58 protein-coding genes, 2 pseudogenes and 1 riboswitch (1 of these 61 running past the window's edge) are annotated in these 55,634 nt (G+C 49.3%); of the genes and pseudogenes, 33 read left to right on the top strand and 27 right to left on the bottom strand.

The genetic code is table 11. The annotated features are described in order from the left end of the window. Positions 1-208: 208 nt before the first annotated feature. A complete protein-coding gene (locus A8707_RS13115; RefSeq protein WP_068817685.1) occupies positions 209-1,138 on the top strand; it encodes an ATP-binding response regulator in 930 nt (309 codons plus the stop codon). Positions 1,139-1,153: 15 nt separating this feature from the next. Here the strand turns inward: A8707_RS13115 and crtW are convergent, their stop codons facing one another. Next, positions 1,154-1,933, bottom strand: coding sequence for a beta-carotene ketolase CrtW (crtW, locus tag A8707_RS13120; RefSeq protein ID WP_231948053.1), 780 nt, complete (start codon positions 1,931-1,933; stop codon positions 1,154-1,156). Positions 1,934-2,363: 430 nt separating this feature from the next. Between crtW and A8707_RS13125 the strand changes: the two genes are divergently transcribed. Further along, entirely contained in the window at positions 2,364-3,194 is an 831-nt protein-coding gene (locus A8707_RS13125) for an SDR family NAD(P)-dependent oxidoreductase (RefSeq protein WP_068817687.1), read from the top strand. 12 nt (positions 3,195-3,206) lie between these two features. On the opposite strand, the gene A8707_RS13130 is transcribed toward A8707_RS13125, so the two are convergent. Beyond that, entirely contained in the window at positions 3,207-3,443 is a 237-nt protein-coding gene (locus tag A8707_RS13130; RefSeq protein ID WP_068817688.1) for a hypothetical protein, read from the bottom strand. A gap of 218 nt (positions 3,444-3,661) precedes the next feature. Here A8707_RS13130 and A8707_RS13135 point away from each other — a divergent pair, with 218 nt between their 5' ends. Next, positions 3,662-5,263: an Hsp70 family protein gene (locus tag A8707_RS13135; RefSeq protein ID WP_068817690.1), complete on the top strand. Its 1,602-nt coding sequence runs from the start codon at positions 3,662-3,664 to the stop codon at positions 5,261-5,263. A 211-nt stretch (positions 5,264-5,474) separates the two neighbouring features. On the opposite strand, the gene purQ is transcribed toward A8707_RS13135, so the two are convergent. Beyond that, positions 5,475-6,173 (bottom strand): phosphoribosylformylglycinamidine synthase subunit PurQ, encoded by a 699-nt coding sequence (gene purQ / locus A8707_RS13140; protein WP_068817691.1) that lies wholly within the window; start codon positions 6,171-6,173, stop codon positions 5,475-5,477. Between the two features lie 14 nt (positions 6,174-6,187). Continuing rightward, complete coding sequence (gene purS, locus A8707_RS13145) at positions 6,188-6,469, bottom strand: phosphoribosylformylglycinamidine synthase subunit PurS (RefSeq protein WP_068817693.1); 282 nt, start codon at positions 6,467-6,469, stop codon at positions 6,188-6,190. Between the two features lie 144 nt (positions 6,470-6,613). Here purS and A8707_RS13150 point away from each other — a divergent pair, with 144 nt between their 5' ends. Continuing rightward, on the top strand, positions 6,614-7,027 hold the full coding sequence (locus A8707_RS13150) for a Fur family transcriptional regulator (protein ID WP_068817695.1): 414 nt from the start codon (positions 6,614-6,616) through the stop codon (positions 7,025-7,027). Here the strand turns inward: A8707_RS13150 and A8707_RS13155 are convergent. Both A8707_RS13155 and A8707_RS13160 read right to left on the bottom strand, forming a co-directional pair. Further along, positions 7,024-7,971, bottom strand: a complete 948-nt coding sequence (locus A8707_RS13155; protein WP_068817697.1) for an SPFH domain-containing protein — start codon at positions 7,969-7,971, stop codon at positions 7,024-7,026. The two genes, A8707_RS13150 and A8707_RS13155, sit on opposite strands and share 4 nt — an antisense overlap. 35 nt (positions 7,972-8,006) lie before the next feature. Continuing rightward, positions 8,007-8,435, bottom strand: a complete 429-nt coding sequence (locus A8707_RS13160; protein WP_068817698.1) for an NfeD family protein — start codon at positions 8,433-8,435, stop codon at positions 8,007-8,009. Between the two features lie 221 nt (positions 8,436-8,656). On the opposite strand from A8707_RS13160, the gene A8707_RS13165 reads away from it, so the two are divergent. Both A8707_RS13165 and A8707_RS13170 read left to right on the top strand, forming a co-directional pair. Then, positions 8,657-10,462 carry a protein phosphatase 2C domain-containing protein gene (locus tag A8707_RS13165; RefSeq protein WP_068817700.1) on the top strand — a complete coding sequence of 602 codons (1,806 nt, stop codon included), beginning with the start codon at positions 8,657-8,659 and terminating at the stop codon, positions 10,460-10,462. A gap of 100 nt (positions 10,463-10,562) precedes the next feature. After that, the gene (locus A8707_RS13170; protein WP_068817702.1) at positions 10,563-10,784 is read left to right on the top strand and encodes a ferredoxin-thioredoxin reductase variable chain; all 222 of its coding nucleotides are present in this window, start codon (positions 10,563-10,565) and stop codon (positions 10,782-10,784) included. 2 nt (positions 10,785-10,786) lie between these two features. Here the strand turns inward: A8707_RS13170 and A8707_RS13175 are convergent, their stop codons facing one another. Beyond that, a complete protein-coding gene (locus A8707_RS13175) occupies positions 10,787-11,011 on the bottom strand; it encodes a hypothetical protein (RefSeq protein ID WP_068817704.1) in 225 nt (74 codons plus the stop codon). A gap of 685 nt (positions 11,012-11,696) precedes the next feature. On the opposite strand from A8707_RS13175, the gene A8707_RS13180 reads away from it, so the two are divergent. Beyond that, complete coding sequence (locus tag A8707_RS13180; protein ID WP_068817706.1) at positions 11,697-13,058, top strand: PAS domain-containing sensor histidine kinase; 1,362 nt, start codon at positions 11,697-11,699, stop codon at positions 13,056-13,058. Between the two features lie 341 nt (positions 13,059-13,399). Here A8707_RS13180 and A8707_RS30625 read toward each other — a convergent pair whose 3' ends face one another. Together A8707_RS30625 and A8707_RS30630 are read right to left on the bottom strand one after the other, a co-directional pair. Then, positions 13,400-14,014, bottom strand: a complete 615-nt coding sequence (locus tag A8707_RS30625) for an ABC transporter ATP-binding protein (RefSeq protein ID WP_414858402.1) — start codon at positions 14,012-14,014, stop codon at positions 13,400-13,402. Further along, positions 14,012-14,662 (bottom strand): annotated as a pseudogene (locus tag A8707_RS30630) (ABC transporter ATP-binding protein); the annotation flags it as partial. The pseudogene A8707_RS30630 and the gene A8707_RS30625, both read right to left, overlap by 3 nt. 163 nt (positions 14,663-14,825) lie before the next feature. Here A8707_RS30630 and A8707_RS13190 point away from each other — a divergent pair. Together A8707_RS13190 and A8707_RS13195 are read left to right on the top strand one after the other, a co-directional pair. Then, a complete protein-coding gene (locus A8707_RS13190; RefSeq protein ID WP_068817709.1) occupies positions 14,826-15,506 on the top strand; it encodes a Uma2 family endonuclease in 681 nt (226 codons plus the stop codon). Next, complete coding sequence (locus A8707_RS13195; protein WP_068817711.1) at positions 15,503-16,270, top strand: Uma2 family endonuclease; 768 nt, start codon at positions 15,503-15,505, stop codon at positions 16,268-16,270. The genes A8707_RS13190 and A8707_RS13195 overlap by 4 nt, the downstream gene beginning before the upstream one ends. A gap of 25 nt (positions 16,271-16,295) precedes the next feature. On the opposite strand, the gene gyrA is transcribed toward A8707_RS13195, so the two are convergent. Then, a complete protein-coding gene (gene gyrA, locus A8707_RS13200; RefSeq protein WP_068817712.1) occupies positions 16,296-18,881 on the bottom strand; it encodes a DNA topoisomerase (ATP-hydrolyzing) subunit A in 2,586 nt (861 codons plus the stop codon). A 158-nt stretch (positions 18,882-19,039) separates the two neighbouring features. On the opposite strand from gyrA, the gene A8707_RS13205 reads away from it, so the two are divergent. The 5 genes from A8707_RS13205 (at position 19,040) to thiO (ending at position 22,254) form a co-directional block, all read left to right on the top strand. Next, complete coding sequence (locus A8707_RS13205) at positions 19,040-19,435, top strand: response regulator (protein ID WP_068817714.1); 396 nt, start codon at positions 19,040-19,042, stop codon at positions 19,433-19,435. A gap of 115 nt (positions 19,436-19,550) precedes the next feature. After that, entirely contained in the window at positions 19,551-19,946 is a 396-nt protein-coding gene (locus tag A8707_RS13210) for a response regulator (protein ID WP_068817716.1), read from the top strand. A gap of 59 nt (positions 19,947-20,005) precedes the next feature. Then, complete coding sequence (locus A8707_RS29070) at positions 20,006-20,224, top strand: hypothetical protein (RefSeq protein WP_197484762.1); 219 nt, start codon at positions 20,006-20,008, stop codon at positions 20,222-20,224. A 448-nt stretch (positions 20,225-20,672) separates the two neighbouring features. Next, complete coding sequence (locus A8707_RS13220; protein WP_068817717.1) at positions 20,673-21,074, top strand: fasciclin domain-containing protein; 402 nt, start codon at positions 20,673-20,675, stop codon at positions 21,072-21,074. A gap of 112 nt (positions 21,075-21,186) precedes the next feature. Then, entirely contained in the window at positions 21,187-22,254 is a 1,068-nt protein-coding gene (thiO, locus tag A8707_RS13225; RefSeq protein WP_068817718.1) for a glycine oxidase ThiO, read from the top strand. On the opposite strand, the gene A8707_RS13230 is transcribed toward thiO, so the two are convergent. Continuing rightward, positions 22,200-22,736, bottom strand: a complete 537-nt coding sequence (locus A8707_RS13230) for a GNAT family N-acetyltransferase (protein WP_068817719.1) — start codon at positions 22,734-22,736, stop codon at positions 22,200-22,202. The genes thiO and A8707_RS13230 overlap by 55 nt on opposite strands. A gap of 55 nt (positions 22,737-22,791) precedes the next feature. Between A8707_RS13230 and A8707_RS13235 the strand changes: the two genes are divergently transcribed. The 4 genes from A8707_RS13235 (at position 22,792) to A8707_RS13245 (ending at position 27,127) form a co-directional block, all read left to right on the top strand. Next, entirely contained in the window at positions 22,792-23,496 is a 705-nt protein-coding gene (locus A8707_RS13235) for a Uma2 family endonuclease (RefSeq protein ID WP_068817720.1), read from the top strand. Position 23,497: 1 nt separating this feature from the next. Further along, the gene (locus tag A8707_RS13240; RefSeq protein WP_068817721.1) at positions 23,498-24,325 is read left to right on the top strand and encodes a thiazole synthase; all 828 of its coding nucleotides are present in this window, start codon (positions 23,498-23,500) and stop codon (positions 24,323-24,325) included. Between the two features lie 147 nt (positions 24,326-24,472). Continuing rightward, a complete protein-coding gene (gene psb34, locus A8707_RS28125) occupies positions 24,473-24,643 on the top strand; it encodes a photosystem II assembly protein Psb34 (RefSeq protein ID WP_156518554.1) in 171 nt (56 codons plus the stop codon). 396 nt (positions 24,644-25,039) lie between these two features. Beyond that, positions 25,040-27,127 (top strand): tetratricopeptide repeat protein, encoded by a 2,088-nt coding sequence (locus A8707_RS13245; RefSeq protein ID WP_082906353.1) that lies wholly within the window; start codon positions 25,040-25,042, stop codon positions 27,125-27,127. Between the two features lie 10 nt (positions 27,128-27,137). On the opposite strand, the gene A8707_RS13250 is transcribed toward A8707_RS13245, so the two are convergent. Then, the gene (locus A8707_RS13250; RefSeq protein WP_068817722.1) at positions 27,138-28,511 is read right to left on the bottom strand and encodes a gluconeogenesis factor YvcK family protein; all 1,374 of its coding nucleotides are present in this window, start codon (positions 28,509-28,511) and stop codon (positions 27,138-27,140) included. 296 nt (positions 28,512-28,807) lie between these two features. Here A8707_RS13250 and A8707_RS13255 point away from each other — a divergent pair, with 296 nt between their 5' ends. Then, a complete protein-coding gene (locus A8707_RS13255) occupies positions 28,808-29,587 on the top strand; it encodes an ABC transporter ATP-binding protein (protein WP_068817723.1) in 780 nt (259 codons plus the stop codon). Then, the gene (locus tag A8707_RS13260) at positions 29,580-30,812 is read left to right on the top strand and encodes an MlaD family protein (protein WP_231948054.1); all 1,233 of its coding nucleotides are present in this window, start codon (positions 29,580-29,582) and stop codon (positions 30,810-30,812) included. Before A8707_RS13255 ends, A8707_RS13260 begins: the two co-directional genes overlap by 8 nt. A 53-nt stretch (positions 30,813-30,865) precedes the next feature. Here the strand turns inward: A8707_RS13260 and A8707_RS13265 are convergent, their stop codons facing one another. From A8707_RS13265 to A8707_RS13280, 4 genes are all read right to left on the bottom strand, one after another. Then, positions 30,866-31,819 carry a protochlorophyllide reductase gene (locus A8707_RS13265; RefSeq protein WP_068817725.1) on the bottom strand — a complete coding sequence of 318 codons (954 nt, stop codon included), beginning with the start codon at positions 31,817-31,819 and terminating at the stop codon, positions 30,866-30,868. Between the two features lie 12 nt (positions 31,820-31,831). Beyond that, the gene (locus A8707_RS13270; protein ID WP_331711716.1) at positions 31,832-32,173 is read right to left on the bottom strand and encodes a DUF3288 family protein; all 342 of its coding nucleotides are present in this window, start codon (positions 32,171-32,173) and stop codon (positions 31,832-31,834) included. 25 nt (positions 32,174-32,198) lie between these two features. Continuing rightward, positions 32,199-33,674, bottom strand: a complete 1,476-nt coding sequence (locus A8707_RS13275; protein ID WP_068817726.1) for a CoA-acylating methylmalonate-semialdehyde dehydrogenase — start codon at positions 33,672-33,674, stop codon at positions 32,199-32,201. A 67-nt stretch (positions 33,675-33,741) separates the two neighbouring features. Next, entirely contained in the window at positions 33,742-34,632 is an 891-nt protein-coding gene (locus A8707_RS13280) for a class II fructose-bisphosphate aldolase (protein WP_068817727.1), read from the bottom strand. A 112-nt stretch (positions 34,633-34,744) separates the two neighbouring features. Here A8707_RS13280 and A8707_RS13285 point away from each other — a divergent pair, with 112 nt between their 5' ends. Beyond that, positions 34,745-35,470, top strand: a complete 726-nt coding sequence (locus A8707_RS13285; RefSeq protein WP_068817728.1) for a DUF1995 family protein — start codon at positions 34,745-34,747, stop codon at positions 35,468-35,470. A gap of 226 nt (positions 35,471-35,696) precedes the next feature. After that, on the top strand, positions 35,697-36,455 hold the full coding sequence (locus A8707_RS13290) for a metallophosphoesterase family protein (protein ID WP_068817729.1): 759 nt from the start codon (positions 35,697-35,699) through the stop codon (positions 36,453-36,455). 222 nt (positions 36,456-36,677) lie between these two features. Here the strand turns inward: A8707_RS13290 and A8707_RS13295 are convergent, their stop codons facing one another. Further along, the gene (locus tag A8707_RS13295; protein WP_068817774.1) at positions 36,678-37,514 is read right to left on the bottom strand and encodes a M48 family metallopeptidase; all 837 of its coding nucleotides are present in this window, start codon (positions 37,512-37,514) and stop codon (positions 36,678-36,680) included. Positions 37,515-37,855: 341 nt separating this feature from the next. Between A8707_RS13295 and A8707_RS13300 the strand changes: the two genes are divergently transcribed. Then, positions 37,856-38,374 (top strand): DUF4330 domain-containing protein, encoded by a 519-nt coding sequence (locus A8707_RS13300; protein WP_068817730.1) that lies wholly within the window; start codon positions 37,856-37,858, stop codon positions 38,372-38,374. A 77-nt stretch (positions 38,375-38,451) separates the two neighbouring features. Here the strand turns inward: A8707_RS13300 and A8707_RS13305 are convergent, their stop codons facing one another. The 4 genes from A8707_RS13305 to A8707_RS13320 form a co-directional block, all read right to left on the bottom strand. Next, on the bottom strand, positions 38,452-38,847 hold the full coding sequence (locus A8707_RS13305) for a hypothetical protein (RefSeq protein WP_068817731.1): 396 nt from the start codon (positions 38,845-38,847) through the stop codon (positions 38,452-38,454). 161 nt (positions 38,848-39,008) lie between these two features. Next, positions 39,009-39,317, bottom strand: a complete 309-nt coding sequence (locus tag A8707_RS13310; RefSeq protein ID WP_068817732.1) for a hypothetical protein — start codon at positions 39,315-39,317, stop codon at positions 39,009-39,011. 6 nt (positions 39,318-39,323) lie between these two features. Next, on the bottom strand, positions 39,324-40,373 hold the full coding sequence (locus tag A8707_RS13315) for an ABC transporter permease (protein WP_068817733.1): 1,050 nt from the start codon (positions 40,371-40,373) through the stop codon (positions 39,324-39,326). A 35-nt stretch (positions 40,374-40,408) separates the two neighbouring features. Next, on the bottom strand, positions 40,409-40,921 hold the full coding sequence (locus tag A8707_RS13320; protein ID WP_068817734.1) for an adenine phosphoribosyltransferase: 513 nt from the start codon (positions 40,919-40,921) through the stop codon (positions 40,409-40,411). Between the two features lie 86 nt (positions 40,922-41,007). Here A8707_RS13320 and A8707_RS13325 point away from each other — a divergent pair, with 86 nt between their 5' ends. Beyond that, a complete protein-coding gene (locus A8707_RS13325) occupies positions 41,008-41,475 on the top strand; it encodes a hypothetical protein (RefSeq protein WP_231948055.1) in 468 nt (155 codons plus the stop codon). On the opposite strand, the gene A8707_RS13330 is transcribed toward A8707_RS13325, so the two are convergent. The 3 genes from A8707_RS13330 to petG form a co-directional block, all read right to left on the bottom strand. After that, positions 41,472-42,152: a ComF family protein gene (locus A8707_RS13330; protein WP_068817735.1), complete on the bottom strand. Its 681-nt coding sequence runs from the start codon at positions 42,150-42,152 to the stop codon at positions 41,472-41,474. The genes A8707_RS13325 and A8707_RS13330 overlap by 4 nt on opposite strands. A gap of 118 nt (positions 42,153-42,270) precedes the next feature. Further along, entirely contained in the window at positions 42,271-42,981 is a 711-nt protein-coding gene (locus A8707_RS13335) for a DUF1361 domain-containing protein (RefSeq protein ID WP_068817736.1), read from the bottom strand. 219 nt (positions 42,982-43,200) lie between these two features. Further along, positions 43,201-43,314: a cytochrome b6-f complex subunit V gene (gene petG / locus A8707_RS13340; protein WP_068817737.1), complete on the bottom strand. Its 114-nt coding sequence runs from the start codon at positions 43,312-43,314 to the stop codon at positions 43,201-43,203. A 179-nt stretch (positions 43,315-43,493) separates the two neighbouring features. Between petG and A8707_RS13345 the strand changes: the two genes are divergently transcribed. Next, the gene (locus tag A8707_RS13345; protein ID WP_068817738.1) at positions 43,494-43,868 is read left to right on the top strand and encodes a c-type cytochrome; all 375 of its coding nucleotides are present in this window, start codon (positions 43,494-43,496) and stop codon (positions 43,866-43,868) included. A 15-nt stretch (positions 43,869-43,883) separates the two neighbouring features. Here A8707_RS13345 and A8707_RS13350 read toward each other — a convergent pair whose 3' ends face one another. Beyond that, the gene (locus A8707_RS13350; RefSeq protein ID WP_068817739.1) at positions 43,884-44,675 is read right to left on the bottom strand and encodes an NHL repeat-containing protein; all 792 of its coding nucleotides are present in this window, start codon (positions 44,673-44,675) and stop codon (positions 43,884-43,886) included. Positions 44,676-45,085: 410 nt separating this feature from the next. On the opposite strand from A8707_RS13350, the gene A8707_RS13355 reads away from it, so the two are divergent. The 4 genes from A8707_RS13355 to A8707_RS13370 all read left to right on the top strand — a co-directional run bounded on the left by A8707_RS13355 (position 45,086) and on the right by A8707_RS13370 (position 48,598). After that, positions 45,086-45,895, top strand: coding sequence for an HpsJ family protein (locus A8707_RS13355; RefSeq protein ID WP_068817740.1), 810 nt, complete (start codon positions 45,086-45,088; stop codon positions 45,893-45,895). 69 nt (positions 45,896-45,964) lie between these two features. Continuing rightward, entirely contained in the window at positions 45,965-46,852 is an 888-nt protein-coding gene (locus tag A8707_RS13360; RefSeq protein ID WP_231948056.1) for a glycosyltransferase family 2 protein, read from the top strand. A 245-nt stretch (positions 46,853-47,097) separates the two neighbouring features. Further along, positions 47,098-47,820 carry a DUF502 domain-containing protein gene (locus A8707_RS13365; protein ID WP_068817741.1) on the top strand — a complete coding sequence of 241 codons (723 nt, stop codon included), beginning with the start codon at positions 47,098-47,100 and terminating at the stop codon, positions 47,818-47,820. 355 nt (positions 47,821-48,175) lie between these two features. Beyond that, positions 48,176-48,598 (top strand): hypothetical protein, encoded by a 423-nt coding sequence (locus A8707_RS13370; RefSeq protein WP_068817742.1) that lies wholly within the window; start codon positions 48,176-48,178, stop codon positions 48,596-48,598. Positions 48,599-48,683: 85 nt separating this feature from the next. On the opposite strand, the gene A8707_RS13375 is transcribed toward A8707_RS13370, so the two are convergent. Then, complete coding sequence (locus tag A8707_RS13375; RefSeq protein WP_068817743.1) at positions 48,684-49,727, bottom strand: hypothetical protein; 1,044 nt, start codon at positions 49,725-49,727, stop codon at positions 48,684-48,686. A 427-nt stretch (positions 49,728-50,154) separates the two neighbouring features. On the opposite strand from A8707_RS13375, the pseudogene A8707_RS29705 reads away from it, so the two are divergent. Next, positions 50,155-50,817, top strand: a pseudogene (locus A8707_RS29705) (creatininase family protein). Positions 50,818-50,846: 29 nt separating this feature from the next. Then, positions 50,847-52,205 (top strand): type III glutamate--ammonia ligase, encoded by a 1,359-nt coding sequence (gene glnT / locus A8707_RS13390; protein WP_068817746.1) that lies wholly within the window; start codon positions 50,847-50,849, stop codon positions 52,203-52,205. Positions 52,206-52,587: 382 nt separating this feature from the next. On the opposite strand, the gene A8707_RS13395 is transcribed toward glnT, so the two are convergent. Next, positions 52,588-53,442: an ABC transporter permease gene (locus A8707_RS13395; RefSeq protein WP_068817747.1), complete on the bottom strand. Its 855-nt coding sequence runs from the start codon at positions 53,440-53,442 to the stop codon at positions 52,588-52,590. A 511-nt stretch (positions 53,443-53,953) separates the two neighbouring features. Between A8707_RS13395 and A8707_RS13400 the strand changes: the two genes are divergently transcribed. Together A8707_RS13400 and A8707_RS13410 are read left to right on the top strand one after the other, a co-directional pair. Further along, complete coding sequence (locus tag A8707_RS13400) at positions 53,954-54,778, top strand: ABC transporter ATP-binding protein (RefSeq protein ID WP_068817748.1); 825 nt, start codon at positions 53,954-53,956, stop codon at positions 54,776-54,778. Between the two features lie 251 nt (positions 54,779-55,029). Beyond that, a riboswitch (guanidine-I (ykkC/yxkD leader) is annotated at positions 55,030-55,155 on the top strand. Positions 55,156-55,255: 100 nt separating this feature from the next. Next, positions 55,256-55,634: the start of an ABC transporter substrate-binding protein gene (locus A8707_RS13410; protein ID WP_068817750.1), read on the top strand. The gene runs 629 nt beyond the window's last position; 379 of the gene's 1,008 nt are visible here — the first part of the coding sequence; its start codon is at positions 55,256-55,258; its stop codon lies beyond the right edge, outside the window.

Here is a 55,634-nt window from a genome sequence, read left to right on the forward strand (position 1 = left end):
GGTCTTGACCTCAACGCGTTGGGATCAATTCTGGAACAAACTGAATCAATACGGCTTTTCCGTTGCCCTCTAATAGTATCAAATAGAGGTCGCACCCCTTCGCACTCGCACTTATGATGCTGCGACGATTGATCGGGCATTAGAAACGATCGAGCGCAATGCTCAAACCCAAACCCAACTGATCGAAGATCTTCTAGACGTTTCGCGCATGATTCGCGGCAATTTGCGGCTTGATCTTGCCCCGATGAGTCTCGCTCCCGTGATCGACATGACGATCGCCAATGTGCGGTTAGCGGCTGAGGCAAAATCAATTCAACTGCACAGTCAAACTGATGGCTCGATCGGATATGTTTTAGGCGACCCGAACCGACTCCAGCAAATTGTTACCAATCTATTGACTAATGCGGTTAAGTTTACGCCTCAACATGGGTGCGTCCACGTTTCCCTAAAGCAGATTGGCGGTCAGGCTCAGATTCAGGTTGCCGACACGGGCAAAGGCATTCAGCCCGACTTTTTGCCCTATGTGTTTGAGCGATTTCGTCAAGCAGACGGAGGCACCACTGGCTCAAAAGATGGGCTAGGGTTAGGGCTGGCGATCGTGCGTCATCTCGTCGAACTGCACAGCGGCACCATCACTGCAGATAGCCCTGGAGAAGGGCAAGGTGCGACGTTTACAGTGAAAATACCTGTGTTAGATGACGAAAGCAAACGCATCAAAAATGATGACAAAAGGGAGAATAAATTTGACTTAAATTCATCTCTCTTGTCTAACGTTAGCGTCTTGGTTGTCGATGATGAACCCGATACACGAGAGTTTTTGACGGTTGCTCTGGAAGGATCTGGAGCCAGGGTGACAACTGCCGAATCTGTACGATCTGCGTTTGAGATGTTTCAGCAGACTCAGCCTGATCTCATAGTTAGCGATACTGGGATGCCAGAAGAAGACGGATACACATTGCTGTCTCGAATTCGACAACTAGCGAGTGAACTGCGTAATACCCCAGCGATCGCGTTAACCGCTCATGCCAAACCTGAAGATCGCGATCGAGCGTTAGATGCTGGCTTTCAAGATCATTTAACAAAACCCGTTGAGCCAGATAATCTGATTCGGGCGATCGTCCATTTACTTCGACCTTAAAACTTTTGCTCTATTTCACTCAGTCATACCGCGCTGCTGATGAAGTCCAGGCAGCCCCCACCACGGAACGTTGGGTTGTTCGTGATGCTCTTCGTGATAGCCAAAATGATAGCAGGTGATAAATGACCAAAAGACTGACCAGTTGCTGCTTTGAGCGCGAGTTTCGCTAACATATCCCCCCTCTGGTTCACGGTGGGGCAGATAGGTTCCAAAGAAAAAGAGCTGTAGAGAACTGGCGATCGAGGGCACTACCCAAAACCAGTTTAAATTCGTTTCTGGAACGTGAAGCCCAATGCTAACGATATTGTAAATCGCCATTAAGCCAAACAATCGGGTCCAACTCCAATAGCGAAACATGAAGTAGCCATACCACGCAAAAAAGTTTTTAACCTTACCGTTGTGAAAGTCTGGATCAGTCTCACTTGCAGGATGCTGGTGATGAAGCCAGTGCGTTCTCACCATCTTTTTATAGTCAAACAGAGCATACACAATCAATACAAATGAGCCAACCCACTGATTGAGTTTTGGATTACCAGGCGCAATTGCTCCGTGCATGGCATCGTGGGCAGTGATAAACAGCCCCGTGTATAGAAATGTTTGCCAAATAGTGAAAGCAATTCTCCACCCGATCGAAAGCTGAGAGATGTCGCTCGAGAGTAAACTAATTAGACTGACTGCCCAAATGCCGATAATGCTAAAAGCAACTAAAACTCCACGGTTGCGAGATAGCATTTCTTTTGGAACACCGTTAGAGAGTTGCGCTAGTGGCGCAAAGATTTGACTGGATTGAGTCACGCAGTTACTCCACAAAAATGGCAAATGGACAGGACGAAGGCTTTTTCTTTTAAGAGTAGGCTAACGAACTTGGCGTTGGAACCTTTACAAATTTTAACAACCCTTCAGTTAATATACACCCCTCTAGCGACCGACCGCGATCGCTTCCCTAATCTCTAAGGTGCTCGATTATGGCTCTCTGCTTTTTGTTTACAGCCTTTATCCTATGGAGTTCGGTGCTCCCCGCTATCCATCTCTAGAACGAATCTCTCTGCGGTTCTAAAGGCTGATATTTTGGTGAATTTGAACAAGCAATCTCTCTGAGAACACCTCTCAAGTAAGAGCTAACGCCTTTGACAACTGTGAATATATGCGTGAATATCCCGCAAAAGTCGGACGACTTTCAACCTCGATCGAGCACACTAAAAGACAGTCCCTCTCACGTTAAACTATGGCTCCCACCGTTTTGATCACAGGGGCTTCTCAAGGAATCGGCAGAGCAACCGCACTTTTGTTTGCTCGCAGTGGCTACAATCTTGTTTTAGCCGCTCGTCATCCCGATCGCCTAGAAGCCTTCGCCCAAGAGCTTAAAAGCCTCAGCTACTCAGCATTAGCGGTTCCGACCGATGTCAGAGATCCTCAGCAGGTCAAGAATTTAGTGCAGCAAGGACTCGCAGAATATGGCTCGATCGACGTGCTGATCAATAACGCCGGAATCTATGCGTCTGGCTCGGTCGATAGCTTCTCACTAGAAGATTGGCACACCACGATCGACACCAATCTCTGGGGCTATATTCACACCATTCATGAATTATTGCCGCATTTTATTGAACGCAAGAGCGGCACAATCGTCAACCTCAGTTCGATCGGCGGCAAGGTTCCTGTTCCTTATTTAGTCCCTTACAACACCAGCAAATTTGCGGTTACAGGGTTGACGCAATCGCTGCAATCAGAGCTTGCGCCCAAGGGAATCACCGTATGCGGCATCTACCCCAATCTGATTAGAAGTAGCCTGATGGAACGGGCAATTTTTAGAGGCAAAACTGTTGACGATGCAGCGGCGCGTCGTCAACAGCTTGAGCAGGTTCTCAGCGTTCCAGTGATTGAGAAGCCTGATGATGTCGCCAAAGCAATTTGGGATGCCGTGCAGCACAAGCGTACTGAAGTAGTGGTCGGCTCTGCCAACCTATCGATCGCCTCAAATCGCCTGTTTCCTGATCTAATGCAGTGGGTGTTTAGACGCACCTTCAAGAACAAAGATCAGGATTACGGCACCCCTTGAACATGCTGCCAACTACGGATTCTCTTGAGTGACGACTGGTGGTTTTACTGGCTTCAACAACAGCCAGCCCAAAAAGAAAAAAGACGCAGTAAACAATTGCACGATATCGAGTGCAGAAAGATAGCCATCTGAGAGAGTCGCGATCGAGCGATCGGTGATTCCAAACAGCCAGGAGGAGACACCCAACACCCAAATCCCATTTTTGAGATTTATTAAGAACGGCATGAAATCAGAATGCGAACGGGTCATATCAGTCCCCTTGCGGCAGCGCCATGTGGGTACAGTGGACTAATCGAGTCATCCACCGCTTTGTCATATACATATATTAAGAAATATTTTGATTTCTTGCCATATTTCCCAAGATATAGGTGCTGGTTTTCTGACCTTGAGAAAATGTTTGTCAGCAACGCTTTTGGTACGATTTAACGAGAGGCACCTCTCCGTTCCGCTATTAATTTTACGAACCGATGACCTATGCCATTGATTTTGGAACCAGCAACACCGTCGTCACTCGCTGGAACCCGGCAACGCAGCAGCCAGAGACCCTTTCTCTCCCTGGCATTTCGTTTCGCACAGGACAAAATCCACCTCTGATTCCCAGTCTGCTCTATGTCGAAAATGCCCAACAGGGGAAAGTGGTCGTTGGGCAGCAGGTGCGCGATCGTGCCCTCGATTTAGCTACCGATTCTCGATTTTTTCGCAACTTTAAGCGGGGCATTGGCTCCAACGTGCAGGGGTTTTTGCCTAAATTAGAGGGGCAGACCATCACGTTTGAGCAAGTAGGCGAATGGTTTTTGACTCGGATCATTACCCAACTCAAAGCTACCGATCCCGATATTGTGCGATCGATCGTCTTTACCGTCCCGGTTGACAGCTTTGAGGCATATCGGCTGTGGCTCGGTCGAGTCTGTCAATCGCTCAACATTGACCAGGTGCGGATGTTAGACGAGCCAACGGCAGCAGCGTTGGGATATGGGTTAAGCGATCGCCAAACGCTCTTGGTTCTCGATTTTGGTGGCGGCACGCTAGATTTGTCTCTCGTGCAGTTAGATATCAATGAACAAACTCAGGCAAAACCGCTTGGGTTCATTCTGCAATGGGGACAAAAATCATTTGCCAAACAGTCGGGACAGAAGCCCAAAATCGCCAGAGTTCTGGCAAAGGCAGGGCAAAATTTAGGCGGTTCGGATATTGATCATTGGTTGGTCGACTACTTCGCGCAAACTCAAGGAATCGCCGCGACTCCGTTAATCTCGCGTCTAGCAGAACGGCTCAAAATTCAACTCTCGCTGCAACTTCAGGCACAAGAAGTCTACTTCAATGATGAAACGTTTGAGAGCTATGACCTGTCTCTAACTCGCAGCCAGTTTGAGCAGATTCTCACCGAGCATCAGTTTTTTGACAACTTAGATGAGGCGATGGGTCAAGTCCTTCAGCAAGCGCGACGGCAGGGACTGAATGTAAAAGACATTGATGCCGTGCTGCTTGTTGGCGGAACGGTGCAGATTCCGGCGGTGCAGAAATGGGTGCGGCAATATTTTGATGCGTCAAAGATTCGGTGCGAAAAGCCGTTTGAAGCGATCGCGCAAGGAGCATTGCAGCTCAGTCAAGGCATTCAGATCAAAGATTTTCTCTATCACGGCTATGGCATTCGCTATTGGGATCGGCGAAATAACTGCCACCGTTGGCATCCGCTGATCAAAGCTGGACAGCCTTACCCGATGCAAAACCCGGTTGAGTTGGTGCTCGGTGCGTCGCTCGACAATCAGCCCAGCATTGAGTTAATCATCGGCGAACTCGGAGTCGAAACCGCTCAAACAGAAGTTTATTTTGACGGCGATCGGCTCGTCACTCGCAGTCTGACCAGCAGCCAAACTCAGGTGCAGCCGCTCAACGATCGAGCCGGGGCGCGCAGCATTGCCCAACTCGATCCCCACGGGTCACCAGGGAGCGATCGCATCAGAGTCAACTTTCAGGTAGACGACCAGCGCTTTCTTCGCATCACTGTTGAAGACTTGCTAACCGCCCGAACTCTCTTGGACGATCAGCCCGTGGTGCAACTGAGTTGAGACAACAAAAAACGCCCATTATTCTAATTCTTCAATAAAAGCTTTTAGGGGCGTTGCTGATGCCCTTCTCACGAAGTGGGGCAAGCCCTCGACAGCCCTTCTCCCCAAGGAGAAGAGATCTGAAGATCTTGTCCCCTCTCCTCTTGGGAGAGGGCTAGGGTGAGGGTCAATCTAGAAATTCATCCATCAATTCAGCAACGCCATTTTAGGGTTAGCTAATAGTCGCGATCGCGCTCAACATTCCTTCAAATAATCGCAGTCCATCAGTGCCACCTAGACTCGGATCAGAGGCTCGTTCTGGGTGAGGCATCATTCCCAACACGTTGCCTTGGTGATTACAAATGCCCGCAATCTGATTTAGCGATCCGTTGGGGTTGCTCAACGGATCAGATTTACCCTCAGCACTGCAATAGCGGAATAAGACTTGATGATTGTCTTCTAGTGACTTCAGCGTGTCAGCATCGGCGTAATAGCTGCCTTCACCGTGGGCGATCGGCAGCGTAATCACCTCGCCAGTCCGGTAATGGTTTGTCCAGGGCAAATCGGTTCGCTCGACGCTGAGAGGCACTCGATCACAGACAAAATGCAAATCCCGATTTCTTACCAACGCACCCGGCAGCAAACCCGCCTCGGTTAAGACTTGAAACCCATTACAAATGCCTAAAACAAACTTTCCTTGTTCGGCGTGTTTAATCGTGGCTTGCATCACGGGAGAAAATCGAGCGATCGCGCCGCACCGCAAATAATCGCCATAGCTAAAACCACCGGGCACAATTACTACATCAATATCAGACAAATCGCTGTCTTCGTGCCAAATCATGCGAGTTGGCTGATTGAGTAATCCTTGCGTCACCCAAACCACATCGCGATCGCAATTCGATCCCGGAAAAACCACTACTCCAACGTTCATCCCTTATCCTTTATTTATGAACCGACGTTCAGAGGTGTAGACACTTGCTGCAAGTCAAACCGATAATTTTCAATCACTGGGTTTGCAAGTAGCTGGTCGCAGATTTGGTCTAACTGTTGACGAGCCGCGTCTTCGGTGTCGGCGGCGATCGTCAGCTCAACATATTTGCCGATCCGAATTTGCTCAACGTTGTGATGTCCCATATGAGACAGTCCCGATTTCACCGCCGTTCCCGCCGGATCTAAGACCGAAGGACGAAGAGTAACATAGATTTGAGCTTGATAGTTTTGAGTCACAGCCGTGTCCTGATTGCTAGAAAGACCGTCCTGAATGCGACAGCTTTTCCATTCTAAGACCGCAGCCAGATGAAAACAGACGAACTTCTACAATTAGGGTAGACAGATTTTTAGATTCACTTTGGACGATCGTCCCCACTTCTCATGAGAACCCGCACCCGCAGCCAAGAACGCCTTCTTACGACATTAAAAATCCTGAACCGAGCCATCTCAGCGCAGGATCTTTATATCGAACTTCGCAGCCGTGAACAAAGCATGGGGCTGGCAACGGTCTATCGTTCTTTAGAGGCACTCAAATTAGAGGGCATGGTGCAGGTGAGAACGTTGCCCAATGGGGAAGCGCTGTATAGCTTGGTTCAAGAAGACAGACACCATTTAACCTGCGTGCAGTGCGGCAGCTCGATTGCGATCGACGAATGCCCAGTTCACAACTTAGAAGAACAGCTACATAAGTCTTACGAGTTCAAAATCTACTATCATATGCTGGAGTTTTTTGGTCTGTGTACTCGTTGCCAAACTGAGAACAACCCACGATCGGAGTCGGGACAAGGTTCTTAAGCCTTGCCGTTGCCTTCATCGACGATCGACAACATCCCTTGCAGCGCGGCGGGAATGCCACGCGGGTCCATGAACATGACTTTGCTGCTGTCGCTCTTGCCGACGATCGTGCCCATCTCTAAATAGCTCAGAGCAAGCAAGACTTTTCCAGCTTCGGCAGCACGGGGATCGCTCTTCAACGCCTGAGTGACAATCTGAATCGCTTCGGCAGTGGCTTGAGCGCGAAGTACTTGCTGCTGTCGCTCGGCTTGGGCTTTGAGCACAATTCCTTTCTGTTCGGCTTCGGCAGCGAGAACCACCGATTTTTGACGGGCTTCGGCATCGAGAACTTGGGCTTCGGCTTTGCCTTTCGCAGAGTTGACGGCTGACTCTCGTTCTCCTTCAGAGGTCAAAATCGAGGCACGTTTGCGTCGCTCGGCTGACATCTGCAATTCCATCGACTCTTGCACGGCTTGCGAAGGAATGATGTCGCGTAGCTCAACACGAGTCACTTTCACACCCCAGGGATCGGTGGCAACATCAAGATCTCGCAGCAAGATTTCATTGATCTGCGATCGTGCCGTAAAGGTCTCGTCTAATTCAATCTGACCCATCTCAGCCCGAATCTGGGTGAGAACCAAATTCACCACGGCAGCGTTGAGATTTTGCACCTTGTAGTATGCTCTCTCCATGTCTACGATTTTCCAGTAGACGACTGCATCGACTGTGATCGAGACGTTATCGCGAGTAATGCAGGGCTGGGGCGGAATATCGAGCACTTTTTCTCGAACGGTTTCTTGAAACGCGACGCGATCGAGTCCGGGGATCACAAAGCTGAGTCCGTGACCGAGTTTACGATCGTAGCTACCCAATCGCTCGACCAGTGCCTCGTTGCCCTGCTGAATAATTTTGACGCTAGAGAGCGCTCCGCCTCCAATCACTGCTGCAACAAATAAACCCCACATAGCCTTAATCTCCTAATGATTGAACGGGTGAATGATCAGGATTCTTGTGCCAATCCTTCGGGCACCACGATTAGCGTCGTCCCTTTGCGTCCGACGATATAGACTTTTTGGTGAGGCGCGATCGCCCCATCAAAGGTTTCACAGCGAGCGCTCCACGAATTGCCCTCATAGAGTACCCGTCCTGGCTTCCCTGGCAGAATCTCGGTCAACGTTTCTGCTTCGGTTGCATCCAGTTTGAGCGCCGCTTTGCGATTGATGAAACGACGAGACCCCAGCACCATCACCGCAGAAAGCGCCATCCAGAGGATAATCTGCGCGTTGAGGGGCAGAACGGCTGAGACGGCGGCAACGATCAGCGCACTGAGTCCCATCACGAAGGCGACGAACGCAGTGGGCAGCACAAACTCGATCAGGCAAAGGACAACCCCTGCCAAAAGCCAAATCATAGCGGGAGTCAGAGACATATCTGTTTTTGAGCAAAGGAACGATCGCTAGATAGAGTGTCAACCCTCTTGAGAGTTTTGTGAAGCGACTTGAGACGAATCGTTTAAAATCGGCTATCCTAATCGACCGAGCTAAGCCACTTACGTCATTCTTCAAAGAGTGCCCGCTTTATTCCGCAATCCTTCAGATTTTTGATGCTTGGTTTTGTCACAAACGCCCTACAATAAACGTTTTTAAGCGCATGAGCAGTTCGCAATCACAGGGGTATCCGTATCTTTGGGCAGTGGGAGAGGTCGCTGCTCAAAAGCCACCGGACACGATCGTGAGAGATCGTTATCAAGTGGTCGCGCCTCACATTTGGGCAGATACTAAGCCTCAAATAGAGCCTCATGTGCCTGCGCTGCTGCCCGATGAAGCGCTGCCCTATTTGCACCTCTATGCTCAACGATTGCATGTGCCCCAAGTTTACGGGTTTTATCGAGACGAAGACACGAATCGAGAGATTCTCTTATTAGAAAACGCCCCTTTGGACGGCACCGGAACCCTGCAACCTGCCATTTTTGAAGCCTGGACAAAAGCCTCGGCGGTGCGTCAAATCTACTGGCTGTGGCAGATGTTGCAGTTATGGACTCCTTTCCTAGATTTAAATGTTGCGTCGAGTCTGCTGTCACCCGATAACCTGCGGGTCGAAGGGTGGCGAGTTCGGCTGAAAGAATTGATTAAAGACTCAGAAGATCCCGTTCATGCCAGAGCCTCGTTTGCAAATCCTTCTCTCTCAAATCTGGCGCAGTGCTGGCTTGTGTGGATGCCAGAGTCAAAGGCGACGATCGTAGACGAACTCACCGCTATCTGTGGCGAGATGCAGCAGGGAGCCAGTTTTGAAAAAGTCTCAGCCCTGTTAAACCAGCAGTTGATTGCCCAGTCAGCCCAACTGCCGCTGCGTCTGCAAGTGGTGGGAGCCACCGATGTGGGCGTGCAGCGATCGCACAACGAAGACACCTGCTATCCGGTGACGGCTCATGCCCAATCTTATGATGACCTGAGTCCGCGATTGACGATCGTTTGTGATGGCATCGGCGGACATGAAGGCGGCGAAGTCGCCAGTCAATTGGCGGTGCAGTCGCTTCAGCTTCAAGTCAGAGCGCTGCTGACCGAGATTGCTCAACAGTCTGAGCCGATGCCGCCCGATTTGTTGGCAGAACAACTGGCAGCGATCGTGCGGGTCGTCAACAATATGATTTCTGCCCAAAATGACGAACAAGAGCGAGAATCTCGGCGACGAATGGGCACCACCCTTGTGATGGCGCTTCAGATTCCGCAGCGAGTCACGTTGTCGAATGGAGCGATCGCCAACAACGCGCACGAGCTTTATCTCGTCAATGTGGGAGACAGTCGCGCTTATTGGATCACGCAGCACTATTGTCATCAACTTACGGTGGATGATGATGTGATCACGCGAGAGATTAAACAGGGACGATCGCTCTATCGAGATGTGCTCAAGCGCGCCGATGCTGGAGCACTCACTCAAGCACTAGGAACGCGAGACAGCCAGTTTCTCAACCCCAGCGTGCAGCGGTTTATCTTAGAAGAAGATGGCTTGCTGCTGCTGTGCTCAGATGGGCTGAGTGACAACAGTTTAGTCGAGCAGTCTTGGTCAGAGTATGCCGATCGGGTTCTAAAAGAAAAAGTCTCTTTAGAATCTGTCGTGCAGTCTTGGATCGACTTAGCAAATCAGAAAAACGGACATGACAACACCTCGATCGTGCTCACTTATTGTCACGTTTCTTCTTCACTATCCGAGATCCGATTCCCCGACGCAAAGGTAAGTGATCCATTAAATGCACTGAGTTTGCCAGAGGTTGAAATTCCTGTCTCACAAGAGATATCTCCTAAACGAAAAAAGTCGAACCGAGTTGGGTTGACGGTGAAACTGGTTGTGATGCTGATTTTGAGTGGAGTTTTGGGTGCAGGAATCTGGCACTCAGTTGACCCAACTGGATTTCAACAACTGCGTGACCGATTTCCCAAGAGTTTTCTCAAACCGTGAGAAGGGGACGCTCTTATGCAAAGATAAAAAAGCTGTTGATATGCCCAGTTGGGTTTGACCGATCGTCGTGAATGCTCTTGATAACGAAGCGATAAGAATTATGGAAGTTGGTGCGCGTGTTCGTATTATTGAATCTGTCGTTATTTATCATCACCCAGAGCATCGAAACCAGCCGCTCGACATTAAGGGGCAAGAAGGCGAAGTGTTGGCGATCGTCACTGAGTGGCGCGGCAGACCTATTAGCGCTAATTTCCCAATTCTAGTCAAGCTTGGTCCTAAGCTAAGAGTGCATCTTCAAGAGTTTGAGATTGAGGTCATATAGCGCTATTTTTGGCGGCAAAACCAGCTAAATACATTGATGTCGCCCCGCATTTTTTCAAGCTCACGACGGTTTTGGGCAGCAATCGTGTGATACCACTCACAGGCGCGATCGAGATCTTCCCGATAGTGTGCCTCTTGATAAAATTGATGAGTGGCGTGATAAATTTCGAGGATTTCAGCGCTGGGTGGAGATGAGGGGTTCATCCATCGGTGGTCATGGTAGCTCATAAGTAGATAGTCGCAATTAAAGTCAACTTGTTTTTTGTGTGGGTTTCGGCTTCGCTCAACCTGCTAGGAGGTCTGGCGTTGAGCGGAGCCGGAACGCGTCTTACCGTTCGTTTCCTCTACCTGCTTAGCTGATGGTGAAGAAGATTGACATTCGCCGCTCTAGTCAATCTAGCGTATTGAGTTTAGGCAGTGTTTTAAAACTCTAGTCTGCGTTGTTATCCCGCCCTAAACTTCAGGGACGAGGCAGAATCGCAGCGAGAGAGGCTCAAAACACACCCTAGAATTGCGAAATCAGTAGAGATAAAGCCCTTTAAACATTCTCGTGAGATTAGTCTAGCAAGTGTCATATGCTGAACTTTGAACGGTGATCACAGACTGATAAATTTGCTGAAGAGCACAGTTTCTAAGCCTTTTGGCTGCTCATCTCAACCCTTGAGAGGATTGCAAAAACCTCTTAATCTGTAATTGTGAACGCAGGGAGACTAGAAAATGTTCGCCAACTCGAAATAGACTTATTTCGCTGCCGAACTCACATTTTACGTTCCCTATATTTTAGAGAGTCGAGCTTCATTCAATTCTCTAGAAAGACTTTAGGCAGGCTTGAAAATACTTTTTATTCAAAACTATTAAAGCTGAGCATCATTTTTCCCGCCAGCAGACAACTTGATAATAAGCATAGGATGACATGGATGAAGCAAGACTTAGCAGCGATCGTAGCAAGATTGTTAAACATTTAGAAACCATTGATCAACGAGCCGCTGAACTCTATAAAAATATAGGTAATGCCCCGACCGAGCAACCACGGCTTGCGTTGAGCTACATAGAGGCACTCGCAAATGCTCTAGAAGAACTGCGGGTTGTAGAAGAAGAAGTCTGTGAACACAATGAAGAGTTGCATCAGGCTCGCCAACAGCTAGAAGATGAGCGTCGCCGATATCAGGACTTGTTTGATTTTGCGCCTGATGGCTATTTGGTCACTGATATTCACGGAAAAATTCATGAGGCAAATCGAGCCGCCGCAGAGCTACTAAATGTATCTCAAAAACATCTTGCAGGCAAAATTCTAACCAATTTTGTGCCCGAAGAACAGCGCCGAGTGTTTCGATCGCTGCTGCTGCAACTGCGAGTCATCGATCGTATTCAAGAATGGGAGATTTGTCTAATCGCCCGCAATAAACCTCGGTTTGAAGCGGCAATCACCGTTGCGGCTGTGAGAGATGCTGAAGGCAAAGCGATCGGACTGCGTTGGCTGATTCGAGATATCGGCGCTCGTAAGCAAATTGAAGCGCAGCTACAGCAGATGCAGCTTCAAAACTTAGAGTTGCTCGAAGCCGATCGACTCAAAGCCCAATTCATCGCCACCATGTCTCACGAGTTGAGAACTCCCCTAAACGCGATTTTGGGATTTTCTAGCGTGTTGTTGCGCCACTTTCAGCAGAGATTCGAGCCACAGCAATTTAACATGATTGAGCGAATCTTTGAGAACGGACGGCATTTGTTGAGTCTAATTGAGGATGTTTTAGACTTCTCAAAACTGCGCTCAAACCAGTTAGAGCTTCGGCTAGAAGCCTTTGATTTACCCGATCTGGTCAACGAAACGGTTGCAGAACTTCGACCGTTGGCGACCCACAAAAACCTATGTCTACAGGTGCATCTGGCTCAAGATCATTTTTCAGTGACGAACGATCGGGTTCGCCTGCGTCAAATCGTGGTGAATTTGGTATCGAATGCGATCAAATTCACCGATGAAGGGCAGATTTCAATCCAAGTCGATCTCCTTCCGGGTGAACGGATCGCGATCGCGGTTCGAGACACCGGAATTGGGATTGCAGAAGCCGACTTAAGCTTCATCTTTCAAGAGTTTCGTCAAGCCAATCAGACGATGACTCGCACCCACGGCGGAACAGGATTAGGGTTAGCCATCGCCCAAGCGCTCACCGATTTAATGGGTGGAAACATCGTAGTCGAAAGCGCGTTAGGGCAAGGCTCAACCTTTATTGCTGATCTACCGCGTCAAGTGCGATCGAGCACTCATAAACTGCTGTAAGGACGCTTATTCGGCGTTGCTGAATCGATCTATGAAGCACAGATCCTACCCTCACCCTAGCCCTCTCCCAAGAGGAGAGGGGATAAGAGTTCTGTCTCCCGTGTACACGCAAGTTGCGGGTGCGACCTCTACCTGATACTAAAGCGACCAAAGCTCTCTACTGGCAAAGCTTCTAAACGATTTTATAGCAGTTCTTTTGATGATTCATTGACCAGTTTTACAGGCACCCAAAACCCTGATGGAGCAAAAGGTAGTTGGTTTTTCTAATGTATCGGATGGAGGTCGCACCCCAAAGAAGCGATCGCGCTCCCTTCCGCAGTTTTGGCAGAGAACAGATCGCGCTATTGGGGACGAATGACTAACCCAGTTTCAAAGTTGAAGAGATGAATTTTTTCGGGAGCGATCGCTAACCACAACTCTTCGCCTAATCGCATGGGTCGATCGGGTTCCACTCTCGCTTGCAGCATTTCACCCGCCAAACTCACCGCTAAAAACGTCTCATTTCCCAGCGCTTCGACTAGCTCGACCTGCACAGGCAGATGACCAGGAGCCGCGTCGCTGATCCTGAGATGCTCAGGGCGAATGCCTAACAAAACCGTATCACCATCATAAGAGTGCAGAGTCGATGCCCACTCATCTGGCAGGGTGAGACGAAACTGAGGATGGCTCAGACCCAGCGGACTTTTCACCTGCACGGGCAAAAAATTCATCGGCGGCGACCCAATAAACTCTGCAACAAAGCGATTTGCCGGATAGTGATAGAGTTCGAGCGGGGTGGCGAGTTGTTGAATTTGTCCCGCATTCATCACGGCAATGCGATCGCCCATCGTCATCGCTTCGGTTTGATCGTGGGTGACATAAATTGTCGTCGTCTTCAACTGACGCTGAAGTTTAACAATTTGGGCGCGAGTTTCTGCCCGCAGTTTGGCATCTAGATTCGAGAGTGGTTCATCCATCAAAAACACTTGCGGGTTACGCGCCATCGCTCGTCCTAATGCAACTCGCTGCTTCTGCCCGCCCGAAAGTTGTTTGGGCAATCGCTCTAACAAAAGGTCTATTTGCAGCATTTGAGCCACTGTGCGAACTCGCTGATCAACCGATCGCTCTCGATCGGACTGATAGCGCAACGTCTTTGGCAGTTTACGAGTCGCTCCTACCAAAAGATTTTGACCCCAACTAGGGAGCGACGTTTCAGACTCTTCTCGATTCGCAAACGTCGTTCGTCTCAAACCAAAGGCGAGATTGTCATACACCGTCATGTGCGGATACAGCGCATAGTTTTGAAACACCATCGCAATATCGCGTTCTTTGGGTGGCAGATCGTTGACCACGCGATCGCCCACGCGAATCGTTCCCGCTGTCAGTTCCTCTAATCCCGCAATCAGGCGCAGCAGTGTGCTTTTGCCGCAGCCAGACGGACCTACCAACACCATAAATTCGCCATCTTGCACCGTCAAATTAATCGATCGCAAAACAGCAGCAGAACTTTGAGACTTGAGGCTTGAGGCTTGAGTTAACTCAGCGCTCAATACCAAAGATTTAGAATCCTGCCCCGTTCCCTTTTGGAAACTTTTATAAATGTTTTCGAGATCAACCTGAGCCACGATTCTAAAGCAATCCAAAAATGAATATTGCAATGGTAACGCAGATAGCAAGGCGAACTCTACAGCCGTTGTAACGAATTCATGCGACTGAACATTGTGAGGGTTGGTGCCCGATCGCGAGTGCGTTGTCCTATCATTTAATAACTAGATCAGGAGAGAGAAAATGGTGATTGCTGCACCAGAACCGAAAGTCGAATTGCAGCCTGTCGGAGAGCAGCGAGTCGTGTTGCGAGGCTTATCTTGGGAGGCGTATCTGCAAATTCTAAATGCGCTGCCTCAAGCTCGTGGCTCTCGGTTGACCTATGACGATGGACTATTAGAGATTACGGTGCCTTTGGAAGATCACGAGTTTTCTGGTCGTTTGATTGAACGCTTTATTTCGACGCTGATTGAAGTGATGGGAATGCGAATGAAAACGATGGGTTCAACGACCATGAACTATCCGCATCTCAAGAAAGGCGCAGAACCAGATAACGCCTATTACATTCAAAACCAATCCCTAGTCAAAGGTCGAAACGTAGACTTTAACCAAGACCCACCCCCCGATTTGGTCGTCGAGGTAGATATTACTCATACAGATATTGCCAAAAATCAATTTTATGCCAATATCGGAGTGCCAGAGTTCTGGCGCTTTAATGGCAAAGTATTGCGGATTTATCAGCTTCAAGAAGGGGTTTATGTAGAAGTTGAGGTCAGCCCCACATTTCCCCAAGTGCCCAAAGAGCGACTGTATGTGTTTCTAGACCAGGCGAAAGAGGATGAAATTGAGGCGACGCGATCGCTCAGAGCTTGGTGGGAGGGGCAGCGTTATAATGAATTATCGGGTTCTGATGACTGCCCATGACGCAACAACTTCTAGACACAGAAGACTACTCAGAAGAAATCGTCACCGAGCTTGACATCAGCCATCTCGTCATTGAGGACGATACCCCCGTGGACAATTTTCAATCAGAAGTGCAGCAACGGTTATTGGTGGAACCTCTTTGCAGTTCAAAGGCATTACCGTTACCATTTCTGGCTGCTGCCAACGTGGGGCTATTCTACAAACTGAAAGGAGAACCCATTGTCCCTGATGTGCTGCTGAGTCTAGATGTGCAGCGTGCCGAAGATTTATCTCAGCGACGCAACCGCGCTTACTTTGTCTGGGAGTTTGGCAAAGTCCCTGATGTTTGCATTGAAATTGTTTCCAATCAAGAAGGCGACGAGTTGATCGTGAGCCAAAGATCTCAACGGAAGGGTAAAGCACTTTGCAAAAAGGACATTTACGCTCAAATTGGCGTGCCCTATTATGTGGTGTTCGATCCACTGCGACAGATTCAGGGGGAGACCGAGATGAATGGAGCGCTACTGCGAGTCTGGACGATCGCATCGGGACGGTATGTGGAACTCACGCCTGCCGAGGGAATTGTGGAAGTGGGACAGTCTGTTTGGCTAGAAACGGTGGGTTTGGGTCTCAATCTATGGGAAGGGCAGTTTGAGGAAGCTGTGACTCGGCTGTGGTTACGCTGGTGTGATTTGCAGGGGCAAGTGATTGCGACTGGGGCAGAACGAGCCGATCGCCTAGCCGAAAAGTTGCGGAAACTAGGCATCAACCCTGACGAAGTTTAAGCGCTACCTGTGAACGTCACGCTTCTCACTCCTCATCTTCGGCGCGATCGCTCAACAAAATTGGCAAACTCACGCTGATGATCTGCTCAGATTTGCCGAGATTAACCATGTGATTGCCTTTCCCATCTTTCGCGCCTACTTTGATCGAGTCCACTGCAATCCGTGCTAGATGATTCTCATTGGTCAATAGAAACACGAGCGCTTCTGGCAGCACCGCAACCATTCCGATCAAAGCATCTGTTTTGGTCGTAAATTGAAATGCCTGAACTCCCAATTCTCCCGTATTGGCGCGACGCAGCGATTTAATCGGCAGTTGTTTGGCATAACCTTGCTCTGACACCATTAAGAATGTGTCGTCTGCGGTCGCGATCGCCCAGCCGACAATTTTTTCTTTCTTGCTAATTCGCATTCCTGCATTGCCTTGAGACGTGCGACTGGCGATCGGAACCTGGTCATCGTTGACTTCAAATCGCAGCACTCGACCGCTTGATGTCGCTAAGACAACCTGTTCACCCACCTGAGCCACAGTCGCAAACAGGACTCGATCGTCTTCTTTGAGTTTGAGAGCCGTTAACCCTCGACCTGTGAGATCAGAAAACTCTGAGAGCGGCAATCGCTTCAGTCGTCCCTGCTCGGTGAGTAAGAGGACATACTGATCGTCGGTGTCTTCGGGCAAGATGAAGCTACCCGCGATCGAGTCGGGCATTCCCTGAGCGGCGGCAGGCAGTAACGTTACCAGCGGCGTGCCGCGAGATTTACCTGACACTTGAGGCAGATCAGACACTTTAATCGCGTAAGCTTTGCCACTGCGAGTCATCACCACGAGCGTTTGTACCGTTGTTGTAAATTGTGTTTGCACTCCAAAGTCATCCGCGTCTTCTAGAGCAGTCGTCGAAGTGTCATCGGTGCGACTGCGGCTGATGCGATCGTAGACTTTGGGAGCCATTCGTCGCACATATCCTCGTTGCGTTAACTCAACGACGGTTTCCTGAGCTTCTTCCTCATAGTCCAACGTGAGGGAAAAGTCAGATTGCGGTTTAGATTTTGAGGTTTGACTGCTGTCTAAAAGGGTTTGTTTTTGGGTGCCCTTTTCGTCTTCTTTGGGTGGCTCTACTCCGATGATGCGAGTGCGGCGATCGTCTGCATATTTCTTTCTCAACGATCGCAGATCTTTTTTCAACGCTTTGAGCAGTTCGCGTCGATCGCCCAATACTTTCCGCAGATCTTGCATTTGAGTCGTGAGTTCCTCAAATTCGGTTTGCAGACTTTGACGCTCCATCCCAGTCAGGCGACGTAATGGCATTGAGAGAATCGCATCGGCTTGGCGATCGCTGAGATCCAATCGCTCTTGTAGCTGCACTTTCGCGGTTGTGCCATCAGGCGCATTTCGCAAAATATCAATCACGATATCCAGATTTGCCAGCGCCGTTAGGCGACCTTCCACCACATGAATTTGAGTCTCTGCCTTCTCTAACGCATGGTTATAGCGACGAGTCAGCGTCGTCTCCCGAAAGCTGAGAAATTCTTGCAGCATTTCTCGCAGCGTCATCTGTTTGGGCTGATTGCCCGTTAACGCCAGCATGATCGCGCCGAAATTATTTTGCAGCGCTGTCTGCCGATAGAGCGCATTGAGAACCTTTTGCGGATTGACATCTCGACGTAGCTCAACCACAACGCGGATGCCGTCTCGATCGCTTTCATCTCGCAGATCGCCAATGCCGTCAATTTTGCCATTATTTACCAGTTCAGCGATTTTCTCAATCATCGCCGCCTTATTCACCTGAAACGGCAGCTCAGTGATGATAATCGCCGTTCGCCGATGTTTGCCTCGACCGACGACGAGTTCTTCAACCTTGGCAACCCCTCGAACCGGAATGCTGCCTCGACCTGTTGTGTAGGCTTCTCGAATGCCCTCCGTTCCCAGAATCTCGCCCCCCGTCGGAAAATCAGGACCCGGAATCAACTCAAACAGTCGCGCATCCGACAGATCGGGGTTATCGATCAGCGCCACCAGTCCATCGACCACTTCACCCAAATTGTGAGGCGGAATATTTGTCGCCATGCCGACCGCAATCCCCGAACTGCCATTTAGCAGCAAAATCGGTAACTGAGCCGGAAGAACCGTCGGCTCCTGCTGCGAGTTGTCAAAGTTGCCGACAAAATCGACGGTCGATTCTCCAATCTCAGTTAATAGAGACTCATTGCCGATCGCTGCCAGTCGCGTCTCGGTATACCGCATTGCCGCAGGCGGGTCGTTATCCACTGAGCCAAAGTTGCCGTGACCCCCCAGCAGCGGATATCGACTCGAAAACTCTTGCACCAGCCGCACCAGCGCGTCGTAAACTGACTGATCCCCGTGGGGGTGATATTTACCCAACACGTCGCCCACGACCCGCGCACATTTGCGATAGGGGCGATCGGGGGTCAACCCCAATTCGTGCATCGCGTATAAGATTCTACGGTGGACGGGTTTAAGCCCATCTCGCACGTCAGGCAGCGCCCGCCCGACGATCACGCTCATGGCGTATTCTAGATACGACTGTTGCATCTCTGTATGCAGGGCAGTCGTGATAACCTGTCCTGTTGGGAGGATGTTTAACTGATTCGCCATGAGCCTTGTCCCTTCGTTCCGAACGTTACAAAAATTCGTTTTAATTTCAGTGTAATCAGTCTTACCACGGTTGCGCTGCCCCAAGCGGGATAGACAGGGCGTGTGACCGTGATCCTTTGATTAGACCTGTTGTGGCTCGCGCAGAGCGGATAGCGCCTATGAAGACCGTTTTAATTGTGGAGGATGATTTGATCAACGCTCGCGTTTTCTCCAAGATTTTGACCAATCGCGGCGGATTAGCTGTAAAACATACGGAGAATGTTGAGGAAGTCCTTCGAGTTGCCCAGGCAGGAGAAGCCGACATCATCTTGATGGATGTGTCGCTGGCTAGAAGCGTCTACCAGGGCAAGCCTATGAATGGGATTCAACTGACACAACTTCTAAAGGCAGATCCTCAAACGACAGCCCTTCCGATCGTACTGGTCACCGCTCACGCAATGGAAGGCGATCGAGAACGATTTCTAACCCAAAGCGGAGCAGATGGCTACATCTCAAAACCTGTCACCGACCATCAGTTGTTCGTCGATCAAGTGCTAGCACTCCTATCATCGTGACCAATCATCAGATATTACTCTCCAATCATAAAAACATTAGTACTACCTTAAGTTAGTTTTAGCAAGTCGTGAAGATTATTTCCTTAGCTGATCCCCGCACTGTGAGGAATTTCGAGTGATCACTATTTTAATTGTGGAGGATGACCCTACCAACGTTCGGGTGTTCTCAAAAGTGTTGACAAAGCGCGGAGGTTTGGCAGTTAGGCACACTGAAGATGTGGCAGAAGTGATCACAATTGCCAGATCGGGAGAGGTCGCCCTAATTTTGATGGATGTGTCGCTCACCCGCAGCGTCTACGAAGGCAAAATGATGGACGGCATCAAGATCACGCAACTGCTCAAAGCAGATCCGCTCGCGATGAACGTGCCTGTGATCTTGTTAACTGCTTATGCGATGGAGGGCGATCGAGAAAAGTTTCTCAACCAAAGCGGTGCAGACGACTATATTTCAAAACCTGTGCTCGATCATCAAGCTTTTGTGGATCAAATTAAGGCTCTTCTGCCAGATTGAAGCGATCGAAAAGTTGTTAGATTGTTGCAACTGCCAGACAAGAAACCGTGGGAGGGTCAGTGTTTTTAGTTCAAGATTCAAGCGTGTCTCGTGAAGAGCGCATCAAGCAATTTCTGGATGAAGATCCTTCACTGTCAGCCCTTCTTTCGGTGATTCACTTCGAGTGGACAGTTCGCCGTGCCATTATTGCACTCGGCAAATCTCCAAATGTCGTGATACGAGTCAAACTAAGAGGCTGTCAAGGACTCGATGGATACAAGGAGACGAGGTTTTTCTGAACGATCAGCGAAATATTACGCGACTTTCTGAAGTAGTAAAAAATTGGCAAGGTCTTGGGCGAGCATTCCGGTTACGCCATCGATTAGTTCACGGTGCTACTTCTTGTGGAACAGAGTATGCCAAAGAGCGAGTGAACTGGGCAATAGATGCCACAAATAATGTTAGGCATATCTGTAAGGTCGAAGGCATTAATTTAGATTTACGCCTACCTGTGCGTAGGTCAAAGGCATAGAACTATTTGATTACTATCTAGAGTCTCAATGAACAAGAAATGCAGAGATGACCATTCGCTTAGACTTGCCATCTGAGTTAGAGAATGAACTACCAAACCTGCTTTTTAGAAAAAAGCCTCTTCACCAACAATTAATCTAAATGGATAGATATTGTAAATTTTTGTAAAAGTACGCTAGATTGTATCTGCATACACAAAACAAATTAGGTGAATTCATGGCTGACATCGTTGATACCGCCGTTAATGCTGGTTCTTTCACCACCTTAGTTGCTGCCGTTAAAGCCGCTGGGCTAGTAGAGACCCTCAAAGGCGCAGGTCCTTTCACCGTCTTTGCACCTACTGATGAAGCATTTGCTAAACTTCCCGCAGGCACTGTTGAAGGTCTACTCAAGGATCTTCCTAAACTTAAGAAAATTCTGACCTATCACGTTGTCTCAGGCAAAGTGATGGCGGCTGATGTCGTCAAGCTGAAATCAGCAAAAACGGTTGAAGGCTCAGAAGTAAAAATTGATGCCTCCAATGGGGTCAAGGTGAATGATGCTAAAGTCATCACTCCTGATGTTGCTGCTGACAACGGCGTGATTCACATCATCGATACCGTGTTGCTTCCTGCGTAAACTAGCGCTTGGATGGCACTAAAGTTTAATAAGTGAGTGAGAGGCAGTAGCGACCGAACGTTACTGTCTCTTTCTGTTTAAATGGGTTTATGTCTACAGTTTTGGTCAAACGATGAAGTCTACAGGCGAGATTTTGGTGATTGGGGGCGGTGTGATCAGCTTGGCGATCGCTCTAGAGCTAAAACGACAAGGTGCCTCGGTGACGATCGTCACTCGCGATTTCACCGAAGCCGCCACTCATGCCGCCGCCGGAATGCTTGCCCCTCAAGCCGAACAAATTCTCCCTAGCCCGATGCTCGATCTGTGTCTTCGCAGTCGCGACCTCTATCCCGACTGGACTCAAAAATTAGAAGAACTCACCGGGCTGAATCTAGGCTATTGGGCGTGTGGAATTTTGGCACCCGCTTATCAAAAAGATGCCATCAATATTCAATCTTCAGAATCGGTTTGGCTCGATCGAGCCACCATTCATCAACGTCAACCGGGGCTAGGCTCAGATGTAATAGGCGGCTGGTGGTTTCCTCAAGACGCGCAGGTAGACAATCGATCGCTGGCAAAAGCGCTGTGGGTTGCCGTTCAAGAATTGGGCGTTGAGATTAAAACTGGAGTGACCGTTGAGAAAATTGTCCAGAGCGGCGATCGGGTTTCTCATCTGCAAACCTCTGTCGGAAACTGGCAAGCCGACCATTACATTCTGGCAACTGGAGCCTGGTCACAAACGCTTCTGCCGATTCCTGTGACTCCCAAAAAGGGACAGATGCTATCGGTGCAGATGCCCGACTCGATGTCTCTAAAAACCGTGCTGTATGGGTCAGACAGCTATCTCGTGCCTCGACAAGATGGACGAATTATTATCGGCGCAACTAGCGAGGATGTTGGATTTACTCCCGGCAACACGCCTTTCGGAGTTCAGAACCTTTTATCGGCTGCAATTCGGCTCTGTCCAACGTTGCAACAGTATCCAATTCGAGAATGCTGGTGGGGATTTAGACCTGCGACACCCGACGAGTTGCCGATTTTAGGGACGAGTCCCTATCGCAATCTCACTTTAGCAACAGGACATTATCGCAACGGAATTTTGCTGGCACCGATCACAGGTTTATTGATTGCGGAGTTTGTGCTTCATCAAAAATCGGATGCGTTGTTAGAGCATTTCCATTGGTCACGATTCAAGGTATAAAGCACCCAACTCATCCCGTTGTATTCAACATCCTTTTCATACTGCATCTCCAGTTTTTCCATGACTCGACGAGAAGCCAGATTTTCAGGCTTGGCAAGCGCGACGAGAGAGTCACACCTTAGTTCCTCAAATCCATATCGCACCGCTTCTCTCGCAGCTTCGGTGGCTAACCCTTTTCCCCAATAGGCACGATCGAGCAGATAGTTCACCTCAACGTTAGACGTTCCGGCTAAAACTTCCAATCCACAGTGCCCGATGAATTGTTGATTGAGCTTACAAATGACTGCCCAACGCCCAAAACTGTATTGCTGCCAGTGACTCAAGATCGTCTTCAACATCTCCTGAGTTTGCTCTCTAGTGGCAGGTTCTGGATGCAGTCGATACCGCATGACTTCGGGATCTTGGTAAATTTGGGCTAAATCATCCAAGTCTTGCCCCGTCAGCTTGCGAAGTTGCAGTCGGTTCGTCTCGATTTCAGCCATAATTGAAACTCTCACTCTTGCTTCAATCTGAAAGCAAAAGGCAGGAAAAAAGCCAATGGTCGCTATCCCTACGTCGATCGTTTATCCCGATTCTGACGGGTTGCCGATGTCAGATAACACCCGCCAGTTTGAGTATATTGTCTACGTCAAGAAAGGCGTGGATTGGTTATTTAGTGACGATCCACAAATTTTTGTCGGAGGAGATTTGCTTTGGTATCCTGTTGAAGGCAACCCCAAGCTTCGCCAAGCGCCCGATGTGATGGTGGTATTTGGACGACCCAAGGGCGATAGAGGCAGCTACCAACAGTGGAAAGAAGACAATATTCCTCCGCAAGTCGTCTTCGAGATTATCTCTCCAGGCAACACGATTCCTGAAATGACTCGAAAGTTTCAGTTTTATGAGCGTTACGGCGTGGAAGAGTACTACATTTATGATCCCGATCGCTTGAGTCTAGGAGGATTTCTTCGACAAAACGATAGGCTAGAAGCGATTGAGGTGATAGAAGGATGGGTGAGTCCTCGCTTAAACGTGCGCTTCACCCTCAACCAAGACGGGGGGTTAGAACTCTACCGACCCGATGGGCGACTATTTGAGCGTTATGAGGAAATTGCCGCACGAGCCGAACGAGAACATCAACGAGCCGAACGAGCCGAACAACGGGTGAGTCAGGCAGAAGCTGAGGTCGATCGCTTAAAAGCGCAACTTAAAGCAATGGGTCACAGCCCAGACGATTTGATTGGAACCGAAGGAAGGGAATGATATGCAGACACTCAATAGACCTACAGAACATCCTTCAGAAGATGGTTTAGTGATTGCCGGACGAACATTTCGATCGCGACTCATGACCGGAACCGGAAAATATCGCACCTTTGAGGAAATGCGCCACAGCATTGCAGCTAGCGGTAGCGAAATCGTCACCGTCGCCGTTCGTCGAGTGCAGACCAAAGCGCCAGGGCACGAAGGACTCGCCGAAGCCCTAGATTGGACAAAAATCTGGATGCTGCCCAACACCGCAGGCTGTCAAACGGCTGAAGAAGCGGTGCGAGTTGCGCGTCTCGGTCGAGAAATGGCAAAACTCCTCGGTCAAGAAGACAACAATTTTGTCAAGCTCGAAGTGATTCCCGATGCAAAATATTTGCTGCCTGACCCGATCGGCACTCTCCAAGCCGCCGAGCAACTCGTTAAAGAAGGCTTTGCTGTGCTGCCATACATCAACGCCGATCCGCTGTTGGCAAAGCGATTAGAAGAGGTCGGTTGCGTGACAGTGATGCCGTTGGGTTCTCCGATCGGGTCAGGGCAAGGCATCAAAAACGCCGCCAATATCCAGATCATTATTGAGAATGCCAGAGTTCCGGTCGTCGTCGATGCCGGAATTGGCGCACCGAGCGAAGCTGCTCAAGCGATGGAAATGGGAGCCGATGCGCTGCTGGTCAACACCGCGATCGCTCAGGCAGTCAACTCGATCGCGATGGCAAGAGCAATGAATCTCGCGACTGAAGCAGGTCGTCTTGCCTATCAAGCTGGGCGAATTCCGATCAAGGTTTATGCGAGTGCGAGTTCGCCGCTGACAGGCACGATTAATAGCTAGGTTTTAGGTAGGCAGGTGATTGTTTGCCTACCTTTCTTTTTCTCTATTTATGACAAAAAGCTATAAGCATTAAAATTTCTTACCTTGGAATGAGAGCGATGACCAAAAGTTTGCTAAACTTAACAGAACAACTTCAGGAGAAACCCTATGCGCTACACCGTTGAAGAAGGCGGACGTTTGAATAACTATGCGATCGAACCCAAAGTCTATGAAGCGACTCCTCCCACGGTTGCACAAAAGCGTAACTATCTGATCCTGGGTACGGTTGGCACTCTGCTTGTCGGCGGACTTCTCTACGTCGCAGTTGCCGTCTCGTAAAATCTTTGATATTAAAAGCAAGACGGTTCCATTGCTCAGTAGAATTCAAAATTTAATAGCTTTGAGCCAGGTCACTTGCTGATGTAAGTCCCTGGCTTTTGTTTGTCGCGTCATCAAGAACAGCAACTACGATCCCGTAGTCGTATTCTATTGAGCGATCGAACTCCTCTGGTTATGACAGAACATCTACTATAATTAGCAGCTAGACTAGACCCCTTGCAAAAGTCCATTTCTTGAACGAATTCCTAACAGTTTCAGCCTCACATTCTGCTACTTATGCAAGAAGTCTACTGTCATCCAGTCTTTGAAGTGTCTCTTTCATCCTGACATTGCTAAACCGGGTCGAAAAGAGTGACATCTCCATACCGTCATTCTGCGTGACTCGGATTACCGCTGATGCCACTCGTTGACCATCAACCTGTCTCTAGCAATTCTGTGACCGAGCTTGCTTCTGATCATCGCTCAAGCTTGAACCAACCCATTTACCTCCGTCTAAGATTGGCGCTCAGTCTCAACCTGCGTCGTCAAGTTTTTATTGCCATTTGTGACGATGTGCGACTGCGCGATCGCTTTGCGGCAAAACTTCAAGCAGATTTAGAAACGTCGCCCCTTAACTTTGGCGTTGAAGAGTTAAAACCAAAGCACACAACGAACGGCAAGGCAGACGTTCCAAAACTGGTGACGCTCAATCTTAGTCTGTCAAACCCAAATCTTTTAGAGCAAATTCATCACTGGCGATCGACAAATTCTCGACGCATCAAATCGGCATTTGACCCGATCACCAGCTTTCAAATCATCGGCATTGAGCAGCTCACCCGCCAGCCCGTCCACCTTCAGCGCGACTTTCTCAACTCGCTGCAAACCTTAGCTCACCAGTTCGCCACCGTAGACTTTAACCTGGTGCTGTGGGTATCGCGTCCTTGGTGTCGATCGATCTTGCAATCTGTGCCTGAATTTTGGCAGTGCCACACCGGAGTCTTTGAATTTGAAGGAGACCCGACCCCAGTTGGAGAGGTAAAACAAACCCCGCAGATCATTCATCCGTCCACCGTCCGCCGTGCATCGTCTGCCGTCACTCAACCGCCCGTTGTTAGTTTTCAGCCGTTACTCACTCCAACAAAATCGCAAGCAGACCTCGACCTCACCCATTTGGTTCTAGCCGCGGTAGAACAAAAGATTTCTGCGACAGAAGCCAGTTCCCCACGCGAGGTAGAGCACTCTAGCGAACCGCTTCGCATTTTGCAGCACCTAGAGGCGTTGCATCTTGAGCAAGCCCCTGCTGCCGCGCTCTCTGCTGCTTATCAACAGCTAGGAGACTGCTATCGAGAACGCCTTGAGCAAGACAATTCATCGGCTGAATCGCTGACGATCGCCATCCGCGCCTATGAGCAAGTGCTGCGTCTTTTAGAGCCAGACTCGTCTGAGCTACCAGATTTGCTCAACGACATTGGCAACCTTTATTGGATGCTGTCTCGTCAGGTAGATCAACTGCCAAATCTAGAAAAAGCGATCAAAGCGTATCAGTTCGCTTTAAGCAAGATCGATCCAGAAACGCGATCGCAGACTTACGCCATGATTCAAAACAATCTGGGTTCTGTGTATAGCGATCGAGCCTACCGTGAAGATCCGGTAGAAAATTTGCAACGGGCGATCGAGGCATATCAAAACGCTTTGATGGTTCGATCGGCAGCCGATGATTCGTCTCGATATGCTGCTACTCAAAATAATCTCGGCACCGCTTTCTGGAATTTGGCACAGCACAAAACACCGATTCTGAATTTGCAGAGCGCGATCGGGGCTTACATTGAAGCGCTTCATCACTACGACTCAGAGCAGGAGCCATTTCACTATGCGATGATTCAAAACAACTTAGGCACCGCTTATTGGAACCTGTCCCAGTGTCCGCGCAGCCATGACCCATCTGAGCAACTCAACGCCACTCCAGAAGACTTTTTGATGTTAGCGATCGGAGCCTATCGCATCGCCCTCATTTACCGCACGTTAGAATCGGCTCCTGCTGCCAATGCCGCCACTCAAAACAATCTCGGCACGGCTTACTGGCATCTCGCTAACTTATCCTCGACTCACTACGACGACCGATCGGGCTATTTACGCTCCGCGATCGCGGCATATCAAGCAGCCCTCGCTGCCGCTCACTCTCTTGCAGAGGTCGGCGCACCCCCTTTGACGTTTGATGTGTGGGCAGCCCATAACAATTTGGGATCGGCGTATCATCAATTAGCCACCGACGATCGAGCCAGTCTGGAGGCAAAAACCCGATCGCACTATTTAGAAGCTTCGCTCTCTCACCACGTTCAAGCCGTGCAGGGTTGGCAAGAGAAACCTGATTTTTGTCAGAGCGCAATGGCTCATCTTGTCCAGACTGTGAGAACGTTGCGCGATCGTCAGGGCATTCAAGGGCAAACCCTGGCGTTCTCCAAGATTCCGGCTCCGTTGATCCCAACGGTGATGAAGCAGCTTTAATGACGCGGCACTAGACTTCTCGCGATCGCCGTTCATACCACCGCAGCAGCACCCGCGCCAACCGCTCCGAATCGTGGCGCACTAACCCTGTTTCTTCGTCTTCGTGCATCACGTCGGCACGAATAATCCGTCGTCCGAGCTTCATCACAGCATCTCGATCGACCCCCACCGGATGCGAGTGTTCTTCGGCATAGCGAATTAATGCTTTGGCAGAAGGCGGCTGCTTTTGCACCAACACCGCATCAAATAACGGCTTTCCGCACGCGAGGTCGATCGCTCGAATGTGATCAGCCACGCTATATCCATCGGTTTCTCCCGGCTGCGTCATAATATTGCACACATACACACACGGGACTTGTCGTTCAGCGATCGCGTTTGCAATGGCAGGCGCTAACAGGTTAGGAATCACGCTGGTGTAGAGACTTCCTGGACCAATCACAATGTAATCAGCTTTATAAAGCGCCTCTAACGCTCTCGGCAAAGCAGGCGGGTTGGGAGGCGTGCAGCCAATTCTCACGATCTTGCCGTTTGCCCCAGTGATATTCGATTCACCCTCAATGCGGCGACCGTCTTCGAGTTCTGCCCAGAGACGCACATCGCTGAGTGTCGCAGGCAAAACCTGTCCCCGCACAGCGAGAACTTTAGAACTTGCAGTGATAGCTTGTTCAAAATCTCCGGTGATGTCGCTCAAAACCGTGAGAAATAAATTGCCAAAGCTGTGCCCCACTAATCCATCTCCGGCTTTAAATCGATATTGAAACAGTTCTGTGAGCAATTTCTCTTCATCGGCTAATGCAGCGATGCAGTTGCGAATGTCTCCGGGAGGCAACCCGCCAATCTCCCGCCGCAGTCGCCCTGAAGAGCCGCCATCATCTGCCACCGTGACGATCGCCGTGATGTTGGCGCTCGATCGCTTTAACCCTCTCAGCAACGTAGACAGCCCTGTGCCGCCCCCGATCGTCACAATTCTAGGACCGCGATTTAAACGGCGCGCCGTCAGCAGCACATCGACTAATTCTTCATCGCGATCGGTCATCAACACGTTTGTCAGTGAGCCAAAGGTGCGAGTTTGTCCCCACAAAATCAGCAGCACTCCCACCACTAAGACCAGCGGACCGCTCACATAGCTCGGCAGCAGACGGCTTAACGTTTCTAAAAAATCGGCGGCAAACTGCAACAGATAAAAGATCGGAGTCAGCTTTACCCAAATCGCCAGCCCCAAACTGACTAGCAGCACCCCCCCTGCACTGATTAACATCCAGCGCTTGACAAACAAACCTGGAGCCAGCCACTTAAACCACTGCCCCAGCCAGATTGGAGCCAACTGGCGAGATTCTTGCCGGATCGTCCGCATTGCCTGCTTGAGTAAACGATTTGTTGTCATTGGTGCTTTATGCCCAGAACGGAAGAAAGGCTGACCAGAATTTTAGAGAAATTACTTGCCTTTGACAGCAGGATAACTCAAGTTTCTCATTCCTAATTGACAATAGGGAAGGAGGAAATCGAGAACAGAGAGCATCTGACTTCACTTTGAGAAAAGGAAGAAGAAGGATTCTGATAGAGTCATAGGAGAATGATAGAGATCATGACCTCAATCCAGTAATTTCTATTCTTAAGACCTAAATCACCCGATCGTCTGTTCCCAATTCTCCTCAACCCTGTGGTCTAATTCTCAAACGAATGAGCGAACCGTTGATCGAACTGAGAGGAGTTTGTAAGACTTTTGGACAAAACGTTGTCCTAGATCACGCTGACCTGGCTATCTATCGAGGAGAAGCCCTCGCCATTATCGGACCCTCTGGCACAGGCAAATCGACTGTGCTGAGAATTATTGCTGGACTATTGGCTCCTGACGCAGGAGAGGTCTATATTGGGGGGCAACTGCGGCAGGGGCTGATCGAAGATGCCGCCGACCCGATTAATATCAGCATGGTGTTTCAGCAAGCAGCTCTCTTTGACTCGCTGACGGTTGGAGAAAACGTCGGATTTTCGCTCTATCAGCGATCGCGCCTTCCCCGCCGTCGCATCCGCGAACTTGTCACACAGCGATTAGAAATGGTGGGCTTGTCGGGCATCAGCGATCGCTACCCTTCAGAACTCTCTGGCGGGATGCGAAAACGAGTCAGCTTTGCGCGCGCCATTATGTCAAATCCAGACAACCCAAAGGATATACCTGATATGCTACTCTACGATGAACCGACGGCAGGGCTTGACCCGATCGCCTCCACCGTGATCGAAGATTTGGTTAGGCATCTCACGGGGCAGGGAGGCTGTCAGAGCTATGTGATGGTGACTCATCAGCAGAGCACGATTCGTCGAACCGCCGATCGAGTCCTTTTTCTTCATCAGGGCAAGGTGCAGTGGCAGGGCAAAGTTCACGAGATTGACAGCACAGACAATCCACTCATCCGGCAGTTTTTTAGCGGTAGTGTGGAAGGACCCATACAGGTGATTGGATAAGCCTATGCGATCGCGAATGGTTCGAGAAGGCTCGGTAGGGCTATTGATTTTAGCAGGTGTGGGGCTGTTTGGAGGCTTGATTCTCTGGCTGCGGGGCTTTAACCCAAGCAATCGCAGTTTCTCGGTCACAGTAGAGTTTGCGACGACGGGCGGCGTTCAGCCAGGGTCGCCTGTGCGCTATCGTGGGGTGACGGTTGGCAGAATTAGCCGCATCTCACCCAACCCCAATGGCGTGGCAATTCAGATCGATATTGCTCCTGCTGATCTGATTATTCCGCGTGACTCAGAGGTGACGGTCAATCAGTCGGGTTTGCTCGGCGAAACGGTTCTAGATATCATTCCTCGTAAGCCGCTGCCCGATGGAGTGATGGCGGCAAAACCCCTCGATCGAGACTGCAATAAAGAAATTATTCTCTGTGAAGGCTCTCGCATCAACGGGACGTTAGGCATCAGCACCGATGAGCTAGTGCGAGCCAGCATCAAGTTTGCCACGGTTTACAGCGATCCGCAGTTTACGGGCAATATCAACTCCTTAACCAAAAACAGCAGTGATGCCGCCGCTCAGATCGTGATTTTGAGTAAGGAAGTCACAGCCTTGGTGAAATCAGCCAGACAAGAAGTCGGCACGTTTTCTGGCACTGCAAAATCGATTAGCAACGCGGCAACTCAGTTTGGGCTGACGATCGGGCAGGTCAACAGTTTAATCACTGCCAATCGAGCCACCCTGGTTTCAACGTTAGACAATCTCAATCAGACGAGTGGACAGTTGCGATTAACCGTGACTCGGCTGAGTCCGACGCTCGATCGCATTCAGCAAGGGCAACTGATTCAAAATCTAGAAACGCTGTCTGCAAATGCGGCTCAGGCATCTATAAATCTGCGAGATGTGTCAGTCAGGCTCAACAATCCCTCAAATCTCACGGTCTTACAGCAGACGCTCGATTCTGCCAGAGCTACGTTTCAAAATGCTCAAAAAATTACGGCAGACTTAGACGAGTTGACGGGCGACCCTCAACTGCGAAACGATCTGCGGAATTTGATTAAAGGGTTGAGTGGGTTAACGTCTTCGACCCAGCAGTTGCAGCAACAGGCGCAGGTTGCCCAAGTTCTTGCACCCTATGCGGAGACTTCGCCGCAGTCTACGACAACTTTAGAAGCGACTGAACCCTCGTTTGGGATCACGCGATCGCCCTCAAGTCTTGTTCCTGCACAGACTGCACCCTAAGACAATTCTCTGACTCGTAGGGACATTACAAGGAACGCCCCTACAGACGATCGTTAAGACAACCCGACGAGTTTTGCGCTCAGATTCCACATCCGATCGGCTTTCTCATCGTCGCGGGCTTGGGGAGACACCTTTTGCACAAACGACTTGCCCTCTTTTTTCTGGCGGTTGCCCCAACTCCAATAAGCGCCAGACTGCTTATATTCTGGGTCAGCAACCACCATTGCAACGCGATCGCCTGACAACTCTTGAGAGACATAGCCCCCAGTGATGTTTTTCTGGAACCACGGGAAGATTTTTTGAAACAGAGGATAGTGATTGCGAAATAGCGGCGTGTCTGCAACACAGCCCGGATAGAGCGAACTGAAGGTGATCCCAGTTGCGTCGTGATAGCGTCGATGCAGTTCTCGCATGGTCAACACATTACACACTTTGCTGTCTTTGTAAGCTTTGACAGGCTCAAATTTTTTGCCATCAATCATCGAGATAGGCGCTTTAAATCCTGCCTCAAAACCCTCAAAGTTGCCCAAATCGGGACGGGGCGGAATTTTGCCGCCGAGTTCGTCAGGGTTGTGAGTCACCGTTCCTAAAATCACCAGTCGCGGATCTGATGAGTGCTTTAAGTCATCTAGCATCAGATTGCACAGAAGGAAGTGACCGAGATGATTGGTGGCAACGGTTAACTCATAGCCTTCGGGGCTTCGCAACGGCTCTTTGATCAGAGGCATATAAATCGCAGCGTTGCAGACGATCGCGTCCAACGATTTGCCGCTTTCTCTAAAGATTTTTATAAACTGTCGGACACTTTCGAGAGATGCCAAATCGATCGGCATCACCGTGCAGCTTCCCGACGGCATTCCGACTTCTTGGGCGACCCGATTGGCTTTTGCGAGATCTCGACACGCCATGACAACGTGCCAGCCTTTTTGAGTCAGCGCTTTTGCCCCATATAGCCCTACGCCTGATGAGGCACCTGTGATAATAGCGGTCTTCTGCTGTGATTCCATTTTTTAATTCCTCTAACTCCAGTCGTCGCGCTTTGCCCCACGACCTTTATATACGTGAGCCACGGCATGAATCTCACGAGTCTTTTCGTATAAAGTCTCTTCGGTGAGATGCCACTGACTCAAGATCTTCTCTAAGTCTGACTGAATGTCTCTCGCCCCCGGAAAGCCCTTATAGCGAATCTTGAGCCGCGCTAACTCAGCCAGATTATAGTCAGTCGGTTCGCCCGTCAAAAGAGCATCGGTGACTCGCCGATCGCTACTCCACTGCGGATGTCTCTGCTCTTTGTTTTCTTCTGCCATGACTGCTCGATCGTGCACAAACACCGTGACAGTATACTGCGTAAAGGCAATCACTTGAGGAAAGTTTGTTCAAAAAACTCTAAAATTGCCTCGTCCAATCTTGCCAGCGCTCGATCACCACTTTGGTTTGGGTGAAGAACTCGATCGCCTGATGTCCTTGCCCGTGCAGGTCGCCAAAAAAGCTCTCTTTCCATCCGCTAAACGGAAAGAACGCCATTGGCGCAGCGACACCGATGTTGATGCCAATATTTCCGGCTTCGGCTTCATAGCGAAACTTTCGAGCCGCCGCCCCGCTAGACGTAAAAAGACACGCCATATTACCGTATTGACCACTATTGATTAAGGTGATTGCCTGGTCGATCGTCTCGAAGTGCATCAAACTCAACACCGGACCAAAAATCTCGGTTCGCGCAATTTCTCCCGCCGGATTCACGTCTTGCAAAATCGTCGGGCGCACAAAATAGCCGTTCTCGTAACCTGATATCTCAGGCTGCCGACCATCGACCAATACCGTTGCGCCTTCTGCTTCACCTTGCTGAATTAAACGCTCGATTCTGGCTTTGCTTTGAGCGGTGATCACCGGTCCCATTTGAGTGCCAGACTCTAATCCATATCCGACTTTGCGCGATCGAGCCGCTTCTGCAATCGAGTCCGTAAATGGTTTTTGGGCATCTCCGATCGTAATCGCGATCGAAGCCGCTAAACATCGCTGCCCTGCACAGCCAAAAGCGCTGTCTGCCATAATTCGGGTGGTCATCTCAATATCCGCGTCGGGCAAGACAATCACCGGATTTTTTGCGCCGCCCTGACACTGTGCCCGTTTGCCATTTGCAGCGGCTTGCGTGTAGACATATTTTGCGATTGGAGTTGAGCCGACAAAACTCACCGATCGAATGGCGGGATGTTCTAAAATCGCATCGACAACGGCTTTGGCACCGTTAACTAGATTGACCACGCCGTTGGGTAAACCCGTTTGCTCCAGTAGATGAAACACTTTTTGCATCGTTAGCGGCACTCGCTCAGACGGTTTGATAATGCAGGTGTTGCCGCAGGCGATCGCGTAGGGCATAAACCAAAACGGAATCATTCCTGGAAAGTTAAAGGGGGTAATCATCGCTGTGACTCCGAGCGGTTGACGAATCATCATTTCATCGATGCCTTTGGCGATGTCTTCAGAGTTGTAGCCCTGCATCAAAATCGGAATGCCACACGCGACTTCGACATTCTCGATCGCGCGTCTCATTTCACCTCTTGCCTCGGCTAACGTCTTGCCGCACTCTTGCGTAATCGTTTGGGAGATCTCCTCAAAGTTCTCGTCTAACAAGACTTTAAGCTTAAATAAATATTGCACTCGATCGGTCGCCGGAACCCGTCGCCACGTTTTAAACGCTTTTGCCGCAGCCTGAGCCGCGCGATCGACTTCACTGGCTGGAGAAAGCGGCACTTTGCCCAAAATGTCTGCCGTGGCGGGGTTAGAAATAGTCAGAAACTCTGTGGCGTTTGGGTCGCACCACTCGCCGTTGATGTAGTTTGATAACGTCTGATTCGGAGTCATAGCTACATAGTAAGAAACCTTCTCGCTTAGTGAAGTTCACTATAAACGGCGGATTGGTCAAAATTAATCATGTCCGTTTTGCCAGCATCTCCGCGTAGGGCGATTGATGCAGGTGTGCCTTGCCAGATGATCCAAACAGTTGCAGCTTTTCGACAATGACGGATTGCATGGACTCGATCGTCGCGCCCATTGAGTCTAATAAGTCTTTGAGAGATGACGAACAAAGCCCCTCTTTGAGGGTTTGCAGGTAAGCCTGCCTCACTTCAGTATTGACGTTGAACTTGCAGACACCCAGCTCGATCGAGCGGCTGATCATAAATTCTGGTAGCCCCGATGCGCCGTGCAGCACCAGAGGCACTTTGACCAAATGACGGATTTTTTCGAGCCGGACAAAATCTAATCGAGGTTCGCTTTTGTATTCTCCGTGAACATTTCCGATCGTCACCGCTAAAGAATCGACATTCGTAGCTTTGATAAACTCCACTGCCTGATCGGGGTCGGTCATCTTAGCCTCTTTTTCGGCAATGCTTAGACCATCTTCAGTGCCACTAATTCTGCCGATTTCTGCTTCTACGATCGCCCCTTTTTCGTGCGCCCACTCCGTCATCTTTCTCGTAAACGTCATATTCTGCTCGTAGGGCAAGTGAGACCCATCTGCCATAATTGACGTAATGCCTGCATCTAGCGCCATACGAATATCGTCAGCAGAGGTGCTGTGATCGAGATGAACTGAGATTGGCATGATTGACGATCGCGCCGCCTCCAAGCAAAGCGCCACGAGGGGAACGCCTCCATAAACCAGCGCACTCGGATGCAATTGCAGCATCGCCGGACTCTGTTCTGCTTCTGCCGCACCGATCACTGCCTTCACCCCTTCGAGGTTATAGACATTAAAGGCTCCGATCGCATAAATATTTCGCTGCGCCGTCTCTAACAGTTCTCTCGTTGAACTCAGCATAAGGATAGGGGTGTAGTAGTGTAGGAAGAAGCAGGTCACTCTCCTATTTAATCGTTTTTTGTCGAGAGAAATCTGCTTTATTGTCTTAGTTCGTAACGTCTGACTTTTTGCAATGGCTCAACTTCCTCAAACTCTCGATGACGCGATCGCTCAAGCCCAAACTGCCACCCAAGCTGCGATCGCCGCAGGCTACACTCGACTGCAAGTCGATCTGCTGTTTCCCGAACTCAAACCGTTGCCCGTGGCGGAAAAATTTGTCCCCGCGTTTGCAGAATTGGGTGCAGGTCTCAAAGTTTTTTTTACCGATGCCGGAACCGCTGCCCTGGCAAAACGAGACTGGGGTGACGTGCCCTTTCAGATTCGCAGCTTAGACGTGGCAGGGTCGCGACAAACCACCTCGGTTGAAGAACACATCGACCCAGATGACCAACTCTATTTATTTATTGCGCCCAGTGCCGTAGAAGTTGCGCCCGTTGAGCAGATTTGTAACGCGGTGGGAGATCGCCCAATCGTTCTACTCAATCCCCGATTAGAAGATGTCGCGACGATCGGCATCGGCTATGCAGGGCGGAAACTGCGCGATCGCTTTCTCAGCACCGTTGAGCCGTGCTATTACCTGCGTCCTCTAGACGACCAAACTGCTCTGACGCGCATCTATCCATCACCGTGGCAGGTTTGGCTCCAGACTGGCGGGGTTTATCAGGCGATCGCCGAAGAGCGCGAAAAACCCGACTCTGAGAAGCTGGATGAAATTTTTGCGAAAGCCCTAGGAGGGCAAGCACCAAAACAAAGTCTCTTGTCAAATTTGCAACAGTTTTTGAGAGCTTTAGGAAGATGAAGCTTTCAAAGATTTCCTGTGTTTTTTGACACTTAGACCGTGAGGATCTGAAACTATCAGGGCATAATCGACTCAGATAACAAAGTTCATAACTGATTAGCGCTTCAGCAGTAGATTTGACCAACGATGTCTATAAACGGCTCCCCGAAAGGTGGAGAAATCGACTTCCAGACTTCAGGTGTTGCTCCTCCTAAACGTTCCCTCTTTTTCAAGTAAAGGCGATCGCATGACCCCCACTCCTCTTCGTCGCATTGTCATTGGTGATATTCATGGTCACTACAATGGGTTGATGGCTCTGCTAGACGCGATCGCGCTCGGCTCTGATGATCAAGTCTATTTTCTGGGCGACCTGATCGATCGAGGTCCTCAAAGTGCTCAAGTCGTCGAATTTGTCAAAGAAAGCTCGTATCAATGCATACTGGGCAACCACGAGCAGCTATTGATCGAATCGTTTCCCGATGGGCAAATTTTCTCCCCTGCGCTACAGGCTTGGCTACAAAGTGGAGGACGAGCAACGGTCGCTAGCTATGGTGATGCTGGCATTTTGCTGGAACACCTCGAATGGATGCGATCGCTGCCGATCTATCTTGACTTGGGCGATCTGTGGCTAGTTCATGCAGGCGTTCATCCCGGTTTGCCCATTGATCAGCAAACCTCCCATGAATTTTGCTGGATTCGAGAAGAGTTTCACAACAGCCCTCAGCCTTATTTTGCGAACAAGCTGATTATCACAGGGCACACGATTACGTTTACGTTTCCGGGGGTGACTCCGGGTGCGATCGCCAAGGGGCAAGGCTGGCTGGGCATCGACACAGGCGCTTATCACCCTAAGAGCGGTTGGCTAACGGGGTTAGATGTTGATAATGGTAGAGTCTATCAGGTAAATGTCTATACGCATTTGGTGCGGACTTTGATGCTAGAAGAAGCGACCATCCAAATCGAGCCGAGCCAGGTGATGCCGCGCAAACACGCGTTGCATCGGTAAAGTAGCTCGTTTTGTGAAGTGTTGAGAGATGAGGACTATAGAACTGCCACGCCCCTCGATACTAAGGATCGTGGATTTATTTAAGGTGCAACTTCTCACCCTCACCCTAGCCCTCTCCCCAAGGAGAGGGAACAAGACTCTACTCCCTTCTCCTTGGGGAGGGCAGAAGACGCTCACAAGTCTTACAGGTTATTTAATCCACGTTCATAAACGTTGTAAGTATCAGACTCCCTGAACTCTGGTGCGATAGTCTCCACTACTTAACCCGTCGGTGCCAGGGGTAGGATTTTGTTGAGCAAGCTGACGTAATCGAACCACGCGATCGGCGGCTGCGGGGTGATTGCTCAAGAAAACAGGGGCTGACGCTTTACCCGTCACCAGTTTTTGCATAAAAGCAGCCATCTGCGACTGAGCATATCCCGCTCGACCTAAGGTGATTAATCCTCGTTGGTCGGCTTCATATTCATCTTTGCGGCTGTTGGGGAGATCTAACGCGAGCTGAACGCCAATGTTGACGGCGGTGCTGCGATCGAGTCCGGCGACACCCAATAACCCTTGAGCGACTGACTTTTCTCGCATTTGTTTGATGGCGTGGCGAGCAGCGATGTGACCAATTTCATGACCGATGACGCTGGCGAGTTGCGCCTCGTTGTCGGCGGCTTTTAATAAACCACTGTGGACGTAGACATAGCCGCCCATCGTTGCAAAGGCGTTGATGCTGTTATCATCCACAACTTGAAAAGTGTAGCGAAGATTAGGACGATCGCTCTTAGCGGCGAGACGTTGACCGACTTGATTTACGTAGTCTGTGACTCTAGAGTTGCGAAGAATTCTGACTTGACTCCCAGTAATTTCGTCATTGATTTGCTGACCGAGCGCGATTTCTTGGCGATCGTTCAGGCTAGACAACTGCACGACTTGAATGCCTCGCAGCAGCAAGTCTGCCCAAGAAAAGGCTTGAGAGGCGAGGGGTTGACCGACCCAAATGCTGACGGCAACCACGAGAGAAATTAGGGGATAAAGCCAGCGACGATACGATCGTTGAAGTTGATTCACCATAAGACTATTGAGTTCAGATAAGAGGAGTGTAATGCGTTCAGACCAACCCAAGGGCAACCCGTCTAGACATGAGACGCTCGTTGACGAAAATTGGTTGCAGTCTGCTCTAAAGATTCCCTGATGCAACATTTTTGAGAGTAAACAAGGAGAATTAGTTCCAATCCTCCTACGATCGTCATGGTAATCTTGGGAGTCAAACGGCAGCAGGATTCCTTTAACAAACGCCAAAATTTATGAATTTCCGCAGTCAGTAGCGTGCTATAACTCGCTACCGTATCGGCGAAATTCAGCACCTTTTTTACGACTGGCTTCCTTTCACAACGCAACTGGGATTGGTATTTATGGCTCTTCTAGACTCTCAAGGTCGGTTATTTGGCAAGATTAGCCTTCTCGATGTCGGGGCAGGACTTGTCATTTTGATGGTGATTTTTGGTATCTTCTTCTTCCCAGGAAGCTCTGGCTCGGTTGCTCAACTTTCTGCTCCTAAGCCGATCGAGGTTGATGTGGTCGTTCGAGGGCTGAGTGCCACCGACCCGAAGAGTTTGATCAAAGAAGGTGACAAAACCAACATCATCGTCCGCAAGCAGCCGTCTGGAGAAGCCACTCTCAAGGCAGTCAAGTTTTTGCCTCGGAATACGCTAGTGCCGCAGCCAGATGGCTCTGTAAAGTCGATAGCAGACCCCAGAATTGAGGTGGCATTTGTCAATGATATGGTTTTGACACTGGTTAGCAAAGCACAGATGACCAAAGATGGTCCGGTGTTGGGGGGCGAGAAAGTTAAGGTCGGCACCTCGATCGAGTTAGATGGACCTGCCTATAATTTTACGAGTAGCGTGATTGCAGTTCGAGTTGGCAAGTAGTGATCGACAAAAACAGGGGCAGATTTTATATCTGTCCCTAACCTTGGAAAAGCTAATCCTGCTTAACTTAAAGCCGATTAGCGCATAGAGTCTCTTGCAGACTCGACTGAATCGCCTACTTTGCCCTCAGCTTTCTCAAGAGATTTCTTCAACGTTTCCTCGATCGAACCCATGCCTTGAGAATTAGAAGGACGATTCATGTTTTCAATGCCAGCGGTGCCTTGAATCGAGTTGAGTCCGCCGTCTTGTGACCGCTTCTCAATCGCTTTGATGCCTTGAGGACCGCCCTGGTCGATCGCATCTTTAGCCGTGCGCTCATATTTCTTAGCCGTGTTGCTAGCTTCACCTTTTATGGGTTGATCCTTCATTGGCAAAGCAGAAGCCATCTGAGTTGGCATTGCTAACGAAAACATTAACACTGCACAGAGACAAGCCGCGAAGACAACACGAACAGTAGATAAAAGAGACTTCATACAAATTTCCTCCAAATGGAAACTAGATTTTTGCGATAGATTCAAATTTAGTCTGCGTCTATCTACTCACAAGTTCTAACTTCGTCGCGTCTGTATCTGGAGTGACGTTTGCATAGTTCTCTTTGACTGTTTTGTCTATCAAATGATAGATGCGATCGCGGCTATTGCCCTTTAGACATAAACTCCACCCGTGGCAAAAGCGGGTCTTCTACGACTCCAAAGCCTTTAAAGCCCCAGCGATCGAGCACACTCGTGAGCTGCGTTCCAGGAATCGTTTCTACTGAGAAGCGATCGCTGACCCCTGCTGCATGTTTGTTTAGATAGCTCAATGCATCAAAATGTTCACGAAATAAGAGAACATAGCCGTTTTGGGGCGATCGAGCTTTGTCGCGATCGTCCTGGTTTGGATACGCGGCAAGATAGCTACCATCCATTCTGGAGCGGATCAGGTAATAGGTTTCAGACAGCATAAAGAGTTAATTAATATCCGCCAAGTTGATTCTGGGATCAACCGCTTTCAGCAGCAGATCAGCGATTAGGTTGCCTAAAATCAGCATGACTGCGCCCATCATCAGACTTGCCATCACCAAATATAAATCTTGAACCTGGACAGCTTGCAAAATTAATCGTCCTAGCCCAGGCCAGTTGAAGAAAAACTCAGCGATAAAGGCTCCGCTTAACAGACTGGCAAACTCAAAGCCGAGCAGAGTGACGATCGGGTTAATCGCATTTCTCAACGCGTGAACGTAGATGACTCGATTTTCAGGCAGTCCTTTCGCTCGTGCGGTTTGGATGTAGTCTTGGCGCAGAACGTCGAGGAGTTGCCCTCGCATAATGCGCTGTAATCCAGCAAAGCTAGTGACACTGAGCGCGATCGTCGGCAAAATCATGTGCCAGCCGACATCCAATATTTTACCTAAGAGTGACAGATCGGCGTGATCGATGCTGGTCATATCTCCTACCGGGAAAAGCGGCGACGTATTTTGGGCAAAAATCAGCAGCAGCAGAGCCGTAATCAAACTGGGAAATCCCTGTCCCGTATAGCTGAAGACTTGCAGCACCCGATCGACCCAGCGCTGTTGATAAATCGCGGCAGCGATGCCCATTGGAATGGCGATCGCCCACGTTACCACCAGCGACGAAATCGCAATCAGCAGCGTTGCCGGAACCCGCTCGATCAGCAGCGATACCACCGATCGATTGTAGGCAAAACTCGTGCCAAAATCGCCCTGGGTAACGATTCGCCACAGCCATAGAAAATATTGCTCGATCCAAGATTTATCTAAGCCAAACTGCTGCCTGAGTTGCTCAATGCGCTCAGGTGAAATCTTGGGATTTTCTCTCAGCGTGTCGAGATAATCACCGGGCGAAAGTTGAATGATCAAGAAACTCAGAGCCGATGCCAACAGCAACGTCAGCAAAGCTTGCAGCAGCCGCTTTGCCACGAATACAGACGTTTCGCTGGTGATTGCATCGGTGAAGCGATCCCAACTCGATCGCAGTCGTCCACGAGCAGATAGAGTCATGTTTGGGTCACGGGTCAGACAGATCTCCTAACATCCTAATACTCAACTAGCGTAATGATAGGAACATCGGGAAGTTGCTGCCGCCCGTTGAGGTCTTTTAGCTCGATCACAAAGGCGCACCCGACTAACTCGCACCCAGTTTGCTGAATCAATCGTGCCGTGGCTCCGGCGGTTCCTCCAGTAGCGATCAGGTCATCCACAATCAAAATTCGTGAGCTAGAATGCAGCGCGTCTTGATGGATTTCTAAACAATCGGTGCCATATTCCAGTTGATATTCGACTGAGTAAATGGCGGCAGGAAGTTTGCCAGGTTTGCGGACGGGGATGAAGCCGACTCCCATTTTGTACGCCAATGGTGCGCCAAAAATAAAGCCGCGCGACTCCATGCCAACAATGTAATCAGGAGCCAGATCTGCACACTTTTCAGCAAACGTGTCGATCGTATACTTCAACCCTTGGGGATTGCCCAACAGCGTTGTAATGTCTTTAAACAAGATGCCGGGTTTAGGAAAATCTGGAATTTCACGAATCAGCGCTTTGAGATCCATAGAGGTTTGAAGGCAAAAGGGTATGAGTTGGGTTATCTCACACCTTGGGTCAATTGTCATCTCGATCGGGTCAGCAAACCCCAAAAATGTTCGCTAAAATCATCTCTAGAGCGTTGCAATCGGAGTGGTATATCCTAAAAGTAGCGATCGGTGAACAAAGCCAACGAACGACAACAATTTTAACTGGAACTTGGATGACTCTTGAGGAGCAAATCAATCAGCAGCGAGTCAAACACATCGTCAGCAGCTATCAGTTAGCCGGAGACGATATCGAAGCGTTTGCTGGCTATTTAGATGAGTTGTTGCAAACTTACGCAATGTCGTTAATTGAGTTAGCGTTGGCAGAAACCCTACTAGACAATTGGGTCAATGTGCCGATGAAAACAGGCATTTTATTCTTGCAGCAAACGCACGATCGCCTAAAAAATTGGGAGACTCATTCTATTTCCAGCAGCCTCACGCCTGAAGACTTTCAGCAAATTACAGGGCTAGATCCCAGTCCGATTTTTGGAGCATCTGAGTTTCCACCGACCTCGATCGCGCGTTCCTGCTAAGAGTTCGCTTCGTCTTTCCACGGTCTCGCCTTGGCTAAGATCGCGACACCCCGCACTCGAATTCCTTGTTGATGCAGAACCTGAGTCGTCGCCTTGATCGTCGCACCCGTTGTATAAATGTCATCAAGCAACAACACTGGATGGTGAGGTTTATTTTTTTGAAAGGCTTTCCCAATCTTGAACGCCTGAAGGAGATTGTGTTCTCGTTGAGCGGCAGAAAGACCGAACTGCGCCTCGGTAGATCGGACTCGCTCTAAGCCATTCACCTGCATTGAGTGACCCGTAAAATGACAAAAGCTTTGGGCAATCAATGCTGCCTGGTTATAGCCTCGCTGCTTTTGCTTCTCACCGTGCATCGGAATCGGCACCACAATCATCGGGGAGCGATCGAGGCTAGCATCTAACCAAGACTGCGCCAACCACTGCCCTAAAGGACGAGCAATCTGGGGCTGATGGTCATATTTAAGCTGCCTGATCGCCTGCCTGACATTTCCGCCATACCATCCCCAAGCAAACACAGCGGGTTGCTCTTGCCAAAATTGGGCAGGATTCGGGAGTTTATTTTGCTGAAGCTGGCGCGTGCAGTTGGCGCAAAACTCAGTCGGGGTGGCACGTTGACAAAGCGGACAAGCCGATTGGAGAAAGAGATTGAGAAACGATCGCACAGGAGCCAACATCGACACTTAACGACTAAAGACCTGGTTAACGTGCCCCCAAATCTTTCTGAATTATTCATTCAATCGTGAGCAATCTTAGAGAAGGGGAATCGAGTCCAAAAGTAATTTACTTTCAGGATTAGAAGCGCAGAGAGTTTGCAGATCTTAGACGTTTGGAGCTTGTTTTTTGGTAGGCTGCGATCGCCAGATTCACCTGCTTTAACGGCACATACAGCGCACTTATCAGAAGAAACGTCACCCCGATCGTCAATAGAGGACGCTTTGCCAACACATCCTCTAAAATTGTCATCGCTAAGGCATCAAGATGCGTCACAATATCCCAACTGTTAAAGCGCAAAAATCGCCCCAAATAAACGCCGACCGCGCTCATAGCATGAATCGCCAACTCAGCTTTGAGAATATAGCGACCCAATCCTCGCTGTTTTAGGTAGTAGCCTAAATTGATCAGCGACACAACATATGCCTCAAACCCCGCAAAGATAAAAAACACATAGAGAGGAATCAACACTAAAGTGACAATCCAAACCGAGTGAGCATATTGACGCACCTCATCAATAAAGTGGATCACGTCGGTCAAAATGTAGGGCGCGTTTGGCAAGAAGGCAATAAAGGTCAAAACGCCCACCCACCAAAGCCACGATCGATGCCTGAGATGAAGCGGCAAGGGAGGCACAATCAGAGTTGATGTCCCCAGTTGAGTGCGACGAAACAGCAGCACGCTGAGGATGAGCGGCACGATCGCCAAAAATAAATTCCAACTCATCCAGCGAGCGTTGTCATAGAGAATGACAACCGCATTGAGAAGCACGTATTGAATAGAATATTCCATAAGTCTAGAGGCACAGTGATTTAGGTTATGAATGCCTAGCTCACACTCGTTGACTGAGGTTGAGCATCTCAAGCCGTAGTTTAAGGGCGAACCTTGTCATCGGTATGACAACCAAACCACCATTTGAGCAAAAAAATAGGATAAGCAGCGTTCGCCCCTTATCCCAATCGCTCTAAATCTCTTAAAACAAAACCCTTGAGTCGAAATTTCCACCACGTTTTACATATTCAGTCGATTGTCACGACGATATTGAGTATAGGCAGCGACAAACAGCCCCGCCAAAGTAATGGGGACTAAACCCAACACAATGCCTATCAAAATTGGCTCAATCATGGTTGCTCTCCTAAGATTTTAAGGATTTGACCCATTCGATCGGGGTGTCCTTCTTTCTTATCTTAGTCGCATCAGTCCCTCAAGTGAAGTCAGCACCTGTCTTAAGCGCCATCTTCCGGTTCAGGAGTGACGAAATTTGTTAAGATCTGCTTAGTAATTGTCTCGTTTAGTTAAGAGTTTTGAACGATCAAACCGTTAAAACCGAAAGCCCTGGGCAGAGAATCGTGTTGATCGCTCTGGTCGTGATGCTAGCGATCACGCTAGCGGTTTTTGGCATTCGACAGTTGTACAAGTCAGATCCATATATCAAAGAAGTGTTGTCGCGATCGGGCGATGCCGTTCAAGGACACGCCATTTTTCAAATGAACTGCGCGGGCTGTCATGGCTTGATGGCAGATGGCAAAGTAGGACCTAGCTTGAAAGGGGTCTCGACTCGCAAGTCTCGCACTCGGTTAATCGATCAAGTGATTAGCGGCAAAACTCCTCCCATGCCTCAATTTCAGCCGAGTCCGCAAGAGATGGCAGATGTGTTGAGCTACTTGAAGAGTCTTTAGAGAAGCTTAATCGTTTTACTCTTTGATCCTGAGCAAATAGCCAGAACTCGTCGTCACCACTAAGCCGTTCTCAGTGACCGCAATCCCCGAAGGAATGCCAAACCGAGACTTTAGAAGATTTGCGATCGCAACTCCCTTCCCCAATCGATTAACCTTGATCACAAACCCCAGATTTGTCGTCACAAACGCATTCTCATTCTGCACTGCCACCCCAAACGGAACCCCAAATCCTGCTTTTTGCAAGTCGATAAGCACTGATGTCTTCCCCGCAGGAGTGACGCGCAGCAGTTGCCCCTTAGACTGCGCCACTGCAAAATCGTCGCCCATCGTTGCCACACCGAACGGGTTGCCATCTGTCAGATCGGCGATTTTGGTGATCACTCCCGCCGCACTGACTCGCAGCAGCAGCCCCGTAGCCTCAACTACGTCGGTTGACAGAGTGACAACAGAGTCATCGCCACTCACTGCCACACCAAACGGGGCACCTGCATCGCCGCTTAACGCAGAGAGATCGGCGATCGTCGTCACCGTTCCGTCAGGCTTGACGCGCACTAAATAGTGGTTGGGGAAATAGTCTGAGGTCGTGACAACCCAGTCAGTTTTGTGAGTTGCAATCCCAAACGGGATGCCTCGGTCAGCTTTTCGCAAATCAACGAGCGTGACGATCGCCCCCTGCAAACTAACGTGCAGCAGCGTTCCATCTAGCGTCGGCACTACAAATCCTGTTGGGCTGACGGCTACGCCTTGCAGCGTGTAGAGATTTAAGTTTTGAGCGATTGCTGAAATGGCTGCCTCTTTTTGAGTCATTGATAGCACTGGCTTCTGGATCTCTATTCTGATCTTTGCTTCCTCAAGGAACGTTCGATCGCAGCCCTCAGTCTTATACAAAGCTGCGTGAGAAGTGACTTCTGATAAGTTATTCGTGCATTTGAATCGCTGCAAGTCAATTCATGTAGAATATCCGAGTTTCCTCAGATAGTTCACACAGATCTAGATGACTTCATACGATCGCACACCTGAGCGTGATTTTTTAAGAGATTTGTGGAACTCTAGACGGGCAGCAATTTCTCTGAATTAGAGGGTTTGTAGAGCTTGACGCCAGATGACTGCCACAATAGGACTCGGATCACCCATCCACCCCATTCAGGCAAACGCCCCCGCAACCATTTCTGATCTAGTCTGAAGTTAACCCAACCCTTACACGTGTCTTTAGTCGGATGAAAGCAACCAATTCAGCCCCCCTTATTCTCAAGCTAGTAGGATTTATCTTAATCCTGTCGTCGCTCATCGATTTTATTACTCTGCTCATCCCGATTAAGTCGCAAGACAATGCCTGGGTCGCGAGCACCTTCACACAACTGGTCGATCGTGGCATTATTCCGATGATCGGGCTTGCCTTCCTGTTTCTCAGTTATTTCCTAGAATCAGGAACGATCGCCTCTGAGCGGAGCAAACCGTTTCTCAGCATTAGATTTTGGGCACTGATTTTATCGAGTCTGCTGGGCTTGACGTTTCTGTTCATTGCGCCCCTCCACATGAACAACACGCGAATTCTTGCCGAGCAGTCAAACAAGCAAATCGACGATCGAGCCGCAAACCTAACGGCTGATCTCAACAACAAAGTTCAGCAGCGTCAAGATCAGTTAACGGCTGCCCTCAAAGATGAAAAGCAGCGTCAACTTCTCGACCAACAACTAGCGCAGATCAGTCAAGCGATCGCCAGTGGGCAACTCAAGGGCGACCAGTTAACTCAAGCTACCCAAGCGCAAAAAGAATTGCAGGATCTAAAAACTAATCCGTCTGCGATCGAGTCTAAAGCCAAAGATTTTAGAAATCAGGGGCTGATTAAGATTGCTGATGAGCAAAAGCAACTCAAAGCCCAAGCCGAAACTGACTTCCGCAAAACCAGTATTAGAGTCGGGTTGAGCAGTCTGCTGTTAGCGTTGGGCTATAGCATCATCGGCTGGACAGGGCTGCGAGAACTGGGAGTTTTTAGAGGCTCTCGGCTCAAGGCTCCGACCCGCTAGAGAAGCCTATTCTCAAATTGAGCGGTTGACCGTTGACGGAGTTTCTGTCGATCGTCAACCGCTTGTTGTATGTCCCTGGTTTATCCAGCGTCTAAACACCCCAGTATGGTTTCAATCTTTATTCTCACCCACAACGAAGAAATCGATATTGCGGCTTGCATTGAGTCTGCATTGCTCTCAGATGACGTGATTGTCGTCGATTCTTTGAGTCACGATCGCACCGTTGAAATTGCCAGCCGCTATCCGGTGCGGGTGATTCAACACGCGTTTGAGAGCCACGGCAAACAGCGCACTTGGATGCTGCGATCGATTCCGGTGAAGCATGAGTGGGTCTATATTCTCGAAGCCGATGAGCGGATGACTCCAACCCTATTTCAGGAGTGTTTGATCACAATTCAGCAGCCCCAACACGTTGGATATTATGTCGCCGAGCGGGTAATGTTTATGGGAACCTGGATTCGTCGCAGCACTCAATATCCTCGCTATCAACTGCGTTTGTTTGACAAACATAAAGTCTGGTTTAGCGACTATGGGCATACCGAGCGCGAAGTCGTCGAAGGCTCGACCGGATTTCTCAAAGAAACCTACCCTCACTACACCTCTAGTAAGGGCATGAGTCGCTGGATTGACAAACACAATATCTATTCAACGAACGAAGCGATCGAGACGATTCGGCAGCTTGAAAAAGGCACGATCAAATGGAGTGAGCTATGGTTTGGCAAATCAGAAGTCGATCGCCGACGTGCCCTCAAAAACCTCTCGTTGCGACTGCCATTTCGCCCGATTGTGCGCTTTGTCTATATGTATTTTTTGCTGGGTGGCATTCTCGACGGTCGCGCCGGGTTTACCTGGTGCACCTTGCAGGCGTTTTATGAATATCTAATTTTGCTCAAGGTTTGGGAAATGAAGCATCAGCTCATCTTGAACTCCACTCCTCAATCTCCTTCAGAGTCATAATGTTAAATAAGATACCATCATGTTCGGATATTCCCGATCGGGGATCAATGGTTAAATAGAAAAACCCGGATTGAAAGCCTTTAGACCTTGCAACATTTCTTTACAAGCCTTACAAATAGGGTAGATGGGTTCATAACAGCTTCTGTGAGGCTGAGAGTCGTTTCACCTAGAGGTGTGATTGCCTCAATTTAAGTCAAGATTTCAATTTTGTGATAGTTGCAGCCAGTTGAAAGAGAGGGCTACCTGTGATCCAACGTCTGAAGCAAGACTTAAAAAATGACCTGATTGCGGGTTTGTTAGTGGTGATTCCATTAGCCACTACTATTTGGCTGACGATTACGATCGCAAACTGGGTGATTAACTTTCTGACTCGCATTCCTAAGCAGATCAACCCGTTTGATGATCTCAATCCGTTTTTGGTAAACCTGCTAAACCTGACGGTTGGCTTGACTGTGCCCCTGCTGTGCATCCTGTTAATCGGGCTGATGGCACGAAACATTGCCGGACGTTGGCTTCTAGATTTTGGCGAACGAATTCTAGCAGCCATTCCTCTCGCAGGAGCTATCTATAAAACCCTCAAGCAACTGTTAGAAACAATCTTTAAAGACTCTAACGGTCGGTTTCGGCGCGTTGTGCTGGTAGAATATCCTCGCCCTGGGGTCTGGTCGATCGGGTTTGTCACCGGGGCGATCGGGGCTGAAGTTCAGTCTCATTTTCCTAGTGAGATGTTGAGTGTTTTCATTCCAACAACTCCAAACCCAACGACGGGTTGGTATGCGATCGTGCCTGAGTCGGGTGTGATTAATTTGGCGCTTCCGATCGAAGATGCGTTTAAGGTGATTATTTCGGGCGGCATTGTCAGCCCTGATGCAGTTTCGTTGACTCCTTTAGCACCAACCACTTCGAGCAAACGAGTTCTGGAGTCTCTGGTCGATCCAACCACTCGGCAAGCACTGGCTGAAGAGTAGAGGTGGCGTTGCTGAATCCAAGTATGAATTGCCCTCACCCCAACCCCTCTCCTGCGGGAGAGGTGAGCTAGTCTTGTTCCCTCTCCTGCGGGAGAGGGCTAGGGTGAGGGCTAATTCATCGGCTCATAAAGACCGGACTTGAACAATCACATTCAGTCAGTCTGGAACTTTCCACTACACCGAACAACTGTCGAAAGTTGTCCCTGTACAAAATCAGCAGAGTTCTTCTACCCTTCTCTAGATAGCACTACTTAGAACTCGTGCAGAAGCATCGAACATTCGATCGACAAATTCGCAATTAAAACACCGAGATCGACGCGGTACACTACTGAAGAACCCCCTTGAGGAAACGTTGATGGCACGATCGAACAGTGGTAAACCTGAACTGTCTGCACTAGAATCGTCTGTGATTTCAGATCCTGAAGAACCAAACCCTCAAGATACAGAAGTGCCTGAAGAGGTGGCTGAATCGGTAGAAGACGCTCAAGACGTTGACAGCATCTTAAACTCTCTCAAGACGCTACTTAGCACAGTAGAAAAACTCCAAAAAGTTCGTCAAGAAGTCGGCGACATCAAACCTCTGCTCGTGCGAATGCTCGACGGTGAACTGGTAGCGGGCGAAGATCTTGAGCAACTTAAAACTGGAGTAGGAGGTCTTTTTCGCCTGGTGCGTGCTCACAGCGATCATCAGGCAGCCTTGGCAAAAGCCCAGCCAGCCAGAAGCCTGCTAGATGAAGTGTTAAAAGTGTCTAGCACCCGCTCAGAAGTCACCTCTTAAAAGCGAACATAAAGCAGCCTAGACTCGCCGCGATCGACAACAATGCTTGTTGGGGCGAGTCATCGAGCCTGATGATTTACTAGAATCAGGCAGACACAGGTTCTTTCTCCTGAGCGAGTATCGATTCTTCACCCGATGCTTTGAACTTGAATAGAGCTGGATTGCTTTGGGTTTTTTCCAAAAATCCTCGCTGTACCCCACGAGTAAGGGTGCCTGCCACACTTTTGATGGCTCTCGGCATCTCGGCTTCCTCAAACTCGCCGTACACCTCGCGAATGATGTCAGCGGTTGAGAACGATTGCTCTGGATTAGTTGCAGTCACGTTGACCATTGCCTGAAGCGGTTCCATTCCTCGAAACGATCGCTTAGGATTTTTGGCGTTGAAGGATTGAGATTTGGGTTGTTTCCCCTTTTCCTTGGCTCTGGCTCTGGGTTGAGCTTTAACTTTTGAAGCTTTTCTAGGTGACTTTTCAGATGAATCAGACGGCTCATCGTCATCGGGTTCTGCTGAAATAGCCTCAGTAGCCTCATCCGATTGGTCACTGGTTGGCGCATCTGCTAGTGACTTTGCGCCCGTCAGCGCTCTAAAGAGGGGTGGATTCTCCTGCACTCTTTCTAACCATCCCTTCTTCGCTCCCCCCACTAATGTGATTTTCACGCTTCGCTTTGCAGTGGGTAAGTCGGCTGGGTCAAACTCGTCATAGACGGTACGAATGACTTCTTCAGCGTCAAACGTCTGCTCTGGAGAGTGGTTGACCACCTGCACCATTGCCTCGATCGGAGTCAGCCCTGCAAACTCAGCTTTGAGCACTTTGCCATTAAAATGATTGGCGGTTGGTTGCTGACCTTTTCCTTTAGACTTGGTTGACGATTGACCTTTCGGGGTTGAGGTCTTCGATTGAGCCTTTGATAAATCTGGCTGAGTTTCTAGATCTAACAGGTAATTGCCGGAACCATTGTTCTCTGATTCATCTCCTAACAGCAAATCTAGCTGTTGCAGTGCGCGATCGATTGCGGCGGTTGCTTGCTCAACTGCCGATTGAATAATGGCATCTCGATCGCTTTTGAGTCGAGATCGCTCTTGTTCTAACTGTTGCTTTACTTCGCTACTCAAAATGGAGTATGACATTGCTTCTCTTTGCCTCATCACAGATGGTTGTACCTCGATTGTAGATTGGATAATTGAATTGGAAATTTAAAGTTCAAGAGATTGCGTCTAATAGTTGGTTCCTATGACAAAGTGAGCCTCTCTGCTCACATCAGTTGATAGCGTACACTGAAGCCCAGCCCTGTAGCAGATGAGCATTACACTACTCTTACTAAGCATCACTGCTCTAACTCAAAATCTCACGCCTCTAGCACGATTCGATTAGCCCAACTTTCAGTTTGGTGCGAGGCAGAACCGCAGCAGAGGAAAGCTTTGTACTTCTCAAACTGTCTCTAAAGTGCTGAACAAATCCTCTAACTCAACGCGACTTGTGCCCTCTAAACCGGTCCTCTGGGAAGAACTAACGTGGGAGCAGATTACGCAACTGCGCGATCGAGGCGTTGATTTAATGATTTTGCCGATTGGGGCGACAGAACAACACGCCCTGCATATCTGTAGGGGTCGATACGTTTTCGGCAACAGCCGTTGCTCGTTGGCTCAATCAAAGAAGTGGGCAGGCACTATTTCTCTCAGATCTCAAACGTTGGCTGCAATTATTGTAGAAATCGCAGAATGGGTAGCGAGTGCCGGATTTTCTCGATTGCTGCTCAATGGGCACGCTACCAACTGGGCACCCTTGCGCTGTGGTTTAGAAAACGTTCGTCATCGCTATCCTGAGTTGCGAACTGCGCTGCGGTTCCTTCGGAGTTGCGCAGAGCGCTAACCGCTGTGGGAAATCTCGCCCAAGATTCACGAGTTTTATCATCACGATGCCGTCAACTTTCACGCTAATTGTGCAGAAACTTCAGTAATGTTGGCACTGCGACCCGATCTAGTACAAATGAATCGAGCCGTAGATGAACCAGATCGATCGGCACATTGTTTCTTTGCTTACAGAGTGGATAAAGAAAGCGTTCATAGCGGTGTTGGAACTCCCAGTCAGGCAGATGAAGCATTTGGACAAGCGACTTTAGCAGCTTGTATTACAGAATTGAGTGCCCAACTTCAACAGGCAATGATTGAGAAAACACCGTTAGAAGAATTACCACCAGCGTTACCAGATATGTTTTAATTACCATTAACAAATCTATTCACAAAACAATGAGCCACGAATCTACTTCAGAATTGCAGCAGCTAAAAGCAGCGCTGGAAAAACAGGGTGTGAAATACGCGATCGCCAGCTTTGTCGATGTTCATGGGATGTGCAAAGCAAAGATGGTGCCACTGACGCATTTTGACCAAATGATGCAGGGGTCAGAATTATTCACAGGAGCCGCGTTAGACGGGGTTCCTCAAGCCGTGAATGATGATGAGGTCGCGGCAATGCCCGATCCAGCAAGCGCCACAATTCTGCCCTGGAATTCAGAAATGGCTTGGTTTGCCAGCGATCTGTATTTGCAGGGCAAACCATTTGAAGCGTGCTGTCGCAGCATTCTCAAGTCGGTTTTGCAGCAAGCGGCAGAGATGGGCTTTCAGTTCAACCTGGGGATTGAAACAGAGTTTTTTATTCTCAAAGATCAGCCTGGGCAGGCAGTTCCTGTTAGCGATCGTGACACGCTAGACAAACCTTGTTATGACCTGCAAGGGCTGCTGGATAACTACACCTGGGTAGATGAAATTGTGCAGGCGATGAATCACCTCGGCTGGGATGTATACTCATTTGACCATGAAGATGGCAATGGTCAGTTTGAAACAGATTTTGCCTATGCAGACGCGTTAACGATGTCCGATCGCCTCACGTTTTTTCGCTTAATGGTGAAAGAAATTGCTCGCAAACATGGTTATTTTGCCACCTTTATGCCAAAGCCGTTTGCCAACCGAACTGGAAGCGGTGCTCACTATAATATGTCGCTGGCAGATCTGAGGACGGGAGAAAACTTGTTTGTCGATCTTCAAGACGCGCGTCACTGTGGGTTGTCAAAATTAGGCTATCAGTTCATCGCAGGCGTGTTGCGTCATGCCCCCGCAATTTGTGCGGTGATTGCGCCGACGGTAAATAGCTACAAACGGTTAGTGGCACGGGGCAGCATGTCAGGATTCACTTGGGCACCTGTTTACATCTGCTACGGCAACAACAACCGAACAAATATGTTACGCATTCCACTGGGGGGCGGACGGGTAGAGTGCCGCGCTGCCGATATTTCAAGCAATCCCTACCTGGGTGCTGCAATGATTTTGGCGGCTGGGTTAGAAGGTATTCGCGAAGATCTAGATCCCGGTGAGCCACACACTGAAAATATGTATACGTCCACTTCGACAGAGCTGACTGAAATGGGAATCAAAACGCTGCCGCGAACCTTGGGGGAAGCGATCGAAGCCTTTGCATTTGATCCATTAAGCAAATCAGTGATGGGATCGTTGATGTACAAAACTTATATTGACTTCAAAACACAGGAATGGTTTGAGTATCACAATCATGTATCTGATTGGGAAATCCAGCGCTATCTAAAGTTTTTCTAAGAGAGATTCGATAAATTGCCCGCAGTATAACCAACTGGATTAGGACATTGCTGTAAGAATGCCCACCGCTTAGACAAGGGCTTAGGGCGTGTTTTGAACCTCTTTCGCGTCGATTCTGCCTCGCCCTGAACTGAAGTTCAAGCTATCTGGGGAAGGTCCGTTGAAACGAACTCAGGATCTGACTTGACTCGCGTTCAGTCCGTTTGAACAGACTTCCCACTATCAGCCCGAACTTGAGTTCAGGGCGGGATGGCAACGAAGACCAGAGCTTCAAACTACTGCTTAAGCCCCTTGTCCTACCTTGATTAACGATCGCCCATTTTGCTGTGCTAGATCCCCGGCTTCTCTAAGAATCGGGGATTTTAACAAGAGAACCCAATCTTTAATGACGAGTTTGATCTGCCCAAGGCGTAAGAACTGCCGAAAGCCACTTTAAGCCATAGTCGATCGCCAGCCCGATCACCCCAATCAGCAAAATGCAGAACAATACTTTCTCAGTTTGTAAGTAACGCTGTGCCTGAATGATTCTGAATCCCAAACCTGATTGAGCAGCCACGAGTTCGGCAATCACTAGATAGTTCCACGCGCCAGAAATATTTACTCGCAGCGTATCCAACACACTGGGGAAAGTTGCCGGAACAATCACCTTAAACAAAACATCTCGCCGAGTTGCCCCTAGCGTATATGCTACATTGATCATCTCGCTGGGAATAAATTTAACCGCATCGGCAACCATAATTGCGTTGTACAACACAACACCCAACGTAATGATCAAAACCTTAGATTCTTCGCCCAACCCCAGCCAGATCACAATCAACGGCACGAACGCAGTCACAGGCATATATCGCACCGTTCCCACAAATGGCGCGAACAAACTGTTCATGCTGTAAAACGTGCCCATCGCAATGCCGATCGGCACTCCGATGATCGCTGCGGCTAAGAAACCCGCTAACACTCGACCGCAACTGATAATTACATCGGTCAGCAAATCGTTATTGGCAAACATCTCAATTCCAGCTTGCACAACCGCAGTTGGAGTAGGAAGAAACAAGGGCGGCACCATCTTGCCATAGCTGACGATCGCCCACAGCAACAGCGGAACCGCCAGGGAAACGATGACGATCAACGCTGCCAATCGCCGCGAGAAGCCTTGACGAATGCTCCAGAAGACCGAAGGCTTTAGATAGTGATAGTGACGATCGGAAGAGGGAGATGAATCGAGACTCGCATTAGCCACTGAGATAGTCCTTTATCAAGTAATACACCGACCTGCCTCAAACCGATTGAGCGGCACCTCAAAAAGGTAACGTCAACCTTCACTGACATTCCTCAGTTTAGACAGACACTCACGCTTTTTTGTATTGAAGGCTACTCGATCGTCATTTTCAGGCTGAGTAAAATTAACCTCTTGCGTAAATCTGGACAGCCCTCCTCACGAAGTGGGGCAAAGCCCTCGCCAACCCTTCTTCCCAGGGAGAAGGGAGCTAGAATCTCTGGTTCCTTCTCTTTAGGGAGAGAGGGGCTAGGGTGAGGGCGAAGGATTCGTGCAGGAGGTCTAATCGTAAAATCGTAAATTCTGAAGCTCCACATCCAGCAAATTTGTAGCCTCAGACTTTCTCCGTAAATTTGCTGGATTTAGGTTGAGCGAAGGACTGTTTCTGTATCCAAATTAACATTTTGAAACGACGCTATCTAGTTAGCTAGTAGAGAAACTTCGATTTTTGCTGCCTAATCCTGGACGTTCAACTATGCTCGACACTCGATCTCAAGATTTACGGGGGCAACCTGAGAGGGCGATCGAAGCCAGGCTCGTGCCCATTCCTCCCAAGCTTGAGGTTCGTGGCTTGTCTAAATCGTTTGCAACGCAAGACGGCTCAATGGCGGTGCTAGACGATATCAATATTCAGCTTTTTCCACGAGAATTTGTCTGTCTGGTGGGTTCGTCGGGATGTGGTAAATCTACATTGCTTAACATTGTGGCGGGGTTGGCAAATCCTTCGTCCGGCAGCGTGTTGGTCGATGGGCGAGCAGTCACAGGTCCCGGCTCCGATCGCGGCATGGTGTTTCAAAACTACACCCTCTATCCGTGGCTGACGGTTTCCCAGAACATTGCGTTTGGGTTACAGCTCCGCAAAATGCCCAAATCAGAGCAGCGAGAACGGATTGATTACTACCTAAATGTCGTGGGGTTGACCCAGTTTGCAAAGTCCTATCCAAAACAACTGTCGGGAGGCATGAAGCAGCGAGTTGCGATCGCTCGTGCTCTAGCCAACGAGCCAGCCGTTTTGTTGATGGATGAGCCGTTTGGCGCGTTAGATGCTCAAACCAAAGAGCAAATGCAGCAATTTTTATTAGAACTCTGGGAGCAAACCCACGTAACGGTTTTGATGATCACTCACGATGTAGAAGAAGCGATTTATCTGTCGCAGCGAGTCTATGTAATGGGTACGCGTCCAGGGCGAATGAAGTTAGAAGTTCCGGTCGGTCTGCCAGAACACCGCAACTTAGACATGAAGCTGTCGCCTGAGTTTGTTGACGTTAAACGGCAGGTTTTGCATTCACTGCGCGAGTAAGACAATCAGGCGTACAGCAGCATCACCGATCCTGCAACGTTAGCCCCTAATCGAAAAAGGCAGCTATCAAGAAAGGTTGATTCCTGATGCGGGTGCCCGTTGAAAGCACAATGCCGCCTTGAACTGAGTAGGATGTCGCACAAATGTGATTTGCGATACTTCTTTCCTGCGGTCGCGTGTTAAAAATAGTGACATTGATCACAGCCGCCAGGAGTAGCAAACTGCCCCGTTGAAGATCTTGTGCCAGAAAAATTTATCGCTTCTAGGGTTCCGATCGAGCCTCAATCAGAAATGGATGGCTTGATGACTGGTCCGAGAGAAGCAGGCTGTTTGGCGCAATGCAGACAGTTACACGGCGGGACAAAAGCCCGGGAGAGACGATTAACAGCGATAAGTCTGTTGCGGCTCTTTCGGGTTTTTTGATTTCTAAAACCGTATCTTCTGCGATTTGTTTCACGTTCTCAAAGGAATTCTTAGATGTTTAGTTTTCGCTCAATCAAACTGATCGCTCTCGCATTAGTCGCTCTATTTTGGACGGTTGCCTGTTCTCCTCAATCTGCAAACAATAATGGGACAAATAATTCTGCCCCGTCTCAAGCGCTCAGTGTTGGCACGAACCCTTGGTCGGGTTATTCGGGTCATCACGTCGCCGTGAAAAAAGGCTTTTACGATCAAGCTGGACTCAAGATTCAAGACACATTGTTTCAGTCCAATACCGAGGAGATTACAGCATTTCTGTCGGGTAAGCTCGACTTGGCTTGGCTGACAGCAGGAGATGTGATTCAAATGGCAGGAAAAGATCCTAACCTCAAGATCATCTTTCTGTGCGATTACTCAAACGGCTCAGATGGCATTA

The sequence above is a fragment of the Phormidesmis priestleyi BC1401 genome (genome assembly GCF_001650195.1).
Taxonomy (GTDB): domain Bacteria; phylum Cyanobacteriota; class Cyanobacteriia; order Leptolyngbyales; family Leptolyngbyaceae; genus Phormidesmis_A; species Phormidesmis_A priestleyi_B.

Excerpts from the sequence above, each read along its gene's own strand:
- psb34 (WP_156518554.1), top strand. The coding sequence starts at position 24,473 with ATGCGCTACACCGTTGAAGAAGGCGGACGTTTGAATAACTATGCGATC.
- A8707_RS13130 (WP_068817688.1), bottom strand. The coding sequence starts at position 3,443 with ATGACCCGTTCGCATTCTGATTTCATGCCGTTCTTAATAAATCTCAAA.
- glnT (WP_068817746.1), top strand. The coding sequence starts at position 50,847 with ATGAGCCACGAATCTACTTCAGAATTGCAGCAGCTAAAAGCAGCGCTG.
- A8707_RS13190 (WP_068817709.1), top strand. The coding sequence starts at position 14,826 with ATGGTGATTGCTGCACCAGAACCGAAAGTCGAATTGCAGCCTGTCGGA.
- A8707_RS13170 (WP_068817702.1), top strand. The coding sequence starts at position 10,563 with ATGGAAGTTGGTGCGCGTGTTCGTATTATTGAATCTGTCGTTATTTAT.
- A8707_RS13155 (WP_068817697.1), bottom strand. The coding sequence starts at position 7,971 with ATGTGGGGTTTATTTGTTGCAGCAGTGATTGGAGGCGGAGCGCTCTCT.
- A8707_RS13240 (WP_068817721.1), top strand. The coding sequence starts at position 23,498 with ATGCAGACACTCAATAGACCTACAGAACATCCTTCAGAAGATGGTTTA.
- A8707_RS13295 (WP_068817774.1), bottom strand. The coding sequence starts at position 37,514 with ATGGTGAATCAACTTCAACGATCGTATCGTCGCTGGCTTTATCCCCTA.
- A8707_RS13275 (WP_068817726.1), bottom strand. The coding sequence starts at position 33,674 with ATGACTCCGAATCAGACGTTATCAAACTACATCAACGGCGAGTGGTGC.
- A8707_RS13290 (WP_068817729.1), top strand. The coding sequence starts at position 35,697 with ATGACCCCCACTCCTCTTCGTCGCATTGTCATTGGTGATATTCATGGT.
- A8707_RS13115 (WP_068817685.1), top strand. The coding sequence starts at position 209 with ATGATTCGCGGCAATTTGCGGCTTGATCTTGCCCCGATGAGTCTCGCT.
- petG (WP_068817737.1), bottom strand. The coding sequence starts at position 43,314 with ATGATTGAGCCAATTTTGATAGGCATTGTGTTGGGTTTAGTCCCCATT.
- A8707_RS13285 (WP_068817728.1), top strand. The coding sequence starts at position 34,745 with ATGGCTCAACTTCCTCAAACTCTCGATGACGCGATCGCTCAAGCCCAA.
- A8707_RS13310 (WP_068817732.1), bottom strand. The coding sequence starts at position 39,317 with ATGCTGTCTGAAACCTATTACCTGATCCGCTCCAGAATGGATGGTAGC.
- A8707_RS13255 (WP_068817723.1), top strand. The coding sequence starts at position 28,808 with ATGAGCGAACCGTTGATCGAACTGAGAGGAGTTTGTAAGACTTTTGGA.
- A8707_RS13320 (WP_068817734.1), bottom strand. The coding sequence starts at position 40,921 with ATGGATCTCAAAGCGCTGATTCGTGAAATTCCAGATTTTCCTAAACCC.
- A8707_RS13355 (WP_068817740.1), top strand. The coding sequence starts at position 45,086 with ATGAAAGCAACCAATTCAGCCCCCCTTATTCTCAAGCTAGTAGGATTT.
- A8707_RS13175 (WP_068817704.1), bottom strand. The coding sequence starts at position 11,011 with ATGAGCTACCATGACCACCGATGGATGAACCCCTCATCTCCACCCAGC.
- A8707_RS13195 (WP_068817711.1), top strand. The coding sequence starts at position 15,503 with ATGACGCAACAACTTCTAGACACAGAAGACTACTCAGAAGAAATCGTC.
- A8707_RS13280 (WP_068817727.1), bottom strand. The coding sequence starts at position 34,632 with ATGCTGAGTTCAACGAGAGAACTGTTAGAGACGGCGCAGCGAAATATT.
- A8707_RS13300 (WP_068817730.1), top strand. The coding sequence starts at position 37,856 with ATGGCTCTTCTAGACTCTCAAGGTCGGTTATTTGGCAAGATTAGCCTT.
- A8707_RS13135 (WP_068817690.1), top strand. The coding sequence starts at position 3,662 with ATGACCTATGCCATTGATTTTGGAACCAGCAACACCGTCGTCACTCGC.
- A8707_RS13375 (WP_068817743.1), bottom strand. The coding sequence starts at position 49,727 with ATGTCATACTCCATTTTGAGTAGCGAAGTAAAGCAACAGTTAGAACAA.
- A8707_RS13180 (WP_068817706.1), top strand. The coding sequence starts at position 11,697 with ATGGATGAAGCAAGACTTAGCAGCGATCGTAGCAAGATTGTTAAACAT.
- A8707_RS13220 (WP_068817717.1), top strand. The coding sequence starts at position 20,673 with ATGGCTGACATCGTTGATACCGCCGTTAATGCTGGTTCTTTCACCACC.
- A8707_RS13360 (WP_231948056.1), top strand. The coding sequence starts at position 45,965 with ATGTCCCTGGTTTATCCAGCGTCTAAACACCCCAGTATGGTTTCAATC.
- A8707_RS30625 (WP_414858402.1), bottom strand. The coding sequence starts at position 14,014 with ATGGATGAACCACTCTCGAATCTAGATGCCAAACTGCGGGCAGAAACT.
- A8707_RS13235 (WP_068817720.1), top strand. The coding sequence starts at position 22,792 with ATGGTCGCTATCCCTACGTCGATCGTTTATCCCGATTCTGACGGGTTG.
- gyrA (WP_068817712.1), bottom strand. The coding sequence starts at position 18,881 with ATGGCGAATCAGTTAAACATCCTCCCAACAGGACAGGTTATCACGACT.
- A8707_RS13330 (WP_068817735.1), bottom strand. The coding sequence starts at position 42,152 with ATGTTGGCTCCTGTGCGATCGTTTCTCAATCTCTTTCTCCAATCGGCT.
- A8707_RS13245 (WP_082906353.1), top strand. The coding sequence starts at position 25,040 with ATGCCACTCGTTGACCATCAACCTGTCTCTAGCAATTCTGTGACCGAG.
- A8707_RS13150 (WP_068817695.1), top strand. The coding sequence starts at position 6,614 with ATGAGAACCCGCACCCGCAGCCAAGAACGCCTTCTTACGACATTAAAA.
- A8707_RS13370 (WP_068817742.1), top strand. The coding sequence starts at position 48,176 with ATGGCACGATCGAACAGTGGTAAACCTGAACTGTCTGCACTAGAATCG.
- thiO (WP_068817718.1), top strand. The coding sequence starts at position 21,187 with ATGAAGTCTACAGGCGAGATTTTGGTGATTGGGGGCGGTGTGATCAGC.
- A8707_RS13230 (WP_068817719.1), bottom strand. The coding sequence starts at position 22,736 with ATGGCTGAAATCGAGACGAACCGACTGCAACTTCGCAAGCTGACGGGG.
- A8707_RS13265 (WP_068817725.1), bottom strand. The coding sequence starts at position 31,819 with ATGGAATCACAGCAGAAGACCGCTATTATCACAGGTGCCTCATCAGGC.
- A8707_RS13205 (WP_068817714.1), top strand. The coding sequence starts at position 19,040 with ATGAAGACCGTTTTAATTGTGGAGGATGATTTGATCAACGCTCGCGTT.
- A8707_RS13305 (WP_068817731.1), bottom strand. The coding sequence starts at position 38,847 with ATGAAGTCTCTTTTATCTACTGTTCGTGTTGTCTTCGCGGCTTGTCTC.
- A8707_RS13315 (WP_068817733.1), bottom strand. The coding sequence starts at position 40,373 with ATGACTCTATCTGCTCGTGGACGACTGCGATCGAGTTGGGATCGCTTC.
- A8707_RS13250 (WP_068817722.1), bottom strand. The coding sequence starts at position 28,511 with ATGACAACAAATCGTTTACTCAAGCAGGCAATGCGGACGATCCGGCAA.
- A8707_RS13335 (WP_068817736.1), bottom strand. The coding sequence starts at position 42,981 with ATGGAATATTCTATTCAATACGTGCTTCTCAATGCGGTTGTCATTCTC.
- A8707_RS13165 (WP_068817700.1), top strand. The coding sequence starts at position 8,657 with ATGAGCAGTTCGCAATCACAGGGGTATCCGTATCTTTGGGCAGTGGGA.
- A8707_RS13325 (WP_231948055.1), top strand. The coding sequence starts at position 41,008 with ATGTTCGCTAAAATCATCTCTAGAGCGTTGCAATCGGAGTGGTATATC.
- purQ (WP_068817691.1), bottom strand. The coding sequence starts at position 6,173 with ATGAACGTTGGAGTAGTGGTTTTTCCGGGATCGAATTGCGATCGCGAT.
- A8707_RS13350 (WP_068817739.1), bottom strand. The coding sequence starts at position 44,675 with ATGACTCAAAAAGAGGCAGCCATTTCAGCAATCGCTCAAAACTTAAAT.
- A8707_RS13160 (WP_068817698.1), bottom strand. The coding sequence starts at position 8,435 with ATGTCTCTGACTCCCGCTATGATTTGGCTTTTGGCAGGGGTTGTCCTT.
- A8707_RS13400 (WP_068817748.1), top strand. The coding sequence starts at position 53,954 with ATGCTCGACACTCGATCTCAAGATTTACGGGGGCAACCTGAGAGGGCG.
- A8707_RS13125 (WP_068817687.1), top strand. The coding sequence starts at position 2,364 with ATGGCTCCCACCGTTTTGATCACAGGGGCTTCTCAAGGAATCGGCAGA.